Genomic DNA, 57,671 nt, shown 5'->3' with positions numbered 1-57,671 from the left:
CCAGCGATCTGCAGCCCAGTTATTTCACCGGAGATTTATCGCTTACCTATAATGAGCCTCAAGGAAAATGGAAAATTGGCTTGTTTGTCAACAACGTAGCCAACTCCACGATCCAACAATACACGGTCCATGGCGCCATCAACACTGCGATACTATCCCCTCCGCGCACCTTTGGTGTACGCGCGTCATTGCATTACCAATAAAATATGTTCGGTATTGCCTATAGATATTTACAACGACCCACGATGATTTCAGTTTTTCTTCGTCTATGGTTGTAAATGCTGGGATTTCCGCCGAAAGCGTGGTAGCTTTTGTTTTCGCGCCGCCCGCTGTGTCGCCGGCTTTAGGGCCGTGCGGGGCTCGGTCGGCGCGAGACGTTAATACGCTCGATCTCAAAAGCGGGTGCTGTCAGTCCAAGGCGAACTCGTCTCCGCTTGGACGTAGCTCCCCCAAACCCGAGCGAGCTCTACCCAACAACCTGCCGCCACTCGGCCAGGGCGGCTGAGCGTCGGTCTTTGTAGGTTGTGCGGCTGACGAGGTGGCGCTCCTGGCTAAAATGATTGTGCACGGTCCCGTGCACCGAGGCGAAGGTCTGAAGTGTTTTCATCCTCCGAAACCTCAGCATGGCTCGCTCTCGTCGTCGGAACGGCTGGTGTGAGTTCTCAGCCCGGTTGTTGGCCCAACGGCCAACCTCCTGGCGCTCGGTCCCGCCGATCTCCTTCAGGGCGGCGCCGTAGGAGCGTAGGCCGTCGGTGACGATGGCCTTGGGTCGGCCATGACGCTTCATGGCCTTCTTGATGAACTTCAGGGCAGCGGCCTTGTCCCGTTCCTTAGTGACAAAGGATTCCAGCACCTCGCCCTCGTGGTCCACCGCTCGCCAGAGATAGCGCATCTCGCCGTTGATGCGGACGTAGACCTCGTCCAAATGCCACCGCCAGTGGGTATGCTGGCGCATCGCCTCGACCCGCTTTTTGCGGATCTCGTTGGCGAACATCGGACCGAAACGGGTCCACCACAGCCTCACCGTCTCGTGGCAGATATCGATACCCCGCTCGTGTAGCAGGTCTTCCACGTTCCTCAGCGACAACGGGTATTTGACGTAAAGCATCACCACCAGCCGGATCACCTCAGGCGATGAGTCGAACCAGCGAAACGGGTTGGGCGGAGGCTTCCGGCGGGGCATACCCTTCCCTACCCCCGACCGCGGTCACCGCAAGGTACATTTAAGCTGACAGAGCCTCTCGGAGTCATGCAGACCCACGAACACAGCTCCGTAGCAGCCGTCCCTAAACGTCGGCAAAGGTGGCGCGAATCGGTTGCAGCGCCCTTCTGGCTCCCCGCGTTGTCCGTCAGATCTTGCGTCGTCGACGCGGGACTCGAACCGTGGCGTCGCCATCCATGACCAGTTCGTCACCGACAAAGGCTTCGCCGCGTAGAACGACCCGCGCGCTCAACTCGTCAATCGCGGTGATGGTCATGCGAGTTACGACAATGTCGCCGACGCGCACTGGCCTATGAAAGGCCAGGGTTTGGCTGAGATAAATCGCACCCGCCCCAGGTAAAATCGTGCCAACGACGGCAGATCCGAACGAGGCTGACAGCAAGCCATGCGCTATCCGGCCGCGATACGCGGTCTTGGACGCAAAGGCTTCGTCCATGTGCACGGGATTGAAGTCGTCGGACGCCTCGGCGAATTGCTCGATCCGATCTTCAGTCACCGTAAGGCGCTTTTCCGCGGCCATCCCGATGGCCAACTCTTCCAAGATATAGCCGCCGGATGGGTGAGGTTCGATCATAAGGGGCGGTACCAACGGAAGACCGTGTTGGCCAGTAAAAAGCGAGGCGCCTCAGCAGGGCGCCTCATGCAACCAAGGGCCGTGTGCTCATGCTGGAAACGCACCATTGCCCGACGCGCTCTATCGCCCGCGCCAAGTTGCCCCATATGTGCCGTCCATGAAGAAGATCGGCTTCCTATCCTTCGGCCACTGGTCGAACTCCCCGCAGTCGGCGACACGCTCGGCCGGCGACGTGCTCCTGCAATCGATCGACCTAGCCATGGCGGCCGAGGAGCTCGGGGCTGATGGAGCGTACTTCCGCGTCCATCATTTCGCCCAGCAGCTCGGCTCGCCCTTCCCCCTGCTGGCCGCGGTGGGCGCCAAGACCCGTCGCATTGAGATCGGCACCGGCGTCATCGACATGCGCTACGAGAACCCCTTCTACATGGCCGAGGACGCCGGCGCCGCCGATCTGATCGGCGGCGGGCGGCTGCAGCTCGGCATCAGCCGCGGCTCGCCCGAGCAGGTGATCGAGGGATGGCGCCACTTCGGCTACGCCCCGGCCGAGGGCGAGAACGACGCCGACATGGGCCGCCGCCACGCCGAGGTCTTCCTGGAGCTGCTCAAGGGCCAGGGCTTCGCCCAGCCCAATCCGCGCCCCATGTTCCCCAACCCGCCGGGACTCTTGCGCCTGGAGCCGCATTCGCCGGGGCTGCGCGAGCGTATCTGGTGGGGCTCAGGATCGAACAGCACCGCCGTCTGGGCTGCCCAGAGAGGCGTAAACCTTCAGAGCTCGACCCTGAAGGCGGACGAAAGCGGCGAACCTTTCCACGTTCAGCAGGCCAAACAGATCCGGATCTACCGCCAGGCGTGGAAGGAAGCCGGTCATGCTCGCGAACCGCGCGTGTCGGTCTCGCGATCGATCTTCGCCCTTATGAACGATCGCGACCGCGCCTATTTCGGACGCGGCGACAGCAACGATCAGATTGGCGTCATCGACAACATGCGCGCCGTGTTCGGACGCTCCTACGCCGCCGAGCCGGACGTCCTAGTCGAGCAGCTTCACGCCGACGAGGCCATCGCGGAAGCGGACACGCTTCTCCTCACCGTGCCCAACCAGCTCGGCGTGGCCTATAACAGCCACGTCATCGAGGCCATTCTAACCCACGTCGCCCCGGCGCTCGGCTGGCGTTGACAACTAACCGTACGAGCTTGGAAGATGGCCTGCCGGCGAGATAGCGCCCACAATGGACCGGCCATTTCTGCCAGACTCCGGCCGTCCAGATCGCTATGAGCCCGACGGTTGGGGCGGCCTCACTGGCGGCTTTGGGGGCGTTCAGACGAGATTACGGCTTCTCGAATCCGGACATTGCCGGCGGCGGGATTCGGCGCGACTGCTAAGAGCAGAGGGCGCCCGCGACCCGGCGCTCCTCCAGAAGGTATGCATGTCCCGTCCTCCGCCAGATTGGATGGCTACAGCCCGCCGAGCCACGCTACGGTTGCATGCAACAACCGCAAACAGTCGGGGCGCAAACCACCACGTCTACATTGCGCTGCTAGAAGACCCCCGACGCGCTTGCAGATGGGGCCTGTACGTTGGGGAGACCTCACGTGACCCTGACCAACGTTTTGATCAACATAAGACGGGCTACAAGGCCAGCCGCGAGGTCAATCGCTTCGGCGTGCGCCTACTGCCCGACTTGGTGGACCACCTCAACCCGTTGCGGCGTTGGGAGGCACTAGAGCTAGAAGGCGCGTTGGCGGAAGAACTAGGCCGCGCCGGTATCTCCTGGGTCGCTGGCGGCCACTAAAGCGCCGATATCCGACATCCGCTGTCCTCCAGAATTCCGACATTCGAGCGCCCTTGAACTTCTCGCTCAGGCCGACTCTAATGGCGGTTGCTTGGACTATTCAGCCACAATAACCAATCCCAACACCGGACTTGAATGGTAGTTGATTCAAAGCTCACGCTCACGAGGCTGGGCGATCGGTCGCTAAAATCAATCGCCGATTCTCGGCAGCAGCAGGTAGGAGGGGCGATCCCCTCCTGTAGCGATCATGTTCGTCCCTCCATACAGTTTCGGGTCGCGGTTGGGATGCGCCGCGAAATACAGACCGGAATTTTCCGTGTTCGGCATGGGATAGTCGTTCGCATGCACGGTGTTCGAGCCCGGCGGGTAGCCGAAATCCTTACCGCCGATCGTCAGCGCGAGGCGATAGCCCTTGGGCACGACGATGCTCATCGGGTTGGCGAACTCGAGATCGACGGGGTAGAACTCGCCGGGCTGCATAGGGTCTGCGCCCGTGTGCGGATGGTATTGCATCCATTCGGTTGACCTCGCCGGATCGACGGCCCTGTGCGAGACGCGCAGGAACCCTATGGCGAGCGGAACATTGGCATCACTATTGCCCATGAACGCTACGTCGCGCCCCTGTGGGTCGATCAGCCTGACCGCAGCGAAGACATCCATGTCGTTCAAAGAGGAGGCGACCCAGACGTGAACACCGACCGGCCCGGTGAACTCAGTCTCCCGCTCGAAGGGCGTAGTGGTGAACGTCAGACCGCCGGCAAGACCGGGATAGCTCTTGCTGGAGGCCGCCCCGACCGCCTCGGGGCTCATTGAGCCGGCCGAGGCGTCGAGGTTGAAGCGCTGCCAACGGGTCGATGGAATCGGCCACGCGGTCTCCGCTCGCCAGGTCGCGCCATCCGGGCGCCGGACCTGGATTTCGACCTTCGGCTCCTTGTCCCAACCGTTGTCGGCGTCCTTGAGGAAATGGTCGAAGAACCGCTTCTGAACCGCGATCGACTCGTCCGAATAGAAGGGCGACAGGTGATCCCCACTCTCGATGCGCAGCCATTTGTTCGGACCAGGCGCCGCCAGGTAGCCCGCCGTGCTCCAGCCCGCCCAGTTGGCGACCACCAGCATGGGAACGGTGATGCGGCTAGGATCAGCATGGCGCTCGGCATAGTAGGCGCCGTCGAACGGATGGCTGGCGATGGCCTCGATGGGCGCCGTCCGGTTCTGCTTCAGGAGAGGCTCGGGCAATGGCGACCCAGTGCTCTTCTCGCCCGTGTTCATGTCGACCAGCGGCGAGGCGGCTTGGCCGTTCTGGTTTGTCGCCACCTGGTTGTCGAACCAGAACTTCCAGGCGACGTTCAACATGCCGCCGGCGTAGGCGATCTCGCGATATTCATCGAACGCACCCTCCCACGGGAGGATGGCGGCAAGGCCCTGCGGCTGGCGCGCTGCGACCTGATACTGGTTGATCGCCTGGTAGGAGGTGCCGAGCAGACCGACCTTGCCGTTGCTCCACGACTGGTGCGCCGCCCAGGTGATCAAGGTCGCGAAGTCCTCCGTCTCGCGCGGCGAAAGGGGATCGAGCATGCCCAGCGATTTGCCCGCGCCCCGCACGTCGGCGTGGACGACGATGTAGCCATTCGGCACCCACCGTTCGGGATCGGGCGCCTCGAAGCGAATGAAGCGACACGACGACTTGCCGCACAGGTCGGGATACTTTGCGACAAGCTTGGCCCACGATGTCTTGTACGCGGGCGCGTCCGCCATGGGCGTGTCCTTGCCGTAAGGCCCCATCAGCATCAGCACCGGATACCGGCCCGGCTTGTCCGGTCGGTACACGTTGACGCTGAGCCGGACGCCGTCGGACATGGTCACCGCCACATCGTGGTCCAGCAGCATGCCCGGCACGCCGGTCTTCACGACCTTGCTCATGGCGGGATTGACGGCCGCAAGGGCCAGGGCGAGCGCGATCGGCGCGGTGGACTTGATCTTCATGGGTTCTCTCCTCGATTGCGGCTGGGCGGGCGTGGTTCACCAGCCGCTTGATCGGTGCAGTGTCAGCGGACGGGACGGCGGAGGTGCGCGGCGAGGTCGGGAAGCAGAGACGGGTTTTGCGGCCGCCAAGACAGCCGCGCCTGTGTCTTCTGGCTCGACACGGGATTGTCGGCGGCGACGAAGGGGGTGAGCCAACCGAAGTGGCGCTTCGCCTCCTCGGGCGACATGCTCCGAACCGGAACGCCTACGTCGCGGCCGACCGTCTCGGCGATGGCGCGGAACGGCATGTTCTCAGCGGCGGCGTGATAGCGGCCACCGGCTTCGCCTCCCTCGATCGCAAGCCGGAACAGGTGCGCCGCGTCGAGTCGATGCCCTGCGCCCCACCGATTGGCGCCGTCTCCGACGAAGGCGGAAACGCCTTTCTTGCGAGCGATCGTCACGAGCTGCGTGACGAGCCCGAGCTTCGTCTCGTCGTGAACCGACGGTGGCAGACGCACCACGCAGGCCCGCAGCCCAGCGGAAGCTAGGGCCAGCGTCGTCTGCTCAGAGCGGGCCCTGACGCCGCCGGCCGCGCGCGGGTCTGCAAGGTCATCCTCGTCGGCGAACCCGCCCTGGCGCATCGCCATCGTCGGGAAGGCGATGACCAAGGCGCTGTCGCGCCCTCGCAACGCCGATCCGAACGTCTCGATCGCCCGCCGGTCCGCTTCAACAGCGGCGGTCATGAAGCGGCCCACGATTCCGGCCGGGCTGCCGCCGAAGATGATTCCCAGCCGCGTGCCGAGGCTCGGCTGGGAGAAGCCATGGAAGAAGGCGGTGTGGATCACGCCGTCGGCGTCGGCGGCGGCGCGTTTGAGTACGTCGAGATCTTCGACCGACCCGCTGACGGGCGTGGCGCCCATGCCCTTCAGCCGTTCGGCGGACTCGCTGGACCGCACCAGACCCGCAACCTCGTGCCCGGCGCGCAGGAGTTCGCTGGTGACCGCTGAGCCGATAAACCCGGTCGCGCCGGTGACAAACACCTTCATTCCGTTCCCTGCCGCCTTCGCCGGTCGGACCTAGGGTCCCCGCCAGCACCTGGAAATTGTGCGAGAAGCGCGATACGGTCGACACCCTGGCATCCGGTTTTGGTATTCGATCGTACGGAGCTTCAATGGATCCGCTGTCTTCCGTCCTGTCATTGGTTCGGCTCAAGGCCTACGTCTCAGGCGGTCTTGACGCTGGCGGATCCTGGGCCGTTGGCTTCGGCGCGACGGACGGCGTCAAGTTCCAAGCCATCGTATCCGGCCAGTGCTGGCTCGTGGTGGAGGACGCAGGCGATCCGATTCTTCTACGCGCGGGCGACTGCGTCCTGCTGACCCGGGGACGCCCGTTCCACTTCGCCAACGACCTGTCCTTGCCGCCCATCGACGGACGCACCCTCGTATCGCCTGCGCGGGACGGCCGTATCGCGATCCTGAACGGCGGCGGGGACTTTCTGAGCCTCGGAGGCTATTTCCAGCTCGCCGACGACCACGCCGCTGTCCTCCTGGACGCGCTGCCGCCTGTTGTCCGCGCAACGGACAAAGCCAACCATGCGGTCGTGAGATGGTGCATCGACCGGCTACGCGAGGAGATGAAAACCGATAGGCCGGGAGGCGACCTCGTCGCCCAGCAGATCGCGACCATGCTGCTGGTCCAGCTCATCCGCTCCCATCTGGACGCCGCGCCCGCAGGGGCCGCGAACTGGCTGGTCGCGCTTGGCGACCGCGGGCTGCGTGCGGCGATCGGGGCCGTCCATCGCGAACCGGCCAAGCGCTGGACGCTGGGCGAGCTCGCTTCGGAGGCCGCCATGTCGAGGACGGTGTTTGCAACGCGCTTTCGGCAAGCCGTCGGTCTTCCGCCAATGGACTACGTCATCAGATGGCGCATGAGCCTCGCTGCGGAGCGCCTAGCGTCGACAGGCCTGACGGTATCGGCCGTCGCGCACTCGGTCGGCTACGACTCGGAGAAGTCGTTCGGGGCGGCCTTCCGGCGAATCCGCGGCATGCCTCCCGGCGCGTATGCACGACGTGCGGCCAAGCCGACGGGCTGATCTCATCGTCGGCGACATCAGTACTGTCGACTTAACACGCGTCTCACGAAATTAGTGATCAACCCAGCGACGGCAAAAATGCGCCCATTTCGGACATGTGACCCCTTTCCGGTTCCGGACAATGGGGAGCTTATGCATCGGTCGCCTGGACGGTGCGCAAGAAACGGCTTTTGAAAGCTGGTTTCCGCTTGGTCTCGCAGGTACCAGCGCGAGTCTTTATATCGTCACCTTCGCCCAATGCGTCTCTTCGCGGCCGGCGATGAAATCCGATCCCAGGCATAGCGCGTCCTAAATCGCTGGGTAGATATTTAATTCGGGCGCTTAAAATGAGTTCATCTCCTTCAAATCCTGGTTGCTCACATTTCGACAGCCAATTTTGCTGCACTATGCAGTCGGAATTCGTAACGCAATAAGCTGGACTTGGGCGGCGACCTCATGCTGATTTTGCGGGATGGCTAAGGCACGGTGGCCGATTGTACGGCCGGCGTATCGCGTTCGGGAGGCTGGGACGATGTTCACCCTCAACGTCAACGGACAGAGCCATGACGTGGACGTCCCGCCGGACATGCCCCTGCTGTGGGTGCTGCGCGACGTGGTCGGCCTGACGGGCACCAAGTTCGGCTGCGGCGTCGCCCAGTGCGGCGCCTGCACCGTGCATGTGGCGGGCCAGGCGATGCGGTCCTGCGTACTGCCGGTTTCCGCGCTGGGCTCGCGTCCGGTGACGACGGTGGAGGCCGTGGGCCAGACCCCGGCGGGACAAAAGGTACAGCAGGCCTGGCTCGAGATCGAGGTGGTCCAGTGCGGCTACTGTCAATCCGGCCAGGTGATGAGCGCAGCGGCCCTGCTGACGCATACGCCCGATCCGACCGACGCCGACATCGATGCGGCCATGTCGGGCAACATCTGCCGCTGCGGGACCTACGCCCGCATCCGCGAGGCGATCAAGCTCGCCGCCACCGGACGAACCACGGCCATGCCGACCGTTCCCATCGCCGCGCCTGCGGGCCCCGGAGCGCAGTCATGAACGCGCCGCTGGCTCTCAACCGCCGCGACCTGATGCTGGCCGGCGGCGGGTTCACCCTGGCCTTCACCATCCTGCGCGGCGGGCGAGCGCAGGCCATGGCCGACGCGAGGCCCCAGGCCGGCGATCCCGCCGCTGCAGCTGCAGACGGCGCCCCGGCCTTCGCCCCCAACGCCTTCATCCGCATCGATCGGGCGGGCCCCGTCCGCCTGGTGATGCCGAACGTGGAGATGGGACAGGGCGTCTATACCGGTGAGGCCACGCTGATGGCGGAGGAACTCGACATCGGCTTGGATCAGGTCGTGCTCGAGCACGCGCCGCCCAACGAAGCGTTGTACGCCATGCCCGCTTTGAAGATGCAGGCGACCGGCGGCTCTACTTCGACGCGGGCGGCCTGGCAGGTGTTGCGCGAGGCGGGCGCGGTGGCGCGCGTCATGCTGGTTGGCGCGGCGGCCAAGAATTGGAGCGTCGATCCGGCAGCCTGCACGGTGGAGCGCGGGGTGGTTCATCACGCCGCCAGCGGCCGCACCGCAACTTACGGCGAACTGGCCGAGGCCGCCGCCCGCCAGCCTGTGCCGCCCAAGGTGACGCTGAAGGACCCCAAGGACTTCGCCCTCATCGGCAAATCGTTCCGCCGGCTCGACACGGCGGCGAAGGTGGACGGTTCCGCCATCTACGGCATGGATGCAAGCACGCCGGGAATGAAGATCGCCGTCGTGGTGCAATGCCCGATCTATGGCGGTCGCGTGAAGTCTGTGGACGACAGCGCCGCCCGCGCCGTTCCGGGCGTGCGCGACGTGATCCATCTGGACGACGCGGTCGCCGTCAGCGGCGATCACTTCTGGGCCGCCAAGACTGGGGCCGACGCCCTCAAGATCGAGTGGGACGGGGGCGAGCACGCCGACTTCTCCACGGCGGCCCTGTTCAAAGGCCTGGACGACAGCTCCCTGAATGGCAAGGCGCTGGTGGCGCGCGAGGTCGGCGACGTCGGCCGCGGCGGCGGCCACAGGCTCGATGCGGTCTACCAAGTGCCGATGCTGGCCCATGCGCCGATGGAGCCGTTGAACGCGCTGGTGCACGTGCGCCCGGACGCCTGCGAAATCTGGGTCGGAACCCAGGTGCCGGTGCGTTGCGTCGACGCCGCCGCGGCGGTCACGGGCCTGCCGGCCGACAAGATCATCTTGCACAACCACTATCTCGGCGGCGGTTTCGGCCGGCGGCTGGAGGAGGATTCGGTGCGCCTGGCGGTGCGGATCGCCAAGCCGCTCGGCTATCCGGTGAAGGTGATCTGGACCCGCGAGCAGGACATCCAGCACGACGTGCCGCGCCCGGCCTATCACGACCGCATCGGCGCCGTGCTCGGCGGCGACGGCCTGCCGGTGGCCTGGACCGACCGGGTGACCAGCGAGTCGGTCATGCGCCGCTGGGTGCCGGCAGGGCTGCGCAAGGACGGCCTGGACAGCGACACGGTGGAGGGCTCCGCCGAGCCGCCCTACGACTTCCCCAACCTGCGGGTGGAATGGGTGCGCCACGACATGCCCAACGGCATGGCGGTCGGCTGGTGGCGTGGGGTGGGACCGACCCACAACCTATTCAAGGTCGAGAGCTTCATCGACGAGTGCGCCCATGCGGCCGGCAAGGACCCGGTCGCCTACCGCCGGGCCTTGCTGCAGAAGAACCCCCGCGTGCTGGGCGTGCTGAACCTGGCCGCGGAGAAGATGGGCTGGGACTCGCCACGCTCCGGCGGGCGTATCGGGCGCGGAGTGGCGGTCGCCTCGCCCTTCGGCAGCCATGTCTGCACCATGGTCGAGATCGAGGTCTCGGCCCAGGGCGAGATCCGTCTGCTCCGGTCGGTCAGCGCCGTGGACTGCGGGATGGTGGTCAATCCCAACACGGTCGAGGCCCAGATCCAGGGCGGCCTGGTGTTCGGCTGGACCGGCGCGCTCTACAGTCAGATCACCTATGAAGGCGGGGCGGTCCAGCAGAGCAACTTCAACGATTACCGCATGATGCGGATGAACGAGACCCCGCCGCTGGAAGTCCACATCGTGCATAGCAGCGAGGCGCCCGGCGGCATCGGCGAGGTCGGCACCGCCATCGCCGCGCCGGCCCTCGGTAACGCCATCTTCGCGGCGACGGGCATGCGCATCCGGACCCTGCCCATCGACCGCGGCCTGCTGGTCCAGGACAAGGGTGCGCAGAAGGCGGTGCTGACCGCCCTGCCGCTCGGAGCCCTGGTCCTCGCCGGGGCGGCGGTCGCCGGTTCCGGCCGATCCGACGCGGGAGAAGAGGCGTGAAGACCCGGCCCACCCTCCGCATCGCCCTGCTAGGCGCCGTCACGCTTGGCGTATCCACGCTCGCGCTGCACGAGACGTCGATCCTGCGCGCCTCCGCCCACGCCCAGGACGCCGCGCCCGCGCCGTCCCAGAGCGTGCAGCCGGCCTCCGCCGCCCAGGCGTCTCCGTTGGTGCAGCGCGGCGAATACCTGGCGCGCGCGGCGGACTGCGTCGCCTGCCACACCGCACCGGGCGGCAAGGCCTATGCCGGCGGTCTGCCGTTCAAGCTGCCGTTCGGGACGATGTACGCCACCAACATCACCGCCGACCGCGAGACCGGGATCGGAAGCTGGAGCGACGACGACTTCGTCAACGCCGTGCGGAAGGGCGTCGGCAAGGGGGGCAAGCATCTATACCCGTCGATGCCCTACACCTCCTACACCGCCATGAGCCGCGACGATGCACTGGCGATCAAGGCCTACCTGTTCAGCCTGCCCGCGGTGCGCCAGCCCAACCGCGCCAACCACCTGGCCTTCCCGTTCAACCAGCGCTGGAGCATGTGGTTCTGGAACCTGGTGTTCCTGAAGGACCGGCGCTTCCAGCCCGATCCGGCCCTGAGCGCCGAGGAGAACCGCGGCGCTTACCTGGCCACCGCGCTTGGCCATTGCGGCGAGTGCCATACGCCCCGAAACCTGGCCTTCGCCATGAAGGCCAACCGCCAGTTCGCCGGCGCGGAGCTGCAGGGCTGGCGGGCCTGGAACATCACCCCCGACAAGCGTTTCGGCGTGGGCGGCTGGTCCGACGCGCAACTCGCCGACTATCTGGCCGCGGGCCATGCCAACGGGCGCGGCTCGGCCGCCGGGCCGATGGGCGAGGCGGTGGAGAACAGCCTGCAATATCTCACTCCGCAGGACACCGCCGCCCTGGTCGCCTACCTGCGCAAGATTCCCGCGCAGCCCGGCGAAGCAGGAACCGAGGTCGACCTCCAACCCGCCCCGGTCCTGGCCTCCAGCGCCTGGGCGCCGGGAGCGGGCGATACGGGCGGGGCGCTCGGCAAGCACATCTTCGAGGGCGCCTGCGCCAGCTGCCACCAGTGGAACGGCCAGGGCCAGCAAACGCCTTACGCCGCGCTCCTCGGCAGCCAGGCCGTGAACGACCCGACGGGCCTGAACGTGGTCCAGGTCATGCTGCACGGGGCGCACATGCGCGTGCGCGGCCAGACCGTGTTCATGCCGGTCTTCGGCCGAGGCTACAGCGACGGCGAGCTGGCGGCGGTCGCCAACTACGTGGTCTCCCACTTCGGCGGCAAGCCGGGACGAGTGACGCCCGAAGCGGTGGCCAAGGCGCGCACGGCGGGCTGAGCTTGTCCATCGGCGGAGGGCGTGGCGCTGGACGCCCTTGGGCGTGCTCCCGATGGGCCGGTTCTCAAGATCGGATGGACGACCATCGCCTCGACCATCCTGGCGTCACTGACGTCCTGGTCGAGCAGGCCGAGTTCGGCTGCGGGCAACCTGGTCGCGCGCAGGTTGCGCGGTCGCGCGCCCATGCAGCGAACAGTTCGGTCAACCGCTGCGCCGTCCAGCCGGCGAGATTGCGCCCTCAACGGCGGTTCGTGGCGTCCGCTTGTGGAGGCAAGGGCCCGCGAGCCTGGAGGCCGCGGGCGAAAGCGTCAGAGATCTACCTGCTCTGACATCGCGAGCGCGCCACCCACCTCAATGCCGAGATAGCGCACGGTGCTTTCTAGCTTGCGGTGTCCGAGTAGCAGCTGGCAGGCGCGCAGGTTGCCGGTCTTCTTGTACAACATGGCGACCTTGGTCCGACGGAGGCTGTGGGCGCCATAGGCCTTCGGTTCGAGGTCGATCAAGGCGACCCATTTCTGCACGAGTCGGGCGCAATGGCGGGTGCTCGTGTGCTCGCCTAAGCGGGCGCGGCTCGGGAACAGCCAGTCGTCTTCTCGAGGGCCGCGAAGCTTCAGTCACGCCGAGAGCGCCTCGCGCGTGGAGTCGGTGATTTCGAACGGCACGGGCCGGGCCGTCTTCTGCTGGATCACCGTCGCCCTTTGTCGGAGCGCTCCGCCCGGAGCGACATCGCTGACCCGAAGCTTGACGAGATCGCATCCACGTAGCTTGGCGTCGATGCCGCAGTCGAATAGGGCGAGATCTCGCACCCGTCCGCCGGCCTTCAACTGCTGGCGATAGCCCAGACATGCTTCGCTTTGAATGGCGGCTTCGGCTCAATGATGCGTCCGCGGTTCCAGGGCCGCGGGGTGGAACGGAACATATCACGCTGTGTCATAGCTTCCTCCTCGGAGGACTTCTTCCTGGATTGGGCAGCAAGGATCGACGCCATTAAGGCGTTGGCGAGGACCGGCGGCTGCGCGAACCCTTCATACTCAGCGTGCGTGAATTTGGTCTGACAGCGCCCCGGCGAACTATCGAACCAACGAAACGGATTGGGCGGGGGCTTAGGCTTGACCATAGGGCTTTGCCTTAGTCCCCCTCGCCTATCGGCCGTCAATTTGCGCTGACAGAGCCAGATCGCGCCCTAATTCGCCATCCGCCAGGGCGAGCGATCGTTCCAGTGCGCCAGCGCATCCGCCGCCCACGCCGTGGACTTGTCCCGGTGGCAGGTGTTGCAGACGTTTGGGATCTTCAGGCTGTCCGTCATGCTCGGCGTGGTGAAGTGGAAGGTGTGGGAGGCCACGTTCACGTTGGCGATGGTCTGCTCGATCTGGGGCATGTGGCAGGCCACGCACTGACTGCCTGGACTACCCGGCTTGTGGTGGGTGTGGGCTTCGATCGAGATCGCATGCGGCCCGTTCTGGGTGTTGGGGCCGTGGCAGGTCATGCAGAGTTCGCCGATGGGTTTGCGTAGGATGGCCTGGTTCGGCGAGCCGTGCGGGTCGTGGCATGAGAAGCAGGTCACACCACGCGCATACATCAGGCTCTGGGTGAAGTCGTTGCCCTGCATCCGGTTCTTGTGAGCGGTCCCGTCGGGGAAGTGGGTGAAGCTCAGCTCGCCCAGCCTGTGCGGCTCAAGCTTCCAGAAGTCGGCCAGCTTCAACCCCACATGATAGCCCACCGGCCAGTCGTAGTATTTGCCCTGGATCGGGTTCCTTAGCGGTTGGCCCTGGGAGTGGCACTGGATGCAGGTGTCGTTGGCCTGCACATAATCCATGCGCGCCGGGTTCAGGATGTTGTTGCGGGTCGGGCGGGCGGCGTGCTCGGAGCCCGCGCCATGGCACATCTCACAGCCGACGTTCCACTCCGCCGGCTTGCTGGTGGCGATGTCGAAGTGGACCGAGTGGCAGCCGTCGCAGAGTGGACCGGTCGGGCGGCCCGAGTTGTCGCCCTTCGGGTCGGGGTAGTGGTTCGCCCACCAGTCCCCGCCTTTGTCGGGCACATGGTACTTGGACCAGGTCTTGTTGGTGATGTCCCACTGGGCTGGATAGGGGATGTAGGTGTTCCCGACCTTGTGGAAGAAGCGCTGCTTCCAGCCCGATCCATAGACGAAATCGACGTCTTTAATGCTGAACGTGACCAGTGGGTTGGGCTTGGAGAAGTCCGCCACGACCGCTTCCGGGTGAAGCCTGGGATCGCGCACCACATTGGCCATCTTGGTCGTGGACCAGCGTGCATAGACGTCCTGGTGACAGGACTGGCAGGCCTGCGAACCGACGTAGCGGGCGCTGCTGCTGACCTTCTGGAGCGTCGCGGGCGGTTCCATCGACGCGATCAGGGGAAGGTGGCGCGTGTAGGCGACGAGTTGCCAGAGCTGGCGGTCCGGCATGCTCCAGGCCGGCATGGCCGTGTTCCGGATGCCGTTGCGGATATGGTAGAAGACTTCGCCGTCCGACAGCTTCGGGATCAGGTCCCGCAGGACCGGCGGGCGCGGATAGGCCCCAGCCCCGATCTCGGTCTTCCCGCCGCCATCGTAGGCGTGGCACACCTCGCACTTCTGCTGGAACAGCATGTGCCCCGCCTCGATATCCGTCACGTCGCGACCCAGCGGATTCCGCTTAGCTTTCGCCGACGCAGGGACGCTGTGATGCAGCAGCCAGGTCGCGACATTGGTTTCCAGGGCGGGCGGCTCCTGGCGAGCGACGGAAAGGCCCGGCAGCACCACGGTGTAGGCGTAGCCCAGCGCTCCGGTCAGCAGGCCGACGAGTAGGGCGACGGCCGCGATCCATCTCAACTTCATCGGCCCGTCTCTCCCTGGCGAACAGCGGGCTGCAATGGAATGGCGAGGATGAAACAGGCTCCGCCGCCGGGCGCGTCCGCGTAGGTGATCCGGCCGCCGTGGGCGCGCACAATCTCGGCGACGATGGAAAGGCCCAGGCCCGCGCCAACCCCGGAGCTGCGGCGCTCGCGGCTGCGCCAGAAGCGATCGAAAATCCGGTCTCTTGCCTCGGCAGGCACACCGGGTCCGTTATCGACCACAGACACCAAGCCTCCGTCGTCGACGCGCACGGTGACCTCTTCGCCCTCGGGACTGTGGGCGATGGCGTTCTCGACCAAGTTGCGGATCGCATCCCCAAGCGCGTCCTGGTCGCCGCGCACCAGGGTGGGCGCCTCGGGCGGCTCGAACGCCAGGCTCCGGCCGCTCTTCGCCGCCCAGGGCGCAAGGCGCCCCACCACGTCACCGGCGATTCGGCCGAGGTCGACGGTCTGGCCGGTCTCCACAGGCTGGGCGTCGAGCCGAGCGACGCGCAGGAGCTGGTTCACCAAGCGGTTCATCCGCTCCGTGTCCTGCTGAAGGCGTTCCACCTCGGGGGACGTCGGCAGGGCCTCCAATCCTGCGGTCAGGATCGCCAGAGGCGTGCGCAGCTCGTGCGCGGCGTTGGCGGTGAACTGCCGCTGAATCTCAAAGCCCTTCTCCAGCCGGCCCAGGGCGCCGTTCATGGCTGCGACCAGGGGCAGGAGTTCGGTCGGCAGTCCCGTCTCCGGCAGTCGCACGCCGACGCTCCCCGGTGTGACCGCCGCAGCCTTTTCCGACGCCGTTCGGACCGGCCTGAGGCTGCCGCGGATGGTCCAGATACTGACGGCCAAGAGGATCACAGCCAGAATCGGGAAGGCCCAGGCGGCGTCGCGCAGGAACTCGCGCACGAAGGCGTCCGCCAGGGCCTCGTTCCCCATCTCCTTGGCGGCGTGGTAGCTGGAGAGCGCGACCGCGATGACGCCGACCGCCATGGCCGTCACTAGCAGCGCGCCCAGTCGAATGGTTAGCCTGCCTTCCAGCGATCTGGGACGCAGCAGGCGCATCAGCCAGCCTCGAGGAAGTAGCCGACGCCCCGCACGGTATGGATGGCGCAGTCGGCGCCAGCCTCCAGCAGCTTGCGGCGCAGGTGGTGGACGTGGACGGGGATGGCGTTCGACTCCAACTCCTCGCCCATGCCGTAAAGCTTGTCCTCAAGCACCGCCTTGGGCGCCACGCGACCGAGCCGGCGCATCAGGTGCTCCAGGATGGCCAGTTCCTGTCGCGCGAGGGGCAGAGGCAAGCCCGCCACCTGTACATCGCGCCCTACCGTGTCGAAGGCGACGTTGCCGGCCTCCAACCTCAGGCCGAGCGCGCCGCCGGGTCGACGGAGCAGCGCCTTCACCCGCGCCACCAACTCGATCATGGCGAAGGGCTTGACCAGATAGTCGTCCGCCCCCGCATCCAGGCCGGCCACTCGGTCTTCCACCGAGTCCCGCGCGGTCAATACCAGCACTGGCGGCTTGTCCGGTCTGCGATCCAGGTCCGCCAACAGGCGCAGGCCATCACCGTCCGGGAGGCCAAGGTCCAGAACCACAGCGTCATACACGTTCGCCCGGACGGCCGCTTCGCCATCGGCCGCCGTGAACACCGCATCGACCACGAAACCAGCCTGGCGCAGAGCTTCGCCGACCAGATCGGAAATCCGCTGCTCGTCCTCGATGATCAGCAGACGCATCCCGCCCGTCCGGTTGCCAACGGCGCATTTTGCCTGCGCCAGTTTAGGGCAGTTTTAAGAGCATGGCCTGCCTAGGCGGCCCTCGCCCACTTCCGCGCGGCTACGATCTCGACGGTGAGGTGCGACAACGTCGAAAAGCGCGCGAGCTTGGCGCGATAATAGGCCTCGTTTCGCCCCGCCTCGCTGGAAACGCTGAGGATCGCGCCGAGATGCCCCGGCCCCAGCCGCCACAGGTGCAGGTCCGCCACGGCGTCGCCGGACGCCTCGACGATCTGGCGGATTTGAGCGGTCAGCCGACGATCGGGATTCATGTCCAGCAGGATCGCGCCGGTGTCCCGGATGAGCCCATAGGACCAGCTTGCGATCACCAGGGCTCCGATGACGCCTGCGAGCGGGTCCATCCAGAGCCAGCCGAGCCGCTGGGCCAGGATGAGACCGACGATCACCAGGACCGAGACCATGGCGTCCGCCATGACATGGACGATGGCGCTTCGCATGTTGTTGTCGCGGTCGTGCGCTCCGTGCCCGTGCTCGGCGAACACCAGGGCGTGCTCTTCACCGTCGATGGTCAGGCGAGCAGTAAAGGCGTGCGGTTCAGGGATTTCCTCGACGGACTCGACGAGATCGCCCAGCTCCGAGAACCGGAAGGTCTGCCGAGCCCCGTCCGAGCGGATCGTCTCGATCGTGACCTTGGTCGGATCGAGCGACGCGCCGTCCTCGCGCCGCACGCGGAAACGCGGTGGGACCCCGTCCTCGAACACGGTCACAAGAACGGCTCCGGTCGGTGTCGCGACCTCGAAGGCCTCGTCCTCATGGTCGTGTCCATGCCCGTGTTCGTGGCCATGCCCATGATGGTGATGATGGCCCCCAGCGCTCAGCAGCCAGGCGCTGGCGATATTCACAGCGAGGCCCAGGCCGGCGATCGGGATCGCTTCGCCGAAGCGGATCGGCACCGGGTGGAGGAACCGCGTTACGGCTTCGTAGCCGATCAGGAGCGCGATCATGGCCAGGACGATGGCGCTGGTGAAGCCGGCCAGATCGCCGAACTTGCCAGTGCCGAAGGTGAAACTTGGATCGTCGGCATGTCGGCGCGAATAGGTGTAGGCGAGCGCGGCCAGCAGCAAAGCGCCGGCGTGGGTCGACATGTGCAGGCCGTCCGCGACCAACGCGATCGACCCGAAAATGAGGCCGCCGACGATCTCGCCGACCATCATCACGCCGCAGATGACAATGACGGCCCAGGCGCGTCGCTCGTTGGCCTGATGGCTCGGCGCGAGAAAGACGTGCCCATGAGCGGCATGCGGGCTGCTGGTGTGAGCGTTGGTCACGGATCGCCTCCTACTTCAGATAGGTTCGAATGACCGACAGCAGGTGATCAGCCGCCTCGGTGTTGAAGGCGTCGGGGTGCTTCTCCCGATCGACCAGGTGCGTCTGCACATGGTCCTCGACCACTTCGGCCATCAACCCAGCCATGGCGGCGCGGGCGCTGGCCAGCAGGTGCATGACCTTCTCGCAGCCCGCCTCGCTGGCGAGCGCTCTTTCGATCGCCTCGACCTGTCCCCTGAGGCGGCGTGCGCGCGCCAGGAGCTTGTCCTTGTGTTCGATCGTATGGCTCATACCGCAGCATAGGATAGGTAGGGACCCTATAACAAGCTGCTCGCATTGGGCCATGCTGGCCGTTGAATTGGGCGAACTCCAGGCGAAGTCGGGGCCCCTAATACTGCCTTAAACGAGGCCTGCGACCGGGAGTGGATTACGCACCGCCCCAGGTGCGTCGCCACCGTTCCAGGAACGCCGCCATGCCCTCATTCGACTCCCCCAGCACGCTGGATCGTCGCGGCCTCATGGCTGCCGCCGTCACGCTCGGCGCCGTCGCTTCGTCGAGCGGCTTCGTCCAGGCGCAAACCCCGCGCGCGGCCGTCGGCGAGACCTACTCACCGCAGGCCAAGCCGCTCCCGTTCGACCCCAAGTCGATCCACGGCCTGTCCGAACGGTTGCTCGTCAGCCACCACGACAACAACTACGTTGGCGCGGTGAAGCGGTTGGGCGCCATCACCAGCCAGACCGCAGCGCTCGACCCCGCCAAGGCTCCGGGCTTCATGCTCAATGGGCTGAAGCGCGAGGAGTTGATCGCCTGGAACTCGATGATCCTGCACGAGCTATACTTCGCCGGCCTGGGCCTGCCGTCCGCGCGCGCGCCGCTGTTGGAGCAGCAGATCGCCAAGGATTTCGGCGGCTATGACCGGTGGGCGTCGGAATTCGCCGCTATGGGCAAAGCGTTAGGCGGCGGTTCGGGCTGGGTGCTCCTGACCTGGAGCAATCGCGATCGCCGACTGCTTAACCAGTGGGCCGCCGACCACACCATGACCCTGGCCGGTTCTACGCCACTTCTGGCGCTGGACATGTACGAGCACGCCTACGCGATCGACTACGGCGCCAACGCCGGAGCGTATGTGGACGCCTTCATGAAGGCCATCAACTGGAGCAATGCTTCCGCTGTTTTCGTGATGGTCTAGTGGAAACCTCGATGTCGCGTTTGCGACAATTCAGGGGCTCGCCCCACCGCCCTACGAGCCCCACCGAACTAGTGATGGAGTGCGATCAAACCGCCCGAGCCACGCCGGCGGCAAGCCCCAGGATCACCAGGACGACCGGCTGGGCTTTAAAGGCCGTGAGCAGCGCGAAGCCGCTCAGGACACAGGCGAAGTCGATCGGGTCCAGCACCGCGCTGATCCACACTGGATTGTAAAGCGCCACCGCGAGCAGGCCAACCACGGCCGCGTTGGCGCCTCGCATCGTGGCCTGTGCAGCGGGACGGCTGCGAAGTTGCGACCAGAACGGCAGGGCGGCGAGGAGGACCAATAGGCCTGGCAGGAAGACGGCGAAGAGGCCGAGCGCCGCCCCGGCGACTCGGTTCGGAGGCCCATACGCCGCGGCGCCGAGATAGGCGGCGAAGGTGAAGAGCGGCCCGGGCATGGCCTGGGCGGCGCCATAGCCAGCCAAGAAGGCGCCCGGGCTGACCCACCCGGGATCGACTACGGCCCGTTCCAAGAGCGGCAGCACGACGTGGCCGCCGCCGAAGACGAGGGCGCCGGAACGATAAAAGGCGCTGAAGCGGGCGATGGTTGGGTCGCCGGTCGAAGCGGCCAGCACCGGTGCGCCCACGATCAAGAGCAGGTAGGCCGCCAAGGCGACGATCCCAACCTTCGGAGATATCCGCCACAAGGGGCCCGCCGGCTCGCTGTCGCTCGTCCCTCGACAGAGGATAAATCCTGCCAGCGCGCCAAACCCGATCGCCGCGATCTGACCCATCATTGCCGGCGCCAAGGTGACGATCGCGACCGGGCCCACGGCGATCCCGGCGCGGCGGGCGTCCGGCGTCAGCGTCTTGGCCATGCCGAAGACTGCGTGCGCGACCACAGCGACGGCGACCAGCTTCAGCCCATGGATGGCGCCGTGGGCGATTGGCCCGCCCATGGCCGCGGCGCCAAAGGCGAAGGCCGTCATCAGGATCGCCGACGGCAGGGTAAAACCGGCCCAGGCCGCTAGAGCCCCAAGCGGCCCCGCGCGCAGGAGACCGATGCCGAAGCCGACCTGGCTGGAGGACGGCCCCGGCAGAAACTGGCAAAGGGCGACTAGGTCCGCGTAGGCGGCCTCGTTCAGCCAACGGCGCCGGGCCACGAACTCCTCGCGAAAATAGCCGAGGTGGGCGATCGGGCCACCGAACGCGGTGAGGCCAAGCCTCAGGAAGACGGCCAGCACCTCCAGCGGACCACCAGTGGTGGGCTTGCTCTCGGCCCCGGTCGCCTCACTCATGGAATCTCCACGACTTCGCGCAACAGCTCACGCAACTTGACCTCAGCCGTATCAAGGGCTTCGCGTCTGGGCTTCGTCGCCCTGTGGGCGCGCGTGCATGCGCCCGAGGGGTCAAGGGTGGAGGCCAGATAGCCGCCGTTCCATCGCGTGCGGCATCGGAATGGCGTGCTCGCGCACAGGCGGTAGCATGCCGAACCAGTTGCGGCTGCTTTAACCTACCGTGGAGAGTAAGCCTCCTCATCCCTATTTGCGAGCAGGTAGCCCTGCAATATAGTTGGCCACCTCAATGCGCTCCCGCGGACTAAGCGAGGTGGCGACCCGCCGCATCGCGGCGTTGTGGCCTTGTGGGCCTGCGTAATGTTCAAGCCGCATGATTAGGTATTTGGGCGATTTCCCTGAGATGGCCGGCGCACCGGTCTCAAGTGAACCGTCCAGGTCCACCCCGTGGCAGGAAGTACAAGCCGGAGCGCCATGGCCGTTACCTTCGCGGACGATCTTCGCTCCGCTGATGTCAAGCGGATCGGCGATGGCCGCGGTCCCACCCAGCACAATACCCGTCAATAAAACAAATCCAACCCATCTGCGATTGATTTGCACTTTTACTCCCATTGCACATTCCGATGGCCGACATTTAACTCTCGCCGCCGGAATCGCAATGCTACTGTGCTTTGGACTACCGAGAATCGCCCTCCCTGCACCAGCTGGCGATGCATGCGGGACTTATTGATCAGGAGATTCGCCCGCGGCCGGTGGCCTGGCGGCAAGGCCCGCGGGGCATCGCCTAACCTTTCTGCCGGACAGCGGACTTTCGGAGCAGCCGGAACGGGTTTTTTGCCCCCTGAGCCGATCGCCTAAATACGGACCTTCACGACATCTAGGTCCAGACCATCCACGCACCGTCTGATCCACTTCGAGAAAGACCCGACCATGACCCTTCGCACCTGTATCTTGAACTTCGCGGCCGCTACCGCCCTCGCGTCCACCCCTGCTTTCGCCCAACCGGCGCCTCTAGTGCGCATGGCGCCGATCCTCACCCAGGCCGGCGCCCAGGCGGCGCTGCGGAGGGCCGAACGGCTGGCCCGCCAGTCAAAAGATCCGGCCGCCATAGCCGTGGTGGACGCCGACGGCCTATTGCTCGCCTTCGAACGCATGGACGACGTGCGCCCGGGCAGCATAGAGCTCGCCATCGGCAAGGCCCGCGCCGCCGCCCTGCTACAACGTCCCACCGAGGAGCTGGAGGCCAATGTGGCTAGCGGCCGCTTCGGCTTGGCGACCGTCGGCCTGACCGCGCTTCGCGGCGGAGCGCCATTGAGGGCCGGCGGAACGGTCATCGGCGCCGTGGGGATCGCGGGTATCCGGAAGGAAGACGACGCAGCGACCGCAGCTACGGTCGCCGCCAAGGAGATGGGAGTAGCGCCGTGACCCCGGCGAGAAGGTCCAGATGGGCGAAGCGAGGTCTCGCCTTCTGCCCGCCTCGGCGCTGGCGAGACGCCAGATCGCGCCGGACAAGCTAGTCGTGCGCACACCCGCCAACGTTGCCCCCTTGCTCAAGCAGGATCGTCGATCGGGACGCCTATTATAGCCTTGATGATCAGATGGTCGGGATTGCTCCCGTAACCGGAGCCGACGCCAAAATTGATATCCCAATGACCAATCGATTTATCGATCGTTAAGAAGGTCGATTCATCGCTTTCGCCGAAATTTCCGAAGCGGTTAAAGCTTCCAGCCCCGTTATATGTCTCGACCCCCACGGCGAAGGTCTTGGTTAGGGCGTAGCTGATTTTGGTATCGAAATCCAACTCGGCCGGCGCGCTCTGCGGCCCCGACACCTTGAAATCCACGTTAGCGTTGAAGGCAACCGTCCAAGGCCCCATGCGCCTGCCGATGATGCCCTTAAGTTCGGCATTGTAGGGATTGATGTCGAGCTTCTTATCCACCGCCCCGATCTCGAAGTTCGCGCCCCAGAACCAGTCCTGGCCATCGTTTTTTGGCGCGATGAACTTGAGGCGCAGCTTGGCTCCGTCGATCCCGAAACGGCCGGTCCGGTCCAGCGTGGCCAAGGGCATGTACAGTCCGAATTCAAGGTTCTTAGTTATGCCATAGGCAAATTCGGGGGTGACCCGATACTGCTCAAGCGACTGCTGCTGACCTGGATAATCGTGGACGAGATCGCCAGTGGCGACATAGTTGTTATGAACGTCGAGCCCAAATTGACCTGGGTCGCTCATCTCGTCCATATACACTTGGATTTCTTCGGGCGCCGCGTGCGCACCGCCAGCTAAGAGCAGGCCGAACGCCGCCATGGCGGCTCCGCATAAACGTTGGCGCTTGCGAACGACGTGGCGCGGTCGCAACGCTGTCGTTTCATCCGCGGCCCTCTTTGCCCCCAAACGTCTCAATCCTACCCCCAAAGATACCCACGACATTCAAGGCGCCCAGAGCGTTTGCCGAAGCGATTGGCGCCGCGCCTTTTGCTTGACGCCGCCAACCGGAACACACCTCAATCGAAACTAGCCCTCCAAGCTTTCACCAAGCTGTCCCCGCAGTGATCCAAGGCCGCCGAGCGGGGCATCGGCGGAAGAGATTCTCTTCGCCTCAGAAGTCGCGCTTCACCGTCAGGCCGATTGTCCGTGGGCGGAGCGGCGTAGTCTGAGGGGCGGCCGCTAGGCTGAATGGGTTGCCGAAGGCGAAGGTGTCGGCGCGATTGTTCGCCGGGTTCTCGACAAACAGGGTCAAAGCCCAGCGAGGCCACTTGAAAGCCGCGGAAATTCTCGCGTCCAGATAGTCGCCCATGGTCGCGGAACGTTGCGGACCAAAGAAGAGGTAGGAGTGTCCGACATAGACCGCCGTCGCGTCGAACGAGAGGGTGTGCTCGTTCCCCAGGGGAAGGTCATAACCGACCTGCCCGTTGATCGAGCGACGCGGTACGCCTGGCAGGGTGAAGTCGGACCGCCCTGCTGCGAAGGTCGGATCGACCTCATGGAGGTCCGGAGCGGTGAACAGCGCGCCCAGCTGCAGCGTCAACCGCTTGATCGGCTTAACGCTGACTTCCCATTCCCAGCCGTAGACCTGGGCGTCGCCCACGTTGGCGACATAGGCCAGGCCGGACGGAAGGAACTGGTCCGCCTGCAGCTTGCGCCAGATGTCGTAATAGACGGCGGTGCGCGCATCGAGCCGGCCGTCAAAGGCCTGCACCTTGGCGCCGATCTCGTAGTTCCAGAGGGTGTCGGGTTGATAGGTGCGGTTGGGTTGCTGGCCGCCCTGGGGACTGAAGGCCTGCCCAATGGTCCCGGCGGTGTTGAACCCGCTGGCCCGATAGCCCTCCGAAGCCAGGATATAGGCCATGGCCGAAGGGGCGATGCGATATTGGAGCGACAGCTTGGGCGCCACATCGTGCATTGAGGTGCTGCCCGAAAACGGATCGCGGTCTCCCCCCTCGACCACCGACGACACGGTTCGCCGTTGCGCATAGAAGGCCCGCAGTCCCAGGGTGAGGTCGAACCGCGAGCTCAGGGCGTAATCGGCTTCACCGAACAGGGCCAAATCGACCAGCCGGTCGGTGCGGTCCTCGGTATAAAGGGCCGGCGCGCCGGTCGTCAGGCCCAGCCGGGTCTGTTCGTGTTCGTCGCCATAAGCCCCGTAGGCTCCCATGAGCAGTTTCAACCGCCCCCAGGCCGGTGGGTGGTAGTCGAGCTCCTGGGAGGTCAGACGGATCAAGGTGTCGTCGTCGTAAGCTGCCGGCGCGCCTGCTGGCCCGCCGAAATCGGCCAGCGCGTCGGTGGCGTCGTAGCGGCTGTCGAACTCGTGGTGGATGAACGAAGTCACCGCGCGGACGTCGCCCCAGCCGCCACGTCCCGAGATGTCGAGATAGGCCTGTTCGAAATCGTTGTCGTGCGGCTCGCGCACCTGCGTATCCCGCGCCAAGCTGTCGGCGCCGCCGGTCGTGTACTGCGTGTCTGCGCTATAGATGTCCTGATAGGTGTTGCCGAGCGTGACGATCCAATCGGGGGTCGGTTTGAAGCTGAACGCCCCCCGCACCCCGACCCGCTGGACCCCATTGGAGTGTGTCACGCCCAGCAGGGGCTCGGCGATGTAGCCGCCATCCTCTTCGCCATAGGCGACCAGGCGTACGGCGGCCTTGCCGTCCAGCAATGGGGTGTTGAACACGCCCTCGCCCGCAGCGCTGGGCGCGCCCGAAGCGGTGGCGGCGCCGGTGGCCGACAGCGAACCGGATGCGCGGTCGAACGCGGGCTTGTTCGGCACGATGCTGACGACCCCGCCGATCGCGCCGGCCCCGTAGAGGGTGCCCTGCGGCCCCCGCAGCACCTCGACCGACTGAACGTCGACCAATCTCAGGTCTGGATCGGGAGCATTGTAGGTGGTGGGCGTTTCCTCCCAATAGATGCCGACGGTGGACTGGGTGTGGCCCGTGAAGGCCCCGTCCGAAAGGCCGCGCAGCAACACCTTGTCGCGGCCCGGGCCCAGGTTCGTCACCGTCATGCCAGAAGCCAGTAGACGCAGGTCGCGGATATCCAGGCTGTCGGTCGCGGAGAGCCGGTCCGCGTCGACCTGCGTCACCGAACCAGGCAGGTCGAAAGCTGCGACATCGCGTTTGGCTGCGGTCACGACCACCTCGCTCGGGCTAGTGGACTTGGCCGGGGACGTCACAGGCCCGCGCGCTAGCGGCGGCGTTGATGTAGGCCGCCTTCCGATACGAAGCGTATGAGCGTCGATCCAGACCGGTGCGCAGTCGCTCTCGGCCAGGACGCGCGTCATCGCCTGCTTCGCGGTAAGTCGATCCGCCAGCAAGGGGCTGCGGCCGTGACAGGTCGCTTCAAGTCTCAGCGAGAGGCCGCCCTGCAAAGCGACGGCGAGCGCAGCGTCTGCAACCGGTTGCGCCGGCACGTCGAAGCGGATGCCTGGCTCCGCCGCTCGGGCCGCGAACGGGACCGCGCCAATGAATGTGGCCACCATGGCGGCCCTGCGGTTACGTCGCTTCAATTGCAGCCAGGGAGGCGGAAGTCAGGGTCGGCGTGAGCTTAGCACGACCTCGTCCCCGACAACCCGCGACTGAAGCGGCAGCAAGGCCGTCAGACGCCGGAGCGTCTGCGCTTGCGTGCCGAGTACGATCACACCGGTGAACTGGAGCTTAGCCGCCCGCGCGTCCGCCACACGTATTGGACGCGGAAACTGCCGGTTCAGGTCCGCCACCACGCGGGCCAGGGGCTGGTCGATGTAGAGCAGTCGGCCCTCTCTCCAAGCCAGCGCCGCCCCGGGATCTTGATGGAGCGTCTGGATCGAACCGCCTTCATGGTGAGAAGCCGCGCTCCCCTGGGCCAAACGGATCGCCTGTCCTTGGGTAGTTAATTGCACCACGCCACGCGACACGCTGAGCTGGGTGTCGCCCCCATAGTGTCGGATATCGAACGCCGTCCCTAGAACGCGGACCTGTCCGTCACCGACGGTGATCACGAACGGCCGGCTGGCGTCGTGCACCACGTCGAACGCCGCCTCCGCCTCTTCCATGTGCACGCGACGCTCACCGGGGACATAGGCGACGGTCAGGCGCGAGCCCGCATTGAGATCGATGCGCGTGCCATCCGGCAGCCGCACGATCCGACGCTCCCCGATCCCGGTTGCATAGGTCGTGGACACAGGAGCCGCGGGGACGGAAACCGTCCTCAGCGACTGCGCCACAAATGCACAAACGCATGCCGCCGCCAGACCGACGCCCCACCACTTGGCGTCTCCGATGCTTCGCCTCGCGGCGCGGGCGAAGGGACGACCTGCAGCTGAAATGGGTTGAACCGCCGCATCCAGTTCCAGCCAGATGGCCTGCGCCTGATCGAACGCCGCGCGCCGCGCATCGCCTTCGCCCCCTGCATCGAGCCAGGCCTGGAAAGCCAGCCAATCAGCTTCGACGACGGAGTCGCCGGATAAACGCGTCACCCATTCGGCCGCCTGGTCGCGCAATGCGGGCGAGCCGTGATCCGCCTGCCCCATCATCTGCGCCCGATCTCCCTCTTCAGCCCAAATGAAAGACGCCGCCGAGCAATGAACACCTCAAATCTGCGCCGCATCACAGCTTCGCCAGCAAGAATTTGAGCGCAGCGCTGATGTGCTTTTCCACGGCGCTACGCGACACGCCCATCACGACGGCGGTCTCGGCATGACTGCGCCCCTCCAGCTTGTGAAGCTGGAACGCGCGCCGGGTCTGCGGGGGCAATTGCTCAGCGGCGGCGAGCAAACGGTGCAGGCGTTGTCTGGCGTCCAGCGCATCATCGGCGGCGGGCGCGTCGACGATATCCACGCCGCCAAGCCTGACGCCGCTCAGCCCAGACCAGGCCGTCTCGCGCGCCGCGCGCCGGCCGTTATAGCGGGCCCGGTCCAGCAACAGGTTCGACCCCAGGCGATAGAGGTAGGCCATTGGATTGGCGATAATTTCATCGGAAGGAACGCGCAACGCACGCTCGTACATTTCCTGTACTAAGTCCTCAGCCGCTTCCCTGGAGTGCAGGCGCGCGGTGAAAAAGCGCACCAGATCCGGTCGCGCCGCCAGGTAGCTCTCGATCAGCGGCGCCGGCTGCGCCTTATGCACACTCAAATCGTAAACCGCATGGATTGAGAGCCCGCAGCATAGCCAACTACTATGCTCAACGGTCCTCCACGATGTCACTCTGCACTTGGGAGAGGATATATTCCACAAACGGCGCCGCCCACGATAACGACAGGCGGTTGCGGCAACCACACCCCAGCGCAGCTACACCCGGTCGCACGGGCGAGAAGGCGCGCATCGACGGCCGTCGTCATATCAAGGTGCGTTCGGTCACACTGCTATGCGGCCAAATAACCGCACGGACGAACGTGTATTTGATGATCCCGCCGAGCGCCCATCCCAGGGCGCCGCCGCCAACACCGCCTATCCCCAAGACACCGATAAGTGACTGAAAATCTGCAGCCCCCCAGCTCACAGCGAGAAAGGGCGCAATACTGTAGAGCCTGGGCCTGAATGCCGAGAGCACACCACGAAAAGCAAAGCGTCCGTGCGCGACATAAGTCCAGCACGCGCAAGCCATTATGGCGCCGGCGCCACTCGGAAGCGGACTGTCGGGGGCGTGCTGGAGGTGGCGTCGCAGAAGTTCAGCCATACCTTCGATGAGGGCGAACAACATCCATCGCGCCGGCTCGCCCCTCCCCGGCCGCAGACGCCCCCAAAGGCTAGGAGCCGTAACGGACGCTCTCAGGATTCGCCACTTCATACCTGTCGGACGCCACCGGCGGGGCGTCGCCACAGCATTCCACACGAAATTAATTACTCGTGGCCAACTGCGAGTGGGGCCCTCCCCCTTCGGCGGCGTCCATGGTTCTCGACGCCAACGCGGACGGCTTTAAGGCGCCAATGCAATGCGTCGTTTCAAAGAGCTGACCGAACGCGAAATTCTCGCCCTCGCCGGCGTTTGAGATGGACCTAACATCCCATCCGCCTCGACGCGCAGCACCGTCCACTTCGCTAGCGTCGCATCGAGCGCCCGGCTGGCCTGGGCGTAACCGCTCTCCGCATCCGGCGTGGGCGCCCCATCGGCGCCGTCCACCGCCTGCGCCAGGGCGTCCAGGCGCACCGCGATGTCGGCGAGGGCTTCGGCGGTCTGGGGCGGGACCGGCGGTCCAGCACGTGGCCCCTCCACCGGCACGGCGGCCAGCACCTGCAGCCGTGCGTCCAGCGCCGTCAGCTCCGCCCGGCGCTCAGGCCGGTCGGCGGCGGTCGAGACGAGGCGCTGGTGCATGTCCTTGGCGTCGTCGAGCGCCATCGTGGCTCGGGCGCGCGCGGCTTCCAGTCGGCGCGCCAGCGCGAATTCCCTGGCGAAATCGTCAGGCGTCACCTTGAGACGGGGATCGGGATGCAGCTCCAGCGGCTGGCGCAGCGTACGGCCGTCCACCGTCAGCGCCACTGTGTAGCGTCCCGGCGGCGCCCATACCCCAGCCCCGCCGCGCTTCTTGCCGGGCGTTAAACCTGCGGGAGCAGCGTAATGCAGGTCCCACACGAAGCGATGCGCCCCCGGCGTGGCGGCCGGCGGCGTCTCGACCGTGCGCCATTCTGGGGCGATGTCGAGCTTGGCCAGGTCTGGCGACGGTGGGACGTCGACGCTGCTGAAACGACGCACTTCGCGCCCCTGGGCGTCGAGGATGGTGATCTCTACCGGCTCGCGCGGGGCATTTGGCAACAGGTAGTCGATATTCGCGCCCATGGGCGGGTTGACCGCCAGCGGCTCGTCCTTGGGCATGGGCGTACCGGTGAAGGCCGACACCCGCTGGCGGATCGCCACGGCGGGCGCGAACAGGCGCAGGCCCGGCCGCGCGTCGACGGCTAGGTCGCGCAGGGCGGCGATATCGTCCAGCACATAGAAGCCGCGCCCATGGGTGGCGATCACCAGGTCGTCGCCATGGACCTCGATGTCGCGCACGGAGGTTCGCGGCAGATCGTTCTGCAGCGGCCGCCACGCCTCCCCGTCGTCGAACGAGACGAAGGCGCCATACTCGGTCCCCGCGTACAAGAGCCCCGGTCGCACCGGATCTTCGCGCACCACATTGACCGCGTTGAGCACGCCAACAGCCAAGCCCTGCGTGATCGGCGTCCAGTTCTTCCCGCCATCGCGGGTGCGGTAGAGGTAGGGCCTGGGGTCGTCCAGCCGGTGGCGATCCACGGCGATGTAGGCGACCTGAGCATCGAAGTGGGAAGGCTCCACCACGCCGATCTTGGACCAGGCGGCGAGCCCCTTCGGCGTGACGTCCTGCCACTTGGCGCCGTCGTCGAGGGTTCGCCAGACCTTGCCATCGTCGGTGCCGGCCCAGATCAGGCCCGGCGTCGAAGGCGAAGGGCCGATGGCGTAGACCACGCCTCGCCTCGGACCTGACAGCGGCGCGTCGGCGATGGTGGCTGCGTCGAGGGTGGCGGGGACCTCGGGCGTGGGCCGGGTCAGGTCCGGGCTGATCGGCGTCCAGTGCGCCCCGCCGTCCTTGGTGCGGAAGATGCGCTGGTTGCCGAAATACAGCGCGTGGTCGCGCTTGCCGAACACCAGCGGTAAGGTCCAGGTCCCGCGATAGGCGGCGGGAAAGGCCAGGGTGGGGTCCACATCGTGCGTCTGGCCAGACTTCAGGTCCAGCTTGTCCACCCGGCCGCCGTAGATGGTGTCGGGATCGTCCGGGTCGGGGGCGATGTTGTCGCTCTCCCCGCCGGCGGTGATCTCGTGGAACTGGGTCATGTTGATCCCGTCCTCGCCCGCGTCGGTGCGGCTCGGCACGCCGGCGGCCCCGGAGTCCTGCTGGGCGCCGTAGACGCGGTAGGGGAAACGGTTGTCGGTGGCCACGTGGTAGAACTGGCCGGTCGGCTGGTTGAACCAGCTGCTCCAGGTCCGGCCAGCATTCAGGGTCACCAGCGTCCCCTGGTCCACCCCCAGGATGCGACGGTCGGGATTGACCGGGTCGATCCAGAGGGTGTGGAAGTCGTCTCCGGTGGGATCGCCCTTGACCGGCAGGAAGTGCTTACCGCCATCCTCCGACTTCAGGATGATGGTGTCGCAGACCCAAACCTCGTCGGCGTTCCTGGGGTTGGACGTGATCCCGCCAAAATACCAGCCACGCTGCCAGATGCGGGTGTCGCCGGTGACCTTCACCCAGGTCGCGCCCGCGTCGTCAGAACGGTACAGCCCGCCATCGTCCGCATCGATCAAGGCGTAGACGCGGTTCGGCGCGGCGTCGCTGATGGAGAGTCCTATGCGGCCAGGCGCCTTGGGTAGGCCAGAGGTCAGCGGCTTCCAGGTGCGACCGCCGTCGGCGGACTTGTAGAGCCCTGTGCCCGGCCCGTTGGAGGGCGGATACACGTTCCACGGCGGCCGGCGGGTCTGCCACAGGGCGGCGTAGACCACGTCGGGGTTTCCGGGCTGGAACACCATGTCGATGGCGCCGGTGTCGGCGTCCTTGAACAGGGTCTTGGTCCAAGTCCTCCCGCCGTCGGTGGAGCGGAATACGCCGCGCTGGGCGTTCGGACCGTAGGGGTGGCCGAGCGCCGCCACCAGCAAGATATTCGGATCGCGAGGATCGACCAGGATCTTGCCGATCTGCTGAGTGTCTTCCAGCCCGATGGGACTCCAAGTCTTGCCGCCGTCGGCGGAGCGGAACATGCCCACCCCCTGGGCGATGTCGGAGCGCATGTCCGCTTCGCCGGTCCCCACGTACAGCACGTTCGGGGCGGACGGGGCGACGGCGATGGCGCCGATCGAACCCACCGGCGCATCGTCAAAGATCGGCTGCCAGGTGCGTCCGACGTCGTCGGTACGCCAGACTCCGCCGTTCACCGCCCCAAAGTAGAACCGCTTGGGATCGTCCGGCGCCCCGGCCACCGCCAGCACGCGCCCGCCCCGGAACGGGCCGATGGAGCGCCAGTGCAACTGCTGGAACAGGGCCGGGTCGACAGTCGCCCGCGCCTCCCCTGCCGTCAGCGCCAGCACACCCGCCAGGGACGCCACCCAAGTCAAGGATCTGGACACGGGCTTCCCCCTTTTGACGCCTAAGCGGCATTGTCAGCGCAAATATTCCGGGCGTGGCTCCGCCCCGGCTTGCTTCCTGTTCGGAGGCGGCCGTCATCGCATTCCATTGCAGAACAAGAAGGGACGCAACCGGCGGGCCCTGCAGTTTTGATCCATCTGCCCTAAAAAGGCGTGAACAACGGCTCCAGGTGCGTTTGGTTGACAGCGCCCTCGCCATCCATCGCGGCGTGGCCGTCCAGATCAGAACACCCCATCACATGCTTAATGAGCCCGCCAAAATCGTGGCCGGCGTTCACCCTAGCTAGCGGGGTCATCAGGAAATGGATGTCCAAGACGTGGGCGATCTGCGCGAACAGCCGAGATTGAAAAATCGAGACCGCGCCGTCGTCTTCAAGATTCAGCCGATCACTTCGGCAGCCCTCCGCGTGGCGGCCCTGCTTCAGACGCTGACCGACGTGCGAGGTTTGAACGAACGTTGCTCAGGGTAGGCCGCGAAAGGGCGCGGACGCCGCAACCGGGCTCGCTTGTGCAGATCGTCGGCGAGCGCCCGCAACTCGGCGTATGTGAGAATCTCGCTGCCCGCGAGGACGGTCTGCCGAAAGCGCGACGCGCGGTCCGTGTTGAAGAGGGATTCTGTAGTTAGGCAATGTCCCATAGCGTTTCCCCCGAACAGTAAAGTCAGGCGAATCCAAGATATTCCCGTTATCCGTGCAAATCTGGTCCGCGATCAGCCGGCGTTTAGAGTTTTCGACGCATCCAAATACATCAAGTCGAGCGCAGCGTCCGCCGAGAGGGGTCCGGCGTCGCCTTGAACCTCTTGGCACCCGTCCCGGGCGAGCATGGTCTGCTGTTGCAAATCCTGAACACCCTCCGCCGCGACCGTCAGACCTAAGCCGGCGCCCAAACCGACAAGCGCCCGCACGATGGCGGCCGATTGCGGATTGCTCCCCATCGCCTGTACTAAGCTGCGGTCGATCTTGATGCGGTCCAGTTTAAAATTGCGAAGATGGTAGAGGCTGGAGTAGCCCGTTCCGAAGTCATTCAGGGCGATCTTCACGCCGCTCGCCCGGATTGGCCCCAAGACTTGCTGCGCGCCGTCAAGGTCGGCCACCACCGCGCTTTCGGTGATCTGCAGTTCCAGGCGCGGAGGCGGCAAACCCGCATCGGCGAGGATCCTCATGACCCGCAGACCGAAGGTGCGGTCGCGAAGCTGAACCGGCGAGATGCTGAACGATAAAATCACGTCGCGGTCCCAGCGGACCGCTTCCCGGCAGGCCCGGGAAAGCAGGTCGTCGGTGAGGCTTGGGATCAATCCCGCCGCCTCAGCAATCGGGATGATCCGCCCGGCGTCGAGCGCTCCAAGCTCTGGATGGCGCCAGAGGATCACCGCTTCGAACCCGGCGAGGCGTCCCGAGCCGAGGCCGATGCTGGGCTGATAGAGCACCTCGAGCGCCGCCGAGCCGATCGCGGCGCGCAGGTCGCGCTCCAGCCGGTCCCGCGCCTTGATGTTCTGGTCCATCTCCGGCTCGAAGAAGCGCAGCGCGCTGACGCCTTCGGCCTTGGCCCGATAGAGGGCCACATCCGCCTTGCGTAAAAGCGCCTCGGCGTCGGTCCCATCCAACGGCGCAAGCGCGATCCCGATCCCCGCGCCCATCTGATGCTCGCCGCCCCCCGCGGTCACCGGCGGCCCCAGCATATCGATGATCCGCCGGGCGAGGCCCGTCGCGGCTTCGGCGCCCGAGAGATGGCGGGCGAGCACGGCGAACTCGTCGCCGCCCAGCCGCGCCACCATGTCGTCCTCCCGAACCGCCCGACGCAGGCGGTGCGCTGTTTGGATCAACGCCTCGTCTCCAACGGGATGACCGTGAAGATCATTGATCCGCTTGAACCCGTTCAAGTCGAGCATGAAGACGGCATGGACCGCGTCGGCGCCCGGCGGGGCCGCCAAGGCGTGCTTCAGCGCCGCGTCGAACTGCCGACGGTTCGGAAGGCCGGTTAGCGGATCTTCGAAGGCCAGCGCGCGGGCCTCCGCCTCGGCGGCGCGGCGGCGGCGCACCTCCCGCATCTGCGCGCGCATCCGCGTCCAGGAGAACAGGGCGAAGCCCAGGGCGCAAACGGCGAAGACCTCATCAAACTCGAGTACGCCCTCGCGGACGTTAGCCGTTTCATTCGGAAATATATCGAACTGCCAAGCTGCCAGCAGACCTGCCGCCACGACACTGCTGATCAACGCCGCGTCGCTCAAAGTGAATCGGTGGCGGATGATCATCGCTTTGACGCTCATGGAGCCCTGACCAACGAGAAATTCTTTACGAATGCCGCACTCTACGCCAAGATGTTCTACGGGACGTTAAAATCAAGCGTTGATCATTCCGGTGCTCCGCAACGTCGACGTTGCCCTTGCGAAGTTGGGCGCCGTCGGACCAGTCTGGGCTGCGGCGGGTGCGGGGCCGGGCGGCGCCACGACCGACGCGGACCATCCGCCGGCAAGCATCATGATGGTGACAGCCGAGATTGGATTAAGGAAGATCATCGTGTTTCCGATCTGCCTGCCGCCTCCTGGCCCTGCTTGTTCCAAGCGGGGAAAAGGCACGCACCACGCAGTGAGCATGCGTAAATTTGGTGTGACACTGCCGTGACGATCGCTTTGGACTTGCAGTTTTTATGAGGCCCCGCTGCCGGCCTTAGGCCAGGAGTTCTTCCATTCGGATGGGAAGGCTTCGCACCCGCCGTCCGGTAGCGTGGTGGACGGCGTTGGCGACCGCCGCGGCCGCGCCGACGCACACCACCTCGCCCAGCCCCTTGGCGCCAAGCCCGTTAAAGTTCGTATCCTCCCGGTCGATGAACTCGACCTCGCAGCGCCGCACGTCCGCGTTCACTGCGACTTGGTATTCAGCAATGTTGTTGTTGAGGAATCCGCCAAACCGTGGATCCACCTCACTGCCTTCCGACAGCGCCGAGCCGATACCCCAAACGATCCCCCCGTAGGCTTGGCTCTCAGCTGTCCGGCGGCTGATCACGCGACCGCAATCGACCACGGTCACGAACCGGGTCACCCGGGGGCGCGGTAGACGAGGATCGATACGGACTTCGGCGAAGTGCGCGACAAAGGAGAACGACACGTGGTCAGGGAATTCCGGCCCAGCCGTGGAGATCTTACCGATCGCCGCCTGCTTTAGAGCGTCCGGCTTGAGGCCTGGCACATCGCCGCGCCCTTCACCGTCGAGACCCGGAAGTCTCGCGGTTCGCAGGATATCGTCGACACGCTGGCGGCCGCCGTACCCGCTGAGCCAGCCATCCTGCAGCGTGAGCGAGGTCGGGTCCTGCCCGTGCAACGGACCGCCCTTCTGCTTGGTGGCCAATCCCGCCAACTGCTGGCGGATGGCCCGGGAAGCGTCGCGAACGGGCATAGTCGCGGTCGCCGCGCCCCACGCGCCGGCGGTTGTGTGCTGGGGTGGATAGGCGGTGTCGCCGATCCGGATCTCGATAGTCTCTGGATCGACCCCAAGCTCGGACGCGGCCACGACCGCGATGGCGGTGCGGATGCCCTGCCCCATCTCGTGACCGCCGACCGACAAGATGACCTTGCCGCCCCGCTGCAGTCGCACCTTGGCCAGCGCCGGCCCGATGTAGCCCGGGTAAGCGCCTGCGGCGACGCCCCAGCCGATCAAGACGCCGTCCGGATCTTGCATCGATCCGGGCGTCGCCGAACGCCGGTCCCAGCCGAAGCGGGCGGCGCCGCGCTCCAGACACTCCTTCAGCCGCCGAGACGAGAATGGCTTTCCGGTGATCGGATCGGCGACAGCGTCATTCTTCAGCCGCAAGGCGACGGGATCCAAGTCGAGCTTGATCGCCAACTCGTCCATGGCGCTTTCCAGGGCGAAGAAGGAGCCCATCTCCATCGGCGCTCGCATGAAGCCCGGCGTCTGGGTGTCCAGCTTCACCAGGGTGGTCGCGCCCCTGAAGGCGGGCCAAGCGTACATGCGCGAGGTGGTCTCCTCCCCCGTATAGGGCATGAGATCGAACCGGGAGGTCTGTGCGCGGACGAGGTGCACGCCCCCGGTCACCTGGCCGTCGCGAGTGGCTCCGATGCGGACGTGATGCTCGTTGGCCCCTCGAAAGCTGGTGGCGTGGAACACTTGGGAGCGGGGAACGGTCAGCTTGACGGGCCGACCGACCTTGCGGGCGGCGACCGCCGCCAGAATGGTGTGGGGCGACAAGGATCCACGCTGGCCGAAACCGCCGCCGACGTAAGGGGAGATCACCCGTATGTTGTCGGCGGGAATGCCGAGCTGAACCGCCAGCCCGCACTGCATCGCCTGGGACGCCTGGGATCCTTCATGGATAGTCAGGTGGTCGCCATCCCATTCCGCGACGACGGACAACAGCTCCATCGGGTTCTGGTGCTGGGGCGAAGTCCGATAGACCTCGTCCAAGATGACCGGCGCACCAGCGACGGCGGCCTCGGGGTCTCCATGCACGAAGTCGGGAAAATAGGGCGCGGCGACGGCCTGCTTGACCTCTTCCTGCCCCGCCGCGCTCATCTCCACTTCGAACGGTTCGGCCGCGTAGCTAATCTTCACCAGGGGCGCGGCCTCATAGGCCGCTTCCAAAGTCTCGGCGATCACCAGGGCCACCGCCTGTCCACGATAAGCGACGTCGGCCGACTGCAGCGGCTGCAGGCTCTGGATGGCATGGCCGCCGGCGAAGGAGAAGACGACGGGTTTGAGGCGGCCCAGGGTGCGGTAGTCCAGCACCACCAGCACGCCCTTGACCGCTTCGGCGGCGCCCAGATCGATGCTGGTGATCCTGCCCTTGCCGACCGTCGCGGTGATTGGAAGCGCATGCACCATGTGCGGCAGAATGCGATCGGCGCCGTAGATCGCCTTGCCCATGACCTTGTCCCGGCCATCGACCCGCTCGGCATTCGCGCCCAACTTGGTCTTGCTCATCGTCAGGCCCTCTCTCGCGCGATCTTAAGGGCTTCGGCCACCGTGTTGGCGCCGAGTTCGACCCGAAAAGCATTCTGTGGACGTGTCGCTGCGCCTTGGAGTGAAAGCCGACCCGCCTGGGCGGCGGCGGCCTCGGTAAAGGTCTTGCCGACCAGGCTCTGCTCGGCCGCGTGCGCTCGCCACGGCCGGGTCGCTAGCCCCCCCACGGCGATGCGGACGTCACGGATCACGTCGCCGTCCATATCGAGCGCAACCGCCGCCGACGCGACGGCGAAAGCGTAGGATTCCCGGTCGCGGATCTTGAGATAGGTCGAGGCCTTGCCGAGCCGACTCTTAGGGACCCGGATGCGCAGGATCAGCTCGTCCGGCCGCAGCGCCGTCTCCAGGTTGGGGGTCTGACCGGGCTCGCGGTGCAGATCCGCGACCCTGAGCGTCCGCGCCCCGGCCGTGCTCTGCACGTCGATCGAGGCGTTCAGCGCCACGAGGGCTATGGCGAGGTCCCCAGGATAGACGGCAATGCACTGGTCGCTGACCCCGAGAACGGCGTGACCGCGGTTCAGACCCTCGAGCGCGGAGCACCCGGTCCCAGGCTCGCGCTTGTTGCAGGGGTACTGGCGGTCGCGAAAATAAGCGCACCGGGTGCGCTGGAGCAGATTGCCGCCCAGACTCGCCATGTTGCGCAACTGCTGGGAGGCGGCGCGCCACAGGGACTCGGACAGGACCGGATAGTCCCGGCGCACCACGGGATCGTCGGCCACGTCGCTCATCCGGGCTAGCGCGCCGAACACCAGGGCCTCCCGGCCCTCGGTGTCGATGTGGTTGAGGCCGGGAATACGGGTGATGTCGACGACGGCCGCAGGCTGCTCAACGTTCAGCCGCATGAGATCCACCAGGGTTGTGCCCCCCGCCAGGATCTTTGATGGACGGCCCGAGCCGCCCAGGGCGCTGACCGCCGCGTCGACCGAGTGGGCGACAGTGTAGTCGAAGGGGTTCATACCGCCCTCCCCTGCGCCACGACCTGCTCGATCGCCGCGACAATACCGACGTAGGCGCCGCAGCGGCACAGGTTGCCGCTCATGTACTCGCGGATGTCGTCGACCTTGTAGGCATGGCCCTCTTTGACGCAGGCGATCGCGGACATGATCTGGCCCGGGGTGCAGTAGCCGCATTGCAGGGCGTCATGGTCGAGGAAGGCCTGCTGCATGGGATGCAGCCGACCGTCGGCGCTCGCGATCCCCTCAATTGTGGTGACCGCGCGCCCTTCGGCCTGGCGAGCCAGAGTCAGGCATGAAACCACCCGCCGGCCATCGATATGCACCGTGCACGCCCCGCACTGGCCGTGGTCGCAGCCCTTCTTGGCTCCGGACAAGCCGATCCGTTCGCGCAGAACATCCAGAAGCGTGCTCCGCGGATCCAAGTCTCCGAGATCATGGCCCACGCCATTGATCTGGAGGACCACGCCGCCTTCGGCGGGGGGCGCGGCCGCCGTGTTCGCCGGCAACACCGCAGCGGCGGTCCCGGCGGCCACGACTTCCCGCCGGTTGAGGCCCAGATGGTCTTCGTTGATCATCGCCGTCACCTTCCAAGTAACCTGGATCGATTGTAGGCTTGTTGGCCCGTTTACAGTGGAGGATTCCGCTGAGCATGGCGAAGGTGGTGTAGAAGGCGCTCTTGGACTCGGCGTAGCGCAGGAAGCCGACCTGCTGCACACAGACCTCTTGGGCGACGATGAGGTCCGCTATGTTGTTGACGACGTTCTCCGGCTTCACGATGCCGGCGTTGTTGATCACCACGTTGAGCGTCGGACACCGGCGGATGACTTCGCTTGCGCACGCCCGGATCGCGGCGGGATCGGTCACGTCCGGCGCCATCGTCTCCATGCGCAGGTTTGCTTGGGTGGTTTCGTCGAGGGCGGCCCGGCGTCGGCCGGTGATGGTGACCTTGTTGTCCTTGGCCTGCAGAGCTACGGCCCGAGCTTGGCCGATACCGGAGTCGCCACCGGTGATGATGATATGCATGTCCGACCCTTTCCGACTCGGTCTAACCTCGAGCCTGTGCTCCACCGACCGCCGTCAAAAGCTCTCACCGGCGCCTCACGGGCGCGAGCTAGGGGATGCAAAAGGGGTTAAGCGTTGCGGCCCTCCTCGCGCCTCCGCGCCCTACGACGTCACCAGGAGACGGTCCGTCCGTCGTAGTTGAGGTAGTGGAGCCCGCGTTTCCCGGCCTGGCCGGTCAGAACGTCGACCACGCGCGGTATGCTCTCCTCGATCGACAGGTTCGCGCTGGCCCCTCCCATTTCCGTCCGCACCCAGCCGGGGGCCATGGCGACGACCGCGCGGCGGGTCGCCTGGCGCGATGCGAAATCGTGCAGGAGCATGTTCAGCGCGGCCTTGCTGGCGGCGTAGGCCGCCCAGATGCCATCGACGTTCTCGGTCTGGCTGCCGAGGATGGAGGACATCGCGGCGAGGACGCTGTCCGGCGGCGCCAGATCCTGCAAGATCTCCAAGGCCCGCACGGGACCTAGGGCGTTGGTCACCATCATAGCGGTGAACCGGTCGTCAGGGATCGCGTCCATGTTGGCGTCGATGTCCGTGCAAACCCCGGCGTTGGCGACGATGAGGTTGAAGCAGCGCCCCTCAAGCCGGTGACGCAGGGCCCGGAGGTCCTGGGCGCTCGTGATATCGAGATGTTCGACGTCCAATCGCTCCGCGACATCGGCGGGGAGATCTTGCAGAGCCCGAGGCGGCGGTGCGCGGACCGTGGCCACCACAGCCCACCCTCGCGCCAATAGGTCCTTTGTCATGGCAAGCCCAAGGCCGCGGGATGCGCCAAGGACGAGCGCGACGTTGCGAATGTCAGACATTGTTTTCGCCTTTCAGGCTGGGGGATGTGCGGATCACGCTGGCGATCAGCGCGAGAAGGCCGGCCGCGACGCCAGCGATGGCGACCGTTGACCAGCCGAGTTGGAATAGGGGAGCGGCCAGGGCGGAGCCAAGGGCGCCGCCCAGAAAGAACATCGCCACAAACAGACTGTTGAGCCGGTTGCCGGTTGCGTCGTCCATCGACAGGAGCTGACGTTGGGAGATCACCAGGTTCGCCTGGACGCCGCCATCGAGCAGGGCGGCCGCGAAAGCCAGCAGCCACACCGAGTGGAACGCCAAGGCCAAGCAGAACGCCGCGACCATCGCGACGACGCCCGCCTGCCCGACCCAGCGGCCGAAGCCGCGATCAGCGAGGCGGCCCGCGAGAGGGGCGATGAACGCGCCCAAGCCTCCCAGCAGGCCGAACAACGCGAAGTCGCGGGGACTGAGATGGTAGTGTTGGACCAGCTCCAGCGGAACCGCCGTCCAGAACAGGCTGAACCCGCAGAACAGCAGGGCTTGGACGAACGCCCGGCGCCGCAGCTCAGGCGTATTGGCGACGAGCCCCGACAGCGAGCTGACCAAGACTCGGTAGGATCGGGCGCCTACAGGCCGGCGATCAGGCAATCCAAGGCCCAGAACTGCTGCAGCCAACCCGACGACAGCTGCGTCGAGCGCATAGAGCGCACGCCAGCCTATAGCCCCGGACACGACGGTGGCGACCGGCCACGCCAGCAGGATTCCGATGAGAAGACCACCCGTCACCGTGCCGACGCCCATCCCACGGCGGTTCTCCGGCGACATGGCGGCGGTCATGGCGACCAGGAGTTGGACCACCACGGCTGAAGCACCGATGCCGAAGCAGGCCATAAGGAAGGCCACGCCGCTTTGCGCCACCGCGGCACACCCGAGCGACAGCGCCGACACGGCCATAACGGCAAGGAGGAGCCGCCGGCTCCGGACCAAGTCGCCAAGTGGGCCGACAAACAGTAAACCGAAGACGTAGCCGATCTGACCAACCGTCACGACCAGACCTGCCATGCTGGCCGGCATGGCGAGGTCTCGTGCGATCTCGGACTCGAGGGGTTGAGCAAAGTAGCTCCCTGCGGCGACTACGCCGCAGACCGTGGCCAGGGCCGCCGTCCCGATCGGCGAAATCGCAGCCCTCTCCGGCCGAATAAGCCCGTCGAAAGCGGTCATGGTTTCCTCGAAACGCAGCGCCATTTGGCTTGTGCCTGAACGGTACTTTGCGCGCCGCCGCTCCTTGCATTAAGTGCTGTTAAGTCATGTGATTTTTGCGAAAAGATGCGGAGTGCAAATGGCGTACGATGGACGGCTCTTGTCAGGCGTCACTGTTTTGGCCGCCGTCTCACGCCTTGAGGAGCGCATGGGGGGCCGTCACCTGTCGATGGCCTGCTCTGCAGGGGTGAAGTTGAGCTAATTTGCGATCTGTCGGGTTGCGCTCATCCGTCCGGCCTGTTGGCGCGGCGCTTATGCCCGCTGGCCCTGATGGTGGTCCACTGGCCCGGTCCCTCTCAGTCCAGCGAGCTCGATGGCTCCGACAGCACCTCGGGTTGTCCTGGTTAGGCGACCGTGCTCAGACCGTCTCCCATCCCCCACCCCGACGCGCCTTACCGCAGGGGACATTTCAGCCGACAGAGCCACAACACCTTCAATCTCCAACCCCACCTCGTTTCCAGACCGACGCTGCGGATCTTCAGAGCCGCAGCTCATCAGGCTTGGGCCGAAGCTACGAAATCCGCCTAAACCAGAGCTCCACCGCCAGCCAGACGGCCTTCGCGCCGAAGCGAATTTAAGTTGTCGGCGCCCTGCCGACGGCCCCTACCTGCCATATGTTGCGGTGAGGTAGTCGATAATTTTAGGAACGTTTTCATCCTTGATCGGTGCACCGTAGGCCTTCTTCATCTTCGCCACCTCCGCTGTCCAAAAAGCTCTAGGTTCTTTAAACACGCGCGGTTGCGTAATAATGTAATCCACCGAATGGCAAGCTGAGCAATTCGCCCGCACGATCTCTATATCGGGCCCCGGCGCGAGCTTGGCGGTCTCCGCCGGCGGCGTATAGGCGACGGGTGTGGCGAGGCTGGATCCTGGAAGCGCCAGGGCGGCAAGAACGATAAGCTGAACGCGCATCACGCGACCTCCACCGTCACCGTTTCAACCCCGTTGCGCATATAACCGGCCGGGTTCCAGAGGGACTCTAGGGGCTGGGCTTCCCCCGATCGAGCGACAGCCCTGACCTTGATCGCCCGGCGCCCCTTGGGAAGGCGCACCGAGGCGTTCCAAGGCCGGAACGAATACTTTCCGAGATCATGCCCTAGCGCCGCATTGCTCCAACTCACGCCGCCATCGGTGGATATCTGCACCTCAGCTATGCCCGAACCGCCATCGAACGCGATCCCTCTCACATTGAGATTGCGGCCGGCCTCGACGACGACGCCGTCAGCTAGGTTGGTGATGAAGCTGCGAACATTGTATTTCCCGATCGGACGGGTGGTTTGGGCGGAGGTTCCTGGGGGCACGCAAGCACAGGCGTTGTCCGGTACGCGGTAGGCGGTGGACATCCAGAAATTATCCAACGGCTTGTCCAGCACTGTGATCTCGTTGACGTGCTTGACCCAGTAGGTGCCATACCAGCCCGGCACGATCAGGCGCAGCGGAAAGCCGTTCAAAATAGGAAGATCCGCGCCGTTCATGCCCCAGGCCAACATCACTTCGCCATCCAGGGCGTGATCGACGTCGAGCGCCTTGGCGAAATCGGGCGTGCCCGCCATGACCGGACCGTCCATCCCGTCGAATCTGATCTGCACGGCGTCCTTCTGGACGCCGGCCCTGGCAAGCACAGCCTTCAACGTCACTCCGCGCCAGCGAGCATTCCCCATCAACCCGTTGGCCGCCTGGCCGCCCCCTACTCTCGGCTCGGAGAAGCCGCGCCCATTGCCTGAGCATTGATTGACCGCCACCAGATCGACTGTCGGCATCGCCTTGAGGTCGGCCAGGGAAAGAACCAAGGGCCTGTCCACTCGTCCCTTGATCGAAAGCGTGAAGGTGGCCGCGTCCAGCTCCTGGGGCGGCGCATTGGCGAGATGGTAGCGGACGAAGAAGGCGTCGTTCGGCGTCAACACACCCTCGTCGTAGACGCCGAAGGGCGTCTCGAGTTGGGGCGGGCGGGCCGTCAGGCGAATCAATGGCCGCTTTTGCGGATAAGCCACCAGCGGACGTTCGCCGTTCTCGAACGGCAAGGTGACCGTCGCCGCCTTCGCCATGCCGCTCATCCCGAACGTCAAGGCCGCCTCGATCAAAGTCCGCCTTAGAACATCAGCCATCTTCGGTCCTCCACGGAAGGAATCTGTCACGAACGGAGCGGCAGGGAAATCAGGCTCTTATCCAATTCCGATCGCGGTGCTGTCAGTCCAACGCGAACGTGTCTCCACTTGGGCGTAGCTCTCCCAAACCCGAGCGAGCTCTATCCCACGACCTGCCCCCACTCAGCCAGGGCGGCTGAGCGTCGGTCTTTGTAGGTTGTGCGGCTGACGAGGTGGCGTGACATTGTCAGCGCAAATGTTCCGGGCCTAGCTCCGCCCCAGCTTGCTTCCTGTTCGGAGGCAACCGTCATCGCATTCCGTTGCAGAACAAGGAGAGGCGCGGCCGGCGGGGAGGCGTTCCTGAATCAGGCTCGCGCGTAAGGTCAAACCGTGACCTCCACGTCAAGATGATGCTTGACACGGTAAAGGCGCTTGGCGTGGCCAAGGCAGCCCTCTAGCATCCCGGAGCGCCATGCGCCTTGGCAGTTTGAACTTCTGACGTCATCAGGACCGCAGCGCCACGACGGCGTTGCGGCATTGGGCAACGCGAGCAAATGCATGATCACAAATCGGACCGAGATGTCCGCGCTGCGCGCCCTGACGCGGATCGCCAGCCTTCTTCTGGCCCTCGCCGCGAGCGCCGCCCACGCTCAGGTCCAGGCCCGGCCTGACGCGTCGCCGGCCAATCCCCCCGCCCCCTTCGTGCTCAAGCAGATCGGTCCGGGCGTCTACGCTGCGATCGATGGTCCGCAAGGAAGCTCAGGTTCCAACGCCGGCTTCGTCGTCGGCGACGACGGGGTCCTGGTGGTCGACAGCTTCTTCAATCCGGATGCGACCAAGGCCCTGGTGGCCAGCATCCATAAGATCACGCCCAAGCCGATCCGCTATGTGGTCAACACCCACTACCATATCGATCACGTCGGCGGTGACGCCGTGCTGCGCGAGGCGGGCGCTATCATCATCGCTCATCGCAATGTGCGTGGCTGGATACACGAGAACAACGTCAACCTGCTCGGCACGCACATCACGCCGCAGTTGCGCGCCCAGATAGCTAGCTTGGCCGACCCGGACCTGGTCACCGACAAGCCGCTGACCATCTGGCTGGGCTCGCGCCGGGTGGACGTGCGCCCCGTGGAGGGTCACACCGGCGGCGACCTGGCGATCTTCGTACCCGACGCCAAGGTGCTGTTCTGCGGCGACCTGCTCTGGCGCAAATACCCGCCCAACATCATCGACGGCACGGTCGGCAAATGGATCGCCACCGTCACGGAATTCCAGCATCTGCCGAACGCCAGCGCCATGACCTTCGTGCCGGGTCATGGCGACGTCGCCAATATCCAGGACGTTGCTGATTTCGACGCCTATCTGAGGGAGCTTTCAACCGATGTCGCCGCCGGCCGCGCTGCCGGACTGACCGGCAAGGATCTGGTGAACACCGTCGTTCCCAAGCTCAAGGGCCGCTTCGGCGATTGGGAACATCTCGATCGGAGCGCGCCAACCGAAGTTGGCTACATGGACGCCGAACTGGCCGGCGCCAAGCAGGTGCCTATTCCGACCGGAAACTAAGCCTCGGCGGCCAGAGCGCTTTCCGACAAAGTGGCGACAGGTTCGTCGGAAAGCGCACAAAATCAAAGATCTAAAGCGTCTAGCGGGAGACGAAACCATTCGAATACGTCGCCTGAGCGGAGTCGCTGGAGACGGAGAGCAGGTGGAAGCCAGACTTGGCGGTCCCTCCCGCGCAGTTACAGCAAATTAACGCGACACCGTTCGGCTGCCCAAGCTAAGCCTTGCCATCGAGGAGACCATCCGAATGCGCTTGGCGACTGTTCTGTTGGCGACTGCGTGCGCCGTTCTGTCCACGGCGGCCATAGCCCAGGAGGCTCCCACCACGGCGATGACGGCTATGGCGGCCGACACCCCGGAGAAGGCCCTCTCGGGCGCGACCTTCACCCTGCCCAAGGCATGGACGCTGGAGACGAAGCCGGGGCTGGTCCTAGCCCTGCCGCCAGAACCCGACACCCACATCGCCATCGTCGGCGTCGCAAGCGCGGCAGACGCCAAGGAGGCCGTCGCCAAAGCCTGGGCGCTCTATCGCCCGGACGCCAACCGCAAGTTCAAGCTCATGACCGCCAGGCCGGGTCGCAACGGCTGGGACGATCGGTCGGTGATCGACTACGAGACGTCCCCGAACGAGAAGGCCGCCGTCCAGGCCATCGCCTTCCATAGCGGAACGCAGTGGACTGTCCTGATCCTCGACGGCACGGACGCCACCGCCGAGAAGCGCGGCGCCGGGATCGGGCTGATCCTCCAGAGCCTGCGGCCGGCGGGTTATCACCGCGAATCCTTCGCCGGAAAGACCGCCCACCCGCTCGATCCCGCACGGGTCGAGGCGATGCGCGCGTTCGTCCAGACTGCGATCCAGCAACTCGGGGTGCCTGGCGCCTCCATCGCCCTGATCGACCATGACAAGGTGGTCTATGAAGGCGGCGTCGGCGTGCGGACCCTGGGTTCGCCGGAGCCGGTGGACGCCCATACCCTGTTCATGGTCGCGTCCAACACCAAAGGGATGTCCACCCTGCTGCTGGCCGAACTCGCGGACCAGGGCAAGCTCGCCTGGGACCAGCCGGTCAGCCAGGTCTATCCGGCCTTCCGCCTCGGCGACGCCCAGACCACCCAAAAAGTGCTGATGAAGAATTTGGTGTGCGCCTGCACCGGTCTACCGCGAAAGGACTTCGACTGGATCTTCGGCACGCGGCGCACGACGCCCGCCTCGACCACCTTCACCCAGCTCGCGGCGACCCAGCCGACCAGCGGCTTCGGCGAGGTGTTCCAATACAACAACCTGATGGCCTCGGCCGCCGGCTTCATCGGCGGCCATCTCGTCTTCCCAGACCAAGAGATCGGGGCCGCCTACGACGGCGCCATGCAAAAGATGGTGTTCGACCCGCTCGGCATGCATGAGACCACTTTCAACATGGCCCGCGCGTTAGCCGCCGACCACGCCAGCCCTCATGGCGACGACGTCGACGGCAAGCCGAGCCTGGCCAGGATGGATTTCAACTACGCCGTGGGCCCCTACCGGCCCGCGGGCGGTGCCTGGTCCTCGGCCCACGATATGGCCAAGTACGTCCAGGACGAACTCGACCTCGGCAAGCTGCCCGACGGGCGACAGCTGGTCTCGGCCAAGAACCTGCTGGCGCGCCGGGCGCCCGGGGTCTCGACTGGCGAGGACGGCTACTACGGCATGGGGCTGGAGGTGGACACCACCTGGGGCGTGCCGGTGATCCACCACGGCGGCAGCATGGCGGGCTACAAGACCGATTGGATCGCCCTGCCCGAGGCTGGGGTCGGCGCGGTGATCCTGACCAACTCCGACGACGGTCGGATGCTGCTGCGCCCGTTCATGCGCCGCCTGCTGGAGGTGCTATACGACGGCAAGCTCGAAGCGACGGGCGACGTCGCCGCCGCCGCCGCCCGCAACCAGGCCGAGATCGCCAAGACGCGGGAACGACTGACCGTTCCAGCCGCCTCAGCCCCGGCCGACGAACTCGCCGCCGCCTATACCAGCCCCGAGCTCGGCCACATCACCGTGCATCGCGAAGGTGGCGAGGTCGTGTTCGACTTCGGCCTGTGGCGGAGCCGGATGGCGTCGCGCAAGAACGACGACGGAACCCTCTCCTTCATCTCCATCGACCCGACCAACGACGGGTTCGAGTTCGTGGCGGCCACACGGGCCGGCAAGCGGGCGCTGGTCATCCGCGATGGCCAGCACGAGTACGTCTACACCGAGATTACTTAGCGCCCTTAGCGGCCGCGCGCCTTCTGCCAGAAAGGCGACATCCAGCGGGCCTGAAGAGAGGCCCCAAGCTCCGGCCTAATGTCCGAAGCCGGGGGGCAACCGGACTCGCCACTACATCCACATAGCGGACGTGGCGGAGGGCGAGTTTCCAGAGCCACGCTCATGCGTGCTGGCGACCCAAAACGTAATATTAGTCGGGTGTGGAGTCGTAGATGTCGAAACCAAGGCACAACTCTCGCGTACCAATCATCACCATCGTATCTGGCTGGAGTTCATCCCCCTCGTTGCCCTTTTCCATAAAGAGCCCGCAGAAGATATCGCATCGGTAGCGTCGAGAAAGATCCTGCCAGACAAACAGGTCTGAGGTGAGCTGAGATAGAAGCTCTCGTATTTGGCCATCGAGGTCGCCGGGTGACCGATCCTCGACCCGCAATCTCCATGATCCCGTCTTCGCGACTACATCTTTTCCCGGCGACGGTGAACGAACACCGCCTTTCGTTGAGTACGCAGTTGGTTCTGATCCCAGCAAAGAGCTGATCTCTGCGGGGATGAGGTCGTCGCCGAAGAGCCTTAGAGCGTCAACGGTTCTGCTGATTGCCGCCAATCCCTAAGCCTCCTGCTGCTTCTGGAGTGTAGCCAGCAATGAGTCCGCTTTCCACCCTAAGCGGATGTCGGGAAGGTCCGGTATCGGTCAGCCCGCCAAAATGGTATCGAGGAGGAGTGTCCAAGGACGATAAGCTCGTGGGGCGGATCGACGAACTCGAAGCCGAGTACCGACCCCTGCTCTTGAAGGCCCTTCGCGAGTGCGCGGCGGGGCGGTGGGGGCTGTTCGGGCACAATGAGCACCTAGGCCCTAAGTCCGAGCCGCCGCCCACAATTGGGGAGTTGACTGACCTCGCTCAGGTAATCGACGCACTCTGAAACGATTTCTGCCGTGCAAGTTCATGGGGAGACCGTCGAATTGTACTTCAAGAGCGGCACCTTCCTCTCGGTTGATTTACGCGATGAGGCTTCGACTAGCCCGGAAGCAATGGTGCTTCACCTGCCCGATGGCGCCATAGCCGTCTGGCAGTGAGGTTTTAATCCACCCTCCCCTGCCGACCGCCATGGCCGCTTCCGGCCACCAAGCTAGCAGGCGGAGCCGGCGGCGAGATCGCGCCCATTGCCGCCTTGCGCGTTCTCCCCGACTTCGGACGCGCCGGTCGCCCGTAGGAAGGCCATCAAGCCGGTCCAATGGCCGCTTTCAGGTAGCGCGGACGAAATTACCCTCACCCGAATCTAGACGCTGGCGACGGCGGGTTTCGGGACGACCATTCAGGGGGATAGGCGACCCTTTCTACCGGCAAGCGCTCGCTCGCCTCGTCTCAGACGCCGTTTGGTTCCATCGAAGAGCAGATTAAAAAAACCAGCACGCCTGGAAGTCGGCCCCTTAAATTGTACGGAACGGTCCACATATTAAAATGGACGGTGATGGGGAAGGTTTACTTTCCTCTCAAACGCTAAGTTTATGACCGGTGGCCAGCCTTAGGCGACCTTCGGCCTCTAATGGAGGTCAAATTGAAGAAGATTATTGCAGCGATCGCTAGTGTTGCTTTGCTTGCGGCCCCACTTGCGGTCCAGGCGGCTCCCAGCGGCGGCGGCCACGGTGGTGGCGTCGGTTTTCACGGCGGGGGCGGCTTCCATGGAGGTGGCGGCGGTGGTTCTCGCGGTGGAAGCAGTTTCCACGGCGGCGGCGGCTATCATGGCGGCGGCGGTTTTGGCCGCGGTAATGGCGGCTACGGCTACGGTGCTGCAGCCTTGGGCCTAGTAGCTGGGGCCGCCCTGGCGGACGGTTGGTACGGCGGCGGAGGCGCCTATGGGTACGATAACTCGTATTACCCCGACGCCGCCTACGGCGACCCGGCTTATGGCTATGATCAAGGCGACGCCTACGGCGCGCCTCCCCCCCAGGGCGACGCCTCGTCCTACGGCGGTTCCTGCGGCCAATGGGCATGGGACCAGGCGAGCGGCAGATACCAGTGGGTCAATGACGGATGCGGTTCCGCCCAGGGCTACTGAGCAAACGGAATCGACGTGGCGGCTGTCGGATTGGCAGCCGTCGCGCCACCGAGCCACTTCAACGGCCAACTCGTCCGTTTCCAAGCGCGAGAATAACGGGACCCCGGCGGTGGCCTTGCGCCCAAAGCCCTAGGCGCTCTCCCCGCTTCCGGACATCTCGATCGCCATAAGACCGCTGCTGGGGGCGACCTCAATGGACGGATTAGAGGGAGTTCGGACGGAATTACCCCCTCCCAGCTTTGATCGTTGCAAGGGGCTGGTTTCTGGAACGACGCAAGTGGCGGCGGGCGACCCAAACCAGACTTCCGCGCTTGGGCTAGGCAAGCCGGCAGATTGCAACCAGTGACCATCCTCCTGGCTTGATGCCGGTGAAAGACGGAGGCCAAGATGCTTTGCGAACTCGCCACCCTTTCGTGCCCGCTGCTCGCGCTTGAGGAAGCCGCAGAAGGGGCCGCTGCATGGGTCAATGACGGCCGGGCTAGGGGCCAACTTCTTGGATGCTGGCGGACGGAGATGGGGACGCTGGGCCGCCTGATTGTGCTGCGCGGGTTCGAGGCGCCTCAGGACATGATTGCGGAACGTCGCCGCGCACTTCTGAGCGACAATCCGTTCAACGCCGGCAGCGTCGTCACAGCGCTGGAGATGGATAGCTACGCGCCCTTTCCGTTTTTGCCGCCGATCCGAACCGGTGACTGGGGAGGGATGTATGAGTTCCGCACCTATCGGCTCAAACCCGGCGGCCTGTCGCCGACGCTGAGCGGATGGAAGGCGGCCATCGCACCGGCGCGTGAATACACCGACCATCTGGTGGTGAACATGTATGCTCTCGATGGCGCCCCCCGCATTACGCACATCTGGGGCTTCGGCAGCTTAGAGGAGCGTGCCGCACTTAGAGGAAAGGCTTACGGAGCTGGAATCTGGCCTCCCAAGGGAGGCCCCGAGCAGATCATCGAGGCGACTTCGACAATCGCTTTGCCATTGGGTGGCTCCCCCTTGACCTGAACCTCAACTCTGCGGCCACTCCCCCTCTGCGGAAGCCCGCCAGGCCCGCCATGAGGCAACGCGGAGAAGGGCCGCCCTAACGGCGAATTTGGGTCGGTGCTCACGGCTGGAGTCCGCCCCGCTGCCCTTCGGCACGGCCGTCTCCGGCCGCCAAGCCCTGAGATGGCCCGCCGGCGGAACCGCGCCCAGAGCCGCCGGAGACTCTCTGACAGATTCTAGACGCTCCAAAGGGGATGAATCGACCGTACCACGCGATCCCGATGGCAGATGTTGAGGGTCATGCGGACGAAATTACATCGACCCGATTCTAGACGTCGCCAATAGCGGGTTCCGGGGACGGCAGCTCGGGGCAGTGCGCGACCCATTGCAGACGTTCCAAGCTTCCACTTATATGAGCAGAGGCAAGGCGGAATGGCGGCGCGCCCGCCCACAAATCGGATGAAGAAAAAAAATCTTTGCAGAAGCCATTACTATTGAGCGGACTTCACGTTGGACGCTTGTTCAAAACGATGAACGCACTTTGCACGTCAAGCAAGAAGCTGAATTTTCGGACGGCGCTCGGAAGCAGCGTACCGTCTCGATAGATGATTTCATGATGGAGGGCGGCCCACCGCCGCGAGAACTTCAAAAGCTTCTCGACGCCTTATTCGCAGATAACTAGCCGTCGGCGTTTGGATATGCGCTCAGGCAGAAGCGATGCACCGTGGCGGACATTGGTCTCTGCCATCATAGTTATTCCCACGCGCTGGAGATCAATATGCCCTTGTTCAGCTACACCCTAACGCATGGGAACGAGAACAGAACTACGGAGCTTCGGAAAAGCAACCCGCAAGGGTGGTTGCTGGATGCTGTGCAAGGGACATTCCCAGATGTCGCGTCAAGACGTGGCGCCGATATTATTCGCCTCCGGCTTCAGACGGTTGGCGACACCAATCAGACTTGGTGCGCGACTCTGATTGATGAACCAACAAACCTTCTGATCCACGTCACGCAAACGGGGGTGTGAGGTCGTAATGCACCCTAAGCCGCCGCCAGCCTTCTGCCAGAAAGACGACATCCAGCGGGCCTGAAAGAGGCCCCAGGCTCCGGCCTAATGTCCGAAGCCGGGGGGCAACCGGACTCGCCACCACAGCCGCATAGCGGACGTGGTGAAGGGCGAGTTCCGGAGCCACGCTCATACGTGCTGGCGACCCTGAGCGGTAGTTACTCGCGAGTCCTCCACCAAGGCTGTCTGCGGCGTCGAAGGCGGATCCGCAAAGCTCTCCTAATCAGAACCTCCCAGCCAAGCTCTGCGAGCTTGAAGTGCTTTAACAGCCCAAAGAGCAGACTGAGCGAGTGGAGTGGGTAAGGTGTCGAGCTGGAACCAATCGAGGCCGGTGTGTTTCTCGGGTTCAAGCAACACTGGCTCGCCTTCAAATTTGTTGGCTGAAAACACGGGCGAAACCCAATGCCCATGTTCTTCAGGCACAAACAAATCAACGAGGCAAAGAAGCTCAAGCGTTCCAAGCTTGATACCGAGTTCTTCAGCAATCTCTCGTCGAGCCGCGGCTTCCGTCCCCTCCCACAGGTCGACCTTTCCCCTGGCAGACTCCATGCGCCCGCCTCGGGCGGTCGGGCGCGTTGGATCAGCAGCAGCTCTCGATCTCTAACGATAGCGACACCGCAGCCCACCCTCGGACCATCTGAAGATTGCTCAGCCATTCGATGGCGATAAGCCTATAGGCGCTCGCTTTGGCAACAATCCCCCCCCTCCTCGCCCTCCGCGGCGTCCGCTTCCAGGCGAAGAGGCCATCCCAGGCCGGCGGGCGATCTGCGCCCATATACGACATCCGCGCTCTACCCGAGGCCAGACGTCGAAAGCACCGCGAATCGGTCTTGCGCGGCGGCCCAGTGGCAGATTTTGGAGGTAGTTCGGGCCGAATTACCCAGCCCCAACGTCGGACACGGAAACTGCAGCTTCCGGGCGCAACACTCGCGACGGTGGTGACCCGAAGCGCCTTCTCGCCTATCCACGATCTGCTCAACATTTACATTTAAGATGTACGGATCGCCGTCCTGGAGTGCACTCGTGTTCCCGCTCTCGATCAAAGACAAAATCTTCATCCCAATGGAGCGAACCACGGAAACCCGATCTGCGGTTCTCAAACAAGTTGAAATGCTCTTGCTCAGCGTGGCTGCGCGTGACGTCCGACGCATTTCTGGCTGGGTTACGTTTAAAGGTGGATTTTTGCGATTTGTGACCAATATGAATATTTTAGTGCCGATAGATTACGGCGCGATCACGATTGAAGAGAATGAATCAGGCACCTTTGTCAAATATGAGCTAAGCGTCCAGTTGATGTTGGGTTTCGTAAGTGCAGCGGTGATCCTTCTATTCTCTTATATGCTATTTCATGATCATAAGCCGTGGGCCTCGTGCCTCCAAATTGCATCTTTTGCCTGGGCATGGCTGTTTGGTGGCAATTACGCGATAGCAAGGCATCGCTTTCCGCGCTGGCTTGACCGTGGAATCCGGCAAATCCCGAATCATTAAATGGATAGAGGAGGCGCGCGTCGCCCCCCTCGCGGTAGACCTCAACGTCTAATTCGCGCCCTGAGCCGACATGAGCTCAGCTCCAGCTTCCAGACATTCGACACTCTTGCTGAGGGGCGAGATTGTAAGCCTATCTTTAGGTAGCGCCCCGTAAGCTGAGTCCACCTAATTGTAGGTCCCGACCTGTGGCTGCGGCGAATGGACGTTCGTCTGAGGTAGTTTCGCGACGCCATCTCTAGATGGGGTGCAGCTCGCTCTAGCTCGGACTCGGCGAAAGTGGTGACGTTCGGAACCTCCACGGCGTGAGGCGCGCCACTATCCGGATCAATGAAAGTCATGACGGCCGCACCCCGAATGATGAATGTGTTAGCGGCGCTCTTCTCCCGCACACGCCAGACTTTTCAAGGGATAAGGCATGACAGGCGCCACGGGCTTCGGTAATAACCCGGTGCGCCGCTGTACATGGACCAGGCCAATCACCGCTATGACCGGATTTGAGCTTCCGCTCCAAAATATTAGTATGCAAAAGACGCCGCCAAAGACCCTTTCGGTCGAACAGATCGACCTCTTCCCGACCCGGATCTGGCAATCCCGCCTGAGCAGCTTGGCCCCGCATTTTGCAGCCTGGGCGGCGGCGGTGAACGCTCTTAGGGACGCGTCCCCCGAACCGGCCGGACGCTCGAATCGTCTTGGCTGGAACAGCGCCGACACCGCGATCTTGAACCGGCGCGAGTTCGACGAACTACACGGCGCCATCCGCGCCTGCTGCCTCTATGCGCTCCAGCAGATGGGGCGGGGCGATCGGCGGTTCGGGCTCGAGTCCTGGATCAATATCCACGACCGCGGCGGGTTCAACTTCCTGCACATGCACGACGGCGCGGTGCTGAGCGGCGTCTTCTATCTGCAGGCGCCGCCAGGATCGGGCAAGCTCGTCTTCCGCGACCCCCGATCAGGTCCGATCAACGCCTCGCTCAAGGGCGCCGGCGCGAACGCCCACAACGAGGTCCAACTGCAGCCGGAAGCCGGTCTGGTCGCGCTCTTCCCGCACTGGCTCGAACACTATGTGGAGCCGCATCAGAACGATCTCCCGAGAATAGCAATCTCCTTCAACGCTCTCTAGCGTCGCTGGGCCGAGGCCGGCGCGGACCGGCCCATCATCGCCCGCCCTGCGGCGCTCATCCCCGTGGACGGGGATGAGCGCCTCCTGCCGGGTTGCTTCCGACTAGAACTTGTAGAGCACAGACGCCTTGAAGGTGCGTCCGATGATCGGCCGGGCGACGAAGTTCGTCCCGGAGCCGAGCGTGGACACGACCTCGCCGGCGCGAGCGTTTCCTTCGGTCAACCCGATGGTGTTCGTCAGGTTGTAGGCGCTGGCGTAGACCGTGAGCTGGGGCGTCACATCGTAGTGGGTGTTGGCGCTTACCACCGTATAGGCGGGCAGATACTGCGTATTCGCGGCGTCGGCATAGCGGGAGCCGTAGTATTCAATATCCAGGCCCGCCTTGAAGCGGTCTTGAAGAAGATGGACCGACGGGCTCACCGCGAAGCTGGTGTACGGGACACGCAGGAGCTGATTGCCGGCATAGCTCGTCGGCGCCGCTCCGGCGGACAGGGCGTAGCTGAATTGCGTGAACTTCGGATCCTGCACGGTCGCGGTGAAGGCCACGTCGAACCAGTCGATCGGCCGGACGTCGCCGTCCATCTCGACGCCGTAGTCGCGGGTCTTGCCGTTGACCTCTTCGGTGACGAGGACGTTGCTGGCGGGGTTGAGCACGGGCTGGGAAGCGAGCCCGTAGTCCTGCGTGTCGGTGTCGAACAGCGTGATGTAGGCGTCAAGGAAGGGACGAGAGTACTTATAGCCCAGCTCGTACATCTGCGAGTGGGCCGTCTCGACCGACCCAGGCGTCGGCGGGCTGGTGTTGGTGATGTAGTTCGAGATTCCGGGCAGGCGGGCGGCGCCGGTCGCCCGGACGAAGACCCCCTGGCGCGGGTCGAACTGGTAGTTCAAGCCGACGGTCCAGGTCGCCGCCGAGAAATCGAGCTTGTAAGGCGTCCAAATCCCGTTCCCCTCAGCGACCGCCGATGTGGCCAGAGTGCCGGTCGCAGAGGTGAGGTTGGCCGAGGTCACATTCTCGTAGGCGCCGTTTCCGCTCATGTGCTCCTCGCGGACGCCGGCGTCGAGACGCAGGGCGGGCGTGATATGCCACTCGTCGGCGAGATAGAGGGCTTCGGTGTATTGATGCCCGTTGCCGTCGCCAAAGCCCGCGCCGTCGCGGATCACGCCGTCATCGGTGACGGAGCCCACCTGTTGGCCGGCGCTGTTCACGGCGACCGCATTGACCAGCCGGGCGTGGTCTTCGACATCGGTCAGGATGGTCGCCTGGTACTTATGGAAGGTCTCGCCGGCGATCGCGAAGTATGCGCCGATTGTGACATCGTGTTCCTGGCCGGCGATCTCAAACTTCCGGCTGAGGCGCAAATCGTCGAGCACCTCGTGTTCGGAGATGACTTCGTCGTTGGCCGTGTTCGGCATCACCAGGCCGTTGCCGTTCGCGGTCGGCGACACCAGGGCCCCGTTATCGGCGTAGCGGAGTTGCAGCGACGCCATGGTGGGGAACAGCGCCGACGCGCTGGTCGCGACATTGGACAGGCCGTTGAGGCAATTGCTGATCTGCGAGTTCAGGCACTGGCTCGTGGTGTAGACTTCGGCCGAGGGCGTCAGATAATTACGGTCTTGATCGGTGTTGCGGACCCGAAAGTGATCGTCGATGTGCCATCCATCGACATTCTGGGTCACATGGATGCTCAGCTGGTCCAGGAGGACCTTGGTCCCGTCGGCGAGATTGTATTGCGACGGGCCATTGGGCGTGTAGATGGGGAATTTGGCGTTCTCACCCCCGAGGATCGAGCCTGAATTGGCGTTGAAGCCGGGGACGCTTGAGACCGTGCTCCCGTTGATGCTGACGGGCACGCCCACATAGAAACCGACCTTGTCGTCGATATGCTTGTAATCGATGTCGATGGAGCCGTTGCCCAGGTCATGGCCCACGTCGACCCGGAACTGGCCGCCGTTATTGAGGGGGAAACCGGGGTCGCGCGTACCATTCTCGTAGCGATAGAAACCGCCGACGGCGAGCTTCCAGCCGTCGACCTGCGCCCCGTACCAGAAGTCGGCGCGGGCGAGGCCGTCGTCACCGGCGGTCAGCTTGAACAGGCCCTCCGGCGTGGGACCGGGCTGGCGGGTGATGAAGTTGATCACGCCGCCCGGCGCGTTGGAATTGAAGATCGACGAAGGGCCACCTCTCACGACCTGGACCTGGTCGATGGTCTCGTCGAGGCGAAAGGACTGGTCGGCGTTCAGATAGCCTAGCGCCGGGTCATGCTGCACCGGCAGGCCGTCTTCCTCGAGCTGCACCGAGCCGTAACCGTCGATCGGCAGGCCGCGCGCCCGGATGTTGGCGCTGGCCTCGCCGCCCGAGTTCTCGACCCAGAAGCCCGGCACCTTGCGGATCGCGTCGGCGACGCTGCTGACCGCTTCCTCGCGAAGCTGTTCCTGGGGAATGGCGCTGACCGAATAGCTGGTGTCGGCGCGGGTGCGGCGGTCGACGCCCACCCGCCCGGTCACGATCACCGTGTCGACCGACGCGACCGCCGATTGCGCAACCTCGTGGCGGATGACGGTATAGGCGCCTTCGCCCGTCGGCTTGGCGTCGAGGCCGGTGTTTTCCAGCAGCATGTGGAGCGCCGTCGGCGTGTCGAACTGCCCTTTGACCGGACGGGTGGACAGGCCCTGCACGACCTCCTGCGAGACGAGGATCTGAATACCGGCCTGGCGCGCGAAGGCGGGGATGCCGTTCTGGGCCGGCTGGGCCTCGATATTGAATTGATGGGTCTGCGCCCAGGCCGGCCGGGCGACGGCGAGCGCCACAAAGGCGGAGCTCGCCAGCAAGGTCCGCTTCCACAGGAAGTCGTGTTGATAGGTCACGTTGATGCCCCCATTTCGCGCGGCGCGGTTAGCGCAGCCGTCGGAAGCTAAGACGGGTCGGTCGTGACGTTCCTTGTTAAAGATTTATGAAATTACGGGGCGGCCAATTTCGCTAGTATAATGTAATATAATCCGCATCTATCGCGCCCTTCACGCTGAACGCTGTCTCGATGGAATTTACGAAATCGATCTGATTATTGATCATGAACACCCCGTAGATGCGCTCTTGCGCCAGCTTGGGGTTCCTGATCCTGATCTTGCGGACGCTGTAGCGATTGAACTCCGCCACCGCCTGCGCCACGGTCTCGCCGTCCAGGTCGATCCGGCCCTCCCGCCAGGCCAGCTTGCGCTCGACCTGGAGCGGTTCAACCGGCACCAGGGTCGCAGGGGCGCGCTCCCGGATCACCGCGCTCTCATTGGCGGATACGCGCATCGCGCGATCCTGAGCGCCGACAAGCCAAGCCTCGACCACCCCTTCCGAGACCATGACCTCGGCGCCGCCATTGAACACGCGCACGGAAAAGGCGGTGCCGACAGCGCGCACGCGCACATCGCCCGCCTCGACCACGAACGGGCGGGAGGGGTTCTTGGCCACCTTGAACCAAGCCTCGCCCTCTCGCAGTCGGATGCGCCGCAGTCTGGGCTGCATGGCCACCTGGACCCGGCTCTGGGTGTTCATGTCGATGGTCGACCCGTCGGTCAGCGGCAGATGCCGCACTTCGCCGACCTCGGTGATGAGAGACGCTTCCTCCGAGTTGAACACCAGCAGGCCCGCCACGCCGGCGGCGAGCGCCGCACCGGCGCCCGCCAGGGCGCTTCGCCGCGACCATGTCCTCGCGGTCTTGCGACGGGTGAGGATGGGATTGACGAACGGAGGACCGGCGGCCAGGGGCGCGTCGAGCGTCGACCACAGCGCTTCGGCGCGCAGCAGCGCGCCCTGGCGGCGCGGATCGCCAGCCAGCCAGGTTGCAAGCGCGGCGTTCTGTTCGGGATCGAGGTCGCCCCGGTCCAGCCGGGCCACCCACCCAAACGCGGCCGAATCAATCTCCTCAGCCGTTTCGCGCCCGCCCATGAATCCTCTGCACTAAACCCCCGTCGTTCTCGCCGGCGCCATCGCGGAGCGAATTCGAAATCAAACGCATGCCCTTGGCGACATCGTTCTCCACGATCGATTCCGTCACGCCAAGACGGCTTGCAATCTGCTTCTGCGACAAGCCTTCGATCTTGCGCAACCTGATCACCTCGCGACATCGGTCCGGCAGGCTGTCGATCAGCCTGATCACCTCGGCGAGCTCGCGCCGCGCTGCGAAAATGCGTTCGGCGCCGGGCTCCTCTGATAAGACGGGCAGCGCGTCGAGTTCCGTAACGGTTTCGATTCGGACCACGCGTGCGCGGCGCATGTTTTCGGCGATCTGGTTGCGGACGATCTGAAAGAAATAGGCGCCCGGCTTTGCGATCGCGTCGACTGAGGCCAGGCCGGCGAACCGGCAATAGGCGTCCTGGATCAGGTCGTCGATCTGGTCTTCGGGGATGCGCGAGCGGGCCAGCCAGCGGCGCACGGCGGGTTCGTGGGGCATGACCATGGTCGCCACCCACCTCACTCGCTGTGCCCGGATGTCTCCCGTCACGCCATCGCCTTCACGCCTGGCGTCCAAAAATGCGCCCGCGGGCCAATGACTTCGGTTGTGTGACATTATCAACCGCAGGGGCTCTGTCCGCGCAAATTAGCGGGCAGGTAAGGGGAAAGGGTGCTGTCAGTCCAACGCGAACTTGTCTCCGCCTGGATGTAGCTCCCCCAAACCCGAGCTAGCTCTACCCAGCGACCCGCCGCCACTCAGCCAGGGCGGCTGAGCGTCGGTCTTTGTAGGTTGTGCGGCTGACGAGATGGCGCTCCTGATTGAAGTGATTGTGGAAGGATGCGTGGACCGA

46 protein-coding genes and 1 pseudogene (1 of these 47 running past the window's edge) are annotated in these 57,671 nt (G+C 64.9%); 16 read left to right on the top strand and 31 right to left on the bottom strand.

From position 1 onward, the window contains the following. Positions 1 to 203, top strand: partial view of a TonB-dependent receptor gene (locus GSQ87_RS04065; RefSeq protein WP_158913463.1) — the 3' portion only. The gene continues 2,035 nt to the left of window position 1, outside the view; the window shows 203 of its 2,238 coding nt (coding positions 2,036-2,238); its start codon lies off the left edge, out of view; the stop codon is at positions 201 to 203. 263 nt (positions 204 to 466) lie between these two features. Here GSQ87_RS04065 and GSQ87_RS04060 read toward each other — a convergent pair whose 3' ends face one another. Together GSQ87_RS04060 and GSQ87_RS04055 are read right to left on the bottom strand one after the other, a co-directional pair. After that, on the bottom strand, positions 467 to 1,183 hold the full coding sequence (locus GSQ87_RS04060) for an IS6 family transposase (RefSeq protein WP_158913461.1): 717 nt from the start codon (positions 1,181 to 1,183) through the stop codon (positions 467 to 469). A gap of 166 nt (positions 1,184 to 1,349) precedes the next feature. Then, the gene (locus GSQ87_RS04055; protein WP_158913459.1) at positions 1,350 to 1,796 is read right to left on the bottom strand and encodes a MaoC family dehydratase; all 447 of its coding nucleotides are present in this window, start codon (positions 1,794 to 1,796) and stop codon (positions 1,350 to 1,352) included. Positions 1,797 to 1,953: 157 nt separating this feature from the next. Between GSQ87_RS04055 and GSQ87_RS04050 the strand changes: the two genes are divergently transcribed. Beyond that, the gene (locus GSQ87_RS04050; RefSeq protein WP_158913457.1) at positions 1,954 to 2,970 is read left to right on the top strand and encodes an LLM class flavin-dependent oxidoreductase; all 1,017 of its coding nucleotides are present in this window, start codon (positions 1,954 to 1,956) and stop codon (positions 2,968 to 2,970) included. Between the two features lie 805 nt (positions 2,971 to 3,775). On the opposite strand, the gene GSQ87_RS04045 is transcribed toward GSQ87_RS04050, so the two are convergent. Both GSQ87_RS04045 and GSQ87_RS04040 read right to left on the bottom strand, forming a co-directional pair. Further along, a complete protein-coding gene (locus GSQ87_RS04045) occupies positions 3,776 to 5,494 on the bottom strand; it encodes a CocE/NonD family hydrolase (RefSeq protein ID WP_216838976.1) in 1,719 nt (572 codons plus the stop codon). A gap of 137 nt (positions 5,495 to 5,631) precedes the next feature. Further along, on the bottom strand, positions 5,632 to 6,594 hold the full coding sequence (locus GSQ87_RS04040) for an SDR family oxidoreductase (protein ID WP_158913453.1): 963 nt from the start codon (positions 6,592 to 6,594) through the stop codon (positions 5,632 to 5,634). 56 nt (positions 6,595 to 6,650) lie between these two features. On the opposite strand from GSQ87_RS04040, the gene GSQ87_RS04035 reads away from it, so the two are divergent. The 4 genes from GSQ87_RS04035 to GSQ87_RS04020 all read left to right on the top strand — a co-directional run bounded on the left by GSQ87_RS04035 (position 6,651) and on the right by GSQ87_RS04020 (position 12,298). Next, a complete protein-coding gene (locus GSQ87_RS04035; protein ID WP_216838974.1) occupies positions 6,651 to 7,640 on the top strand; it encodes an AraC family transcriptional regulator in 990 nt (329 codons plus the stop codon). Positions 7,641 to 8,151: 511 nt separating this feature from the next. Next, a complete protein-coding gene (locus GSQ87_RS04030; protein ID WP_158913451.1) occupies positions 8,152 to 8,664 on the top strand; it encodes a (2Fe-2S)-binding protein in 513 nt (170 codons plus the stop codon). Then, on the top strand, positions 8,661 to 10,958 hold the full coding sequence (locus GSQ87_RS04025) for a xanthine dehydrogenase family protein molybdopterin-binding subunit (protein WP_158913449.1): 2,298 nt from the start codon (positions 8,661 to 8,663) through the stop codon (positions 10,956 to 10,958). The genes GSQ87_RS04030 and GSQ87_RS04025 overlap by 4 nt, the downstream gene beginning before the upstream one ends. Then, on the top strand, positions 10,955 to 12,298 hold the full coding sequence (locus tag GSQ87_RS04020; RefSeq protein WP_216838972.1) for a cytochrome c: 1,344 nt from the start codon (positions 10,955 to 10,957) through the stop codon (positions 12,296 to 12,298). The genes GSQ87_RS04025 and GSQ87_RS04020 overlap by 4 nt, the downstream gene beginning before the upstream one ends. Positions 12,299 to 12,606: 308 nt before the next feature. Here GSQ87_RS04020 and GSQ87_RS04015 read toward each other — a convergent pair. The 6 genes and pseudogenes from GSQ87_RS04015 to GSQ87_RS03990 form a co-directional block, all read right to left on the bottom strand. After that, positions 12,607 to 13,232: pseudogene (locus tag GSQ87_RS04015) on the bottom strand (tyrosine-type recombinase/integrase). Positions 13,233 to 13,481: 249 nt separating this feature from the next. Then, entirely contained in the window at positions 13,482 to 15,137 is a 1,656-nt protein-coding gene (locus GSQ87_RS04010; RefSeq protein ID WP_158913447.1) for a c-type cytochrome, read from the bottom strand. Further along, positions 15,134 to 16,198, bottom strand: coding sequence for a cell wall metabolism sensor histidine kinase WalK (locus GSQ87_RS04005; protein ID WP_158913446.1), 1,065 nt, complete (start codon positions 16,196 to 16,198; stop codon positions 15,134 to 15,136). The genes GSQ87_RS04010 and GSQ87_RS04005 overlap by 4 nt, the downstream gene beginning before the upstream one ends. Then, positions 16,198 to 16,869, bottom strand: coding sequence for a response regulator transcription factor (locus tag GSQ87_RS04000; protein ID WP_158913445.1), 672 nt, complete (start codon positions 16,867 to 16,869; stop codon positions 16,198 to 16,200). Before GSQ87_RS04000 ends, GSQ87_RS04005 begins: the two co-directional genes overlap by 1 nt. Before the next feature lie 71 nt (positions 16,870 to 16,940). Beyond that, positions 16,941 to 18,197, bottom strand: coding sequence for a CDF family Co(II)/Ni(II) efflux transporter DmeF (gene dmeF / locus GSQ87_RS03995; protein WP_158913444.1), 1,257 nt, complete (start codon positions 18,195 to 18,197; stop codon positions 16,941 to 16,943). A 10-nt stretch (positions 18,198 to 18,207) separates the two neighbouring features. Next, positions 18,208 to 18,486: a metal/formaldehyde-sensitive transcriptional repressor gene (locus GSQ87_RS03990; RefSeq protein ID WP_158913443.1), complete on the bottom strand. Its 279-nt coding sequence runs from the start codon at positions 18,484 to 18,486 to the stop codon at positions 18,208 to 18,210. Positions 18,487 to 18,668: 182 nt separating this feature from the next. Here GSQ87_RS03990 and GSQ87_RS03985 point away from each other — a divergent pair, with 182 nt between their 5' ends. Then, a complete protein-coding gene (locus tag GSQ87_RS03985; protein ID WP_158913437.1) occupies positions 18,669 to 19,385 on the top strand; it encodes a superoxide dismutase in 717 nt (238 codons plus the stop codon). An 85-nt stretch (positions 19,386 to 19,470) separates the two neighbouring features. On the opposite strand, the gene chrA is transcribed toward GSQ87_RS03985, so the two are convergent. Together chrA and GSQ87_RS03975 are read right to left on the bottom strand one after the other, a co-directional pair. Beyond that, positions 19,471 to 20,685: a chromate efflux transporter gene (gene chrA / locus GSQ87_RS03980; protein ID WP_158913435.1), complete on the bottom strand. Its 1,215-nt coding sequence runs from the start codon at positions 20,683 to 20,685 to the stop codon at positions 19,471 to 19,473. 243 nt (positions 20,686 to 20,928) lie between these two features. Beyond that, entirely contained in the window at positions 20,929 to 21,282 is a 354-nt protein-coding gene (locus GSQ87_RS03975; RefSeq protein ID WP_158913433.1) for a c-type cytochrome, read from the bottom strand. 330 nt (positions 21,283 to 21,612) lie between these two features. On the opposite strand from GSQ87_RS03975, the gene GSQ87_RS03970 reads away from it, so the two are divergent. Further along, on the top strand, positions 21,613 to 22,107 hold the full coding sequence (locus GSQ87_RS03970) for a heme-binding protein (RefSeq protein ID WP_158913431.1): 495 nt from the start codon (positions 21,613 to 21,615) through the stop codon (positions 22,105 to 22,107). Between the two features lie 125 nt (positions 22,108 to 22,232). Here GSQ87_RS03970 and GSQ87_RS03965 read toward each other — a convergent pair whose 3' ends face one another. The 5 genes from GSQ87_RS03965 to GSQ87_RS03945 form a co-directional block, all read right to left on the bottom strand. Further along, positions 22,233 to 22,988, bottom strand: coding sequence for a hypothetical protein (locus GSQ87_RS03965; RefSeq protein ID WP_158913429.1), 756 nt, complete (start codon positions 22,986 to 22,988; stop codon positions 22,233 to 22,235). Positions 22,989 to 23,280: 292 nt separating this feature from the next. After that, positions 23,281 to 25,311 (bottom strand): TonB-dependent receptor, encoded by a 2,031-nt coding sequence (locus GSQ87_RS03960; RefSeq protein ID WP_158913427.1) that lies wholly within the window; start codon positions 25,309 to 25,311, stop codon positions 23,281 to 23,283. A gap of 396 nt (positions 25,312 to 25,707) precedes the next feature. Then, on the bottom strand, positions 25,708 to 26,691 hold the full coding sequence (locus GSQ87_RS03955) for a FecR domain-containing protein (protein WP_158913425.1): 984 nt from the start codon (positions 26,689 to 26,691) through the stop codon (positions 25,708 to 25,710). Between the two features lie 73 nt (positions 26,692 to 26,764). Next, positions 26,765 to 27,283 carry an RNA polymerase sigma factor gene (locus GSQ87_RS03950; protein WP_158913423.1) on the bottom strand — a complete coding sequence of 173 codons (519 nt, stop codon included), beginning with the start codon at positions 27,281 to 27,283 and terminating at the stop codon, positions 26,765 to 26,767. Positions 27,284 to 28,073: 790 nt separating this feature from the next. Continuing rightward, complete coding sequence (locus GSQ87_RS03945) at positions 28,074 to 31,229, bottom strand: sialidase family protein (protein WP_216838970.1); 3,156 nt, start codon at positions 31,227 to 31,229, stop codon at positions 28,074 to 28,076. Positions 31,230 to 31,564: 335 nt separating this feature from the next. Between GSQ87_RS03945 and GSQ87_RS03940 the strand changes: the two genes are divergently transcribed. Beyond that, positions 31,565 to 31,717: a hypothetical protein gene (locus GSQ87_RS03940; protein WP_158913421.1), complete on the top strand. Its 153-nt coding sequence runs from the start codon at positions 31,565 to 31,567 to the stop codon at positions 31,715 to 31,717. Between the two features lie 239 nt (positions 31,718 to 31,956). On the opposite strand, the gene GSQ87_RS03935 is transcribed toward GSQ87_RS03940, so the two are convergent. Then, a complete protein-coding gene (locus GSQ87_RS03935; RefSeq protein ID WP_216838968.1) occupies positions 31,957 to 33,474 on the bottom strand; it encodes a bifunctional diguanylate cyclase/phosphodiesterase in 1,518 nt (505 codons plus the stop codon). 118 nt (positions 33,475 to 33,592) lie between these two features. On the opposite strand from GSQ87_RS03935, the gene GSQ87_RS03930 reads away from it, so the two are divergent. Beyond that, positions 33,593 to 33,868 (top strand): hypothetical protein, encoded by a 276-nt coding sequence (locus GSQ87_RS03930; protein ID WP_158913417.1) that lies wholly within the window; start codon positions 33,593 to 33,595, stop codon positions 33,866 to 33,868. A 45-nt stretch (positions 33,869 to 33,913) separates the two neighbouring features. On the opposite strand, the gene GSQ87_RS03925 is transcribed toward GSQ87_RS03930, so the two are convergent. The 8 genes from GSQ87_RS03925 to GSQ87_RS03890 form a co-directional block, all read right to left on the bottom strand. Next, positions 33,914 to 36,181 carry a xanthine dehydrogenase family protein molybdopterin-binding subunit gene (locus GSQ87_RS03925; protein WP_158913415.1) on the bottom strand — a complete coding sequence of 756 codons (2,268 nt, stop codon included), beginning with the start codon at positions 36,179 to 36,181 and terminating at the stop codon, positions 33,914 to 33,916. 2 nt (positions 36,182 to 36,183) lie between these two features. After that, the gene (locus tag GSQ87_RS03920) at positions 36,184 to 37,176 is read right to left on the bottom strand and encodes a xanthine dehydrogenase family protein subunit M (RefSeq protein ID WP_158913413.1); all 993 of its coding nucleotides are present in this window, start codon (positions 37,174 to 37,176) and stop codon (positions 36,184 to 36,186) included. After that, positions 37,173 to 37,640 (bottom strand): (2Fe-2S)-binding protein, encoded by a 468-nt coding sequence (locus tag GSQ87_RS03915; RefSeq protein WP_254062734.1) that lies wholly within the window; start codon positions 37,638 to 37,640, stop codon positions 37,173 to 37,175. The genes GSQ87_RS03920 and GSQ87_RS03915 overlap by 4 nt, the downstream gene beginning before the upstream one ends. Further along, positions 37,609 to 38,199, bottom strand: a complete 591-nt coding sequence (locus GSQ87_RS22675) for an SDR family NAD(P)-dependent oxidoreductase (RefSeq protein WP_158913409.1) — start codon at positions 38,197 to 38,199, stop codon at positions 37,609 to 37,611. Before GSQ87_RS22675 ends, GSQ87_RS03915 begins: the two co-directional genes overlap by 32 nt. 149 nt (positions 38,200 to 38,348) lie before the next feature. Beyond that, a complete protein-coding gene (locus GSQ87_RS03905; RefSeq protein ID WP_158913408.1) occupies positions 38,349 to 39,044 on the bottom strand; it encodes an SDR family NAD(P)-dependent oxidoreductase in 696 nt (231 codons plus the stop codon). Then, positions 39,037 to 40,266 carry an MFS transporter gene (locus tag GSQ87_RS03900; RefSeq protein WP_158913405.1) on the bottom strand — a complete coding sequence of 410 codons (1,230 nt, stop codon included), beginning with the start codon at positions 40,264 to 40,266 and terminating at the stop codon, positions 39,037 to 39,039. The genes GSQ87_RS03905 and GSQ87_RS03900 overlap by 8 nt, the downstream gene beginning before the upstream one ends. A 618-nt stretch (positions 40,267 to 40,884) precedes the next feature. After that, positions 40,885 to 41,193 (bottom strand): cytochrome c, encoded by a 309-nt coding sequence (locus GSQ87_RS03895; RefSeq protein ID WP_158913404.1) that lies wholly within the window; start codon positions 41,191 to 41,193, stop codon positions 40,885 to 40,887. Then, positions 41,193 to 42,362, bottom strand: a complete 1,170-nt coding sequence (locus tag GSQ87_RS03890) for a molybdopterin-dependent oxidoreductase (protein WP_254062733.1) — start codon at positions 42,360 to 42,362, stop codon at positions 41,193 to 41,195. The genes GSQ87_RS03895 and GSQ87_RS03890 overlap by 1 nt, the downstream gene beginning before the upstream one ends. Before the next feature lie 561 nt (positions 42,363 to 42,923). Here GSQ87_RS03890 and GSQ87_RS03885 point away from each other — a divergent pair. After that, positions 42,924 to 43,931: an MBL fold metallo-hydrolase gene (locus tag GSQ87_RS03885; RefSeq protein ID WP_158913400.1), complete on the top strand. Its 1,008-nt coding sequence runs from the start codon at positions 42,924 to 42,926 to the stop codon at positions 43,929 to 43,931. 244 nt (positions 43,932 to 44,175) lie between these two features. Further along, entirely contained in the window at positions 44,176 to 46,164 is a 1,989-nt protein-coding gene (locus tag GSQ87_RS03880) for a serine hydrolase (RefSeq protein ID WP_216838967.1), read from the top strand. Between the two features lie 190 nt (positions 46,165 to 46,354). Here GSQ87_RS03880 and GSQ87_RS03875 read toward each other — a convergent pair whose 3' ends face one another. Next, a complete protein-coding gene (locus GSQ87_RS03875; protein ID WP_158913398.1) occupies positions 46,355 to 46,768 on the bottom strand; it encodes a DUF4279 domain-containing protein in 414 nt (137 codons plus the stop codon). 953 nt (positions 46,769 to 47,721) lie between these two features. Here GSQ87_RS03875 and GSQ87_RS22980 point away from each other — a divergent pair. Together GSQ87_RS22980 and GSQ87_RS03870 are read left to right on the top strand one after the other, a co-directional pair. After that, positions 47,722 to 48,222 carry a hypothetical protein gene (locus GSQ87_RS22980; protein ID WP_174241395.1) on the top strand — a complete coding sequence of 167 codons (501 nt, stop codon included), beginning with the start codon at positions 47,722 to 47,724 and terminating at the stop codon, positions 48,220 to 48,222. Positions 48,223 to 48,609: 387 nt separating this feature from the next. Next, a complete protein-coding gene (locus GSQ87_RS03870) occupies positions 48,610 to 49,224 on the top strand; it encodes an NIPSNAP family protein (RefSeq protein ID WP_158913396.1) in 615 nt (204 codons plus the stop codon). A gap of 1,264 nt (positions 49,225 to 50,488) precedes the next feature. On the opposite strand, the gene GSQ87_RS03865 is transcribed toward GSQ87_RS03870, so the two are convergent. Continuing rightward, positions 50,489 to 50,818, bottom strand: coding sequence for an NUDIX domain-containing protein (locus GSQ87_RS03865; RefSeq protein WP_216838964.1), 330 nt, complete (start codon positions 50,816 to 50,818; stop codon positions 50,489 to 50,491). Between the two features lie 474 nt (positions 50,819 to 51,292). Between GSQ87_RS03865 and GSQ87_RS03860 the strand changes: the two genes are divergently transcribed. Beyond that, positions 51,293 to 51,757: a hypothetical protein gene (locus GSQ87_RS03860; protein WP_158913394.1), complete on the top strand. Its 465-nt coding sequence runs from the start codon at positions 51,293 to 51,295 to the stop codon at positions 51,755 to 51,757. Positions 51,758 to 52,277: 520 nt separating this feature from the next. Beyond that, a complete protein-coding gene (locus GSQ87_RS03855; protein ID WP_216838963.1) occupies positions 52,278 to 52,877 on the top strand; it encodes a TIGR02466 family protein in 600 nt (199 codons plus the stop codon). A gap of 102 nt (positions 52,878 to 52,979) precedes the next feature. Here the strand turns inward: GSQ87_RS03855 and GSQ87_RS03850 are convergent, their stop codons facing one another. The 3 genes from GSQ87_RS03850 to GSQ87_RS03840 form a co-directional block, all read right to left on the bottom strand. Continuing rightward, a complete protein-coding gene (locus GSQ87_RS03850; protein ID WP_158913390.1) occupies positions 52,980 to 55,742 on the bottom strand; it encodes a TonB-dependent receptor in 2,763 nt (920 codons plus the stop codon). Between the two features lie 112 nt (positions 55,743 to 55,854). After that, entirely contained in the window at positions 55,855 to 56,814 is a 960-nt protein-coding gene (locus tag GSQ87_RS03845) for a FecR domain-containing protein (protein ID WP_158913388.1), read from the bottom strand. After that, positions 56,792 to 57,319, bottom strand: coding sequence for an RNA polymerase sigma factor (locus GSQ87_RS03840; protein WP_254062732.1), 528 nt, complete (start codon positions 57,317 to 57,319; stop codon positions 56,792 to 56,794). Before GSQ87_RS03840 ends, GSQ87_RS03845 begins: the two co-directional genes overlap by 23 nt. Positions 57,320 to 57,671 lie beyond the last annotated feature (352 nt).

This window comes from Caulobacter sp. S45, from assembly GCF_009765965.1.
Taxonomy (GTDB): domain Bacteria; phylum Pseudomonadota; class Alphaproteobacteria; order Caulobacterales; family Caulobacteraceae; genus CAHJWH01.
The sequence above is the reverse complement of the archived record's forward strand: the minus strand, read 5'-3'. Positions and strand labels throughout refer to the sequence as shown.

Coding starts and splice junctions, on each gene's coding strand:
- GSQ87_RS04060 (WP_158913461.1), bottom strand. CDS start 1,183: ATGCCCCGCCGGAAGCCTCCGCCCAACCCGTTTCGCTGGTTCGACTCA.
- GSQ87_RS04055 (WP_158913459.1), bottom strand. CDS start 1,796: ATGATCGAACCTCACCCATCCGGCGGCTATATCTTGGAAGAGTTGGCC.
- GSQ87_RS04050 (WP_158913457.1), top strand. CDS start 1,954: ATGAAGAAGATCGGCTTCCTATCCTTCGGCCACTGGTCGAACTCCCCG.
- GSQ87_RS04040 (WP_158913453.1), bottom strand. CDS start 6,594: ATGAAGGTGTTTGTCACCGGCGCGACCGGGTTTATCGGCTCAGCGGTC.
- GSQ87_RS04030 (WP_158913451.1), top strand. CDS start 8,152: ATGTTCACCCTCAACGTCAACGGACAGAGCCATGACGTGGACGTCCCG.
- GSQ87_RS04025 (WP_158913449.1), top strand. CDS start 8,661: ATGAACGCGCCGCTGGCTCTCAACCGCCGCGACCTGATGCTGGCCGGC.
- GSQ87_RS04010 (WP_158913447.1), bottom strand. CDS start 15,137: ATGAAGTTGAGATGGATCGCGGCCGTCGCCCTACTCGTCGGCCTGCTG.
- GSQ87_RS04005 (WP_158913446.1), bottom strand. CDS start 16,198: ATGCGCCTGCTGCGTCCCAGATCGCTGGAAGGCAGGCTAACCATTCGA.
- GSQ87_RS04000 (WP_158913445.1), bottom strand. CDS start 16,869: ATGCGTCTGCTGATCATCGAGGACGAGCAGCGGATTTCCGATCTGGTC.
- GSQ87_RS03990 (WP_158913443.1), bottom strand. CDS start 18,486: ATGAGCCATACGATCGAACACAAGGACAAGCTCCTGGCGCGCGCACGC.
- GSQ87_RS03985 (WP_158913437.1), top strand. CDS start 18,669: ATGCCCTCATTCGACTCCCCCAGCACGCTGGATCGTCGCGGCCTCATG.
- chrA (WP_158913435.1), bottom strand. CDS start 20,685: ATGAGTGAGGCGACCGGGGCCGAGAGCAAGCCCACCACTGGTGGTCCG.
- GSQ87_RS03970 (WP_158913431.1), top strand. CDS start 21,613: ATGACCCTTCGCACCTGTATCTTGAACTTCGCGGCCGCTACCGCCCTC.
- GSQ87_RS03965 (WP_158913429.1), bottom strand. CDS start 22,988: ATGGCGGCGTTCGGCCTGCTCTTAGCTGGCGGTGCGCACGCGGCGCCC.
- GSQ87_RS03955 (WP_158913425.1), bottom strand. CDS start 26,691: ATGATGGGGCAGGCGGATCACGGCTCGCCCGCATTGCGCGACCAGGCG.
- GSQ87_RS03925 (WP_158913415.1), bottom strand. CDS start 36,181: ATGAGCAAGACCAAGTTGGGCGCGAATGCCGAGCGGGTCGATGGCCGG.
- GSQ87_RS03920 (WP_158913413.1), bottom strand. CDS start 37,176: ATGAACCCCTTCGACTACACTGTCGCCCACTCGGTCGACGCGGCGGTC.
- GSQ87_RS22675 (WP_158913409.1), bottom strand. CDS start 38,199: ATGCATATCATCATCACCGGTGGCGACTCCGGTATCGGCCAAGCTCGG.
- GSQ87_RS03905 (WP_158913408.1), bottom strand. CDS start 39,044: ATGTCTGACATTCGCAACGTCGCGCTCGTCCTTGGCGCATCCCGCGGC.
- GSQ87_RS03900 (WP_158913405.1), bottom strand. CDS start 40,266: ATGGCGCTGCGTTTCGAGGAAACCATGACCGCTTTCGACGGGCTTATT.
- GSQ87_RS03895 (WP_158913404.1), bottom strand. CDS start 41,193: ATGCGCGTTCAGCTTATCGTTCTTGCCGCCCTGGCGCTTCCAGGATCC.
- GSQ87_RS03885 (WP_158913400.1), top strand. CDS start 42,924: ATGATCACAAATCGGACCGAGATGTCCGCGCTGCGCGCCCTGACGCGG.
- GSQ87_RS03880 (WP_216838967.1), top strand. CDS start 44,176: ATGCGCTTGGCGACTGTTCTGTTGGCGACTGCGTGCGCCGTTCTGTCC.
- GSQ87_RS03870 (WP_158913396.1), top strand. CDS start 48,610: ATGCTTTGCGAACTCGCCACCCTTTCGTGCCCGCTGCTCGCGCTTGAG.
- GSQ87_RS03865 (WP_216838964.1), bottom strand. CDS start 50,818: ATGGAGTCTGCCAGGGGAAAGGTCGACCTGTGGGAGGGGACGGAAGCC.
- GSQ87_RS03855 (WP_216838963.1), top strand. CDS start 52,278: ATGCAAAAGACGCCGCCAAAGACCCTTTCGGTCGAACAGATCGACCTC.
- GSQ87_RS03845 (WP_158913388.1), bottom strand. CDS start 56,814: ATGGGCGGGCGCGAAACGGCTGAGGAGATTGATTCGGCCGCGTTTGGG.
- GSQ87_RS03840 (WP_254062732.1), bottom strand. CDS start 57,319: ATGCCCCACGAACCCGCCGTGCGCCGCTGGCTGGCCCGCTCGCGCATC.